The 57,671-nt window shown below is 38.1% G+C and carries 40 protein-coding genes and 5 pseudogenes (1 of these 45 only partly in view); 6 read left to right on the top strand and 39 right to left on the bottom strand.

Annotation, left to right across the window (positions count from 1 at the left end; genetic code table 11):
- The 9 genes from Q8G36_RS17530 to Q8G36_RS17490 form a co-directional block, all read right to left on the bottom strand.
- A protein-coding gene (locus Q8G36_RS17530) for a class I SAM-dependent methyltransferase (RefSeq protein ID WP_305161174.1) crosses the window boundary here: on the bottom strand, window positions 1-533 show its 5' portion. Its footprint begins 247 nt before the window's first position; 533 of the gene's 780 nt are visible here — the first part of the coding sequence; its start codon is at window positions 531-533; its stop codon lies beyond the left edge, outside the window.
- A 67-nt stretch (window positions 534-600) separates the two neighbouring features.
- On the bottom strand, window positions 601-1,038 hold the full coding sequence (locus tag Q8G36_RS17525) for a BrxA/BrxB family bacilliredoxin (RefSeq protein WP_305161173.1): 438 nt from the start codon (window positions 1,036-1,038) through the stop codon (window positions 601-603).
- Window positions 1,039-1,209: 171 nt separating this feature from the next.
- Entirely contained in the window at window positions 1,210-2,880 is a 1,671-nt protein-coding gene (ilvD, locus tag Q8G36_RS17520; RefSeq protein WP_305161183.1) for a dihydroxy-acid dehydratase, read from the bottom strand.
- 357 nt (window positions 2,881-3,237) lie between these two features.
- Window positions 3,238-4,374, bottom strand: coding sequence for a conserved virulence factor C family protein (locus tag Q8G36_RS17515; RefSeq protein WP_305161172.1), 1,137 nt, complete (start codon window positions 4,372-4,374; stop codon window positions 3,238-3,240).
- Window positions 4,375-4,506: 132 nt separating this feature from the next.
- Window positions 4,507-6,384, bottom strand: coding sequence for an ABC-F family ATP-binding cassette domain-containing protein (locus Q8G36_RS17510; RefSeq protein WP_305161171.1), 1,878 nt, complete (start codon window positions 6,382-6,384; stop codon window positions 4,507-4,509).
- The gene (locus Q8G36_RS17505) at window positions 6,381-7,025 is read right to left on the bottom strand and encodes an HD domain-containing protein (protein WP_305161170.1); all 645 of its coding nucleotides are present in this window, start codon (window positions 7,023-7,025) and stop codon (window positions 6,381-6,383) included. Before Q8G36_RS17505 ends, Q8G36_RS17510 begins: the two co-directional genes overlap by 4 nt.
- Before the next feature lie 53 nt (window positions 7,026-7,078).
- Window positions 7,079-7,924 carry a DegV family protein gene (locus Q8G36_RS17500; RefSeq protein WP_305161169.1) on the bottom strand — a complete coding sequence of 282 codons (846 nt, stop codon included), beginning with the start codon at window positions 7,922-7,924 and terminating at the stop codon, window positions 7,079-7,081.
- Between the two features lie 147 nt (window positions 7,925-8,071).
- Window positions 8,072-8,548 carry a glutathione peroxidase gene (locus Q8G36_RS17495; protein ID WP_305161168.1) on the bottom strand — a complete coding sequence of 159 codons (477 nt, stop codon included), beginning with the start codon at window positions 8,546-8,548 and terminating at the stop codon, window positions 8,072-8,074.
- A gap of 78 nt (window positions 8,549-8,626) precedes the next feature.
- The gene (locus Q8G36_RS17490; RefSeq protein ID WP_305161167.1) at window positions 8,627-9,160 is read right to left on the bottom strand and encodes a hypothetical protein; all 534 of its coding nucleotides are present in this window, start codon (window positions 9,158-9,160) and stop codon (window positions 8,627-8,629) included.
- Window positions 9,161-9,327: 167 nt separating this feature from the next.
- Here Q8G36_RS17490 and metA point away from each other — a divergent pair, with 167 nt between their 5' ends.
- Window positions 9,328-10,236 (top strand): homoserine O-acetyltransferase MetA, encoded by a 909-nt coding sequence (gene metA / locus Q8G36_RS17485; RefSeq protein WP_305161166.1) that lies wholly within the window; start codon window positions 9,328-9,330, stop codon window positions 10,234-10,236.
- A 106-nt stretch (window positions 10,237-10,342) separates the two neighbouring features.
- Here metA and Q8G36_RS17480 read toward each other — a convergent pair whose 3' ends face one another.
- The 11 genes and pseudogenes from Q8G36_RS17480 to Q8G36_RS17430 all read right to left on the bottom strand — a co-directional run bounded on the left by Q8G36_RS17480 (window position 10,343) and on the right by Q8G36_RS17430 (window position 31,688).
- Window positions 10,343-11,038, bottom strand: coding sequence for an AIM24 family protein (locus tag Q8G36_RS17480; RefSeq protein ID WP_305161165.1), 696 nt, complete (start codon window positions 11,036-11,038; stop codon window positions 10,343-10,345).
- Complete coding sequence (locus Q8G36_RS17475) at window positions 11,038-11,733, bottom strand: class I SAM-dependent methyltransferase (RefSeq protein ID WP_305161182.1); 696 nt, start codon at window positions 11,731-11,733, stop codon at window positions 11,038-11,040. The genes Q8G36_RS17480 and Q8G36_RS17475 overlap by 1 nt, the downstream gene beginning before the upstream one ends.
- A gap of 231 nt (window positions 11,734-11,964) precedes the next feature.
- Window positions 11,965-12,393: a transcriptional regulator MntR gene (gene mntR / locus Q8G36_RS17470; RefSeq protein WP_048687667.1), complete on the bottom strand. Its 429-nt coding sequence runs from the start codon at window positions 12,391-12,393 to the stop codon at window positions 11,965-11,967.
- Window positions 12,394-12,495: 102 nt separating this feature from the next.
- On the bottom strand, window positions 12,496-14,670 hold the full coding sequence (locus Q8G36_RS17465; protein WP_305161164.1) for a DNA topoisomerase III: 2,175 nt from the start codon (window positions 14,668-14,670) through the stop codon (window positions 12,496-12,498).
- 454 nt (window positions 14,671-15,124) lie between these two features.
- Window positions 15,125-16,306 (bottom strand): annotated as a pseudogene (locus Q8G36_RS17460) (IS110 family transposase); the annotation flags it as partial.
- Between the two features lie 504 nt (window positions 16,307-16,810).
- The gene (locus Q8G36_RS17455; RefSeq protein WP_305161163.1) at window positions 16,811-23,065 is read right to left on the bottom strand and encodes a TIM-barrel domain-containing protein; all 6,255 of its coding nucleotides are present in this window, start codon (window positions 23,063-23,065) and stop codon (window positions 16,811-16,813) included.
- A gap of 181 nt (window positions 23,066-23,246) precedes the next feature.
- A complete protein-coding gene (locus tag Q8G36_RS17450; RefSeq protein ID WP_305161162.1) occupies window positions 23,247-24,443 on the bottom strand; it encodes an ROK family transcriptional regulator in 1,197 nt (398 codons plus the stop codon).
- Window positions 24,444-24,738: 295 nt separating this feature from the next.
- Window positions 24,739-25,605: a peptidylprolyl isomerase gene (locus Q8G36_RS17445; protein WP_305161161.1), complete on the bottom strand. Its 867-nt coding sequence runs from the start codon at window positions 25,603-25,605 to the stop codon at window positions 24,739-24,741.
- Between the two features lie 159 nt (window positions 25,606-25,764).
- Window positions 25,765-27,555: a glycoside hydrolase family 66 protein gene (locus tag Q8G36_RS17440; RefSeq protein WP_305161160.1), complete on the bottom strand. Its 1,791-nt coding sequence runs from the start codon at window positions 27,553-27,555 to the stop codon at window positions 25,765-25,767.
- A 242-nt stretch (window positions 27,556-27,797) separates the two neighbouring features.
- Window positions 27,798-28,997, bottom strand: a complete 1,200-nt coding sequence (locus Q8G36_RS17435) for a hypothetical protein (protein WP_305161159.1) — start codon at window positions 28,995-28,997, stop codon at window positions 27,798-27,800.
- A 147-nt stretch (window positions 28,998-29,144) separates the two neighbouring features.
- The gene (locus Q8G36_RS17430; protein WP_305161158.1) at window positions 29,145-31,688 is read right to left on the bottom strand and encodes a TIM-barrel domain-containing protein; all 2,544 of its coding nucleotides are present in this window, start codon (window positions 31,686-31,688) and stop codon (window positions 29,145-29,147) included.
- A gap of 807 nt (window positions 31,689-32,495) precedes the next feature.
- Between Q8G36_RS17430 and Q8G36_RS17425 the strand changes: the two genes are divergently transcribed.
- Genes Q8G36_RS17425 through Q8G36_RS17415 form a run of 3 tightly spaced genes read left to right on the top strand, consistent with a single transcriptional unit; the run spans window position 32,496 to window position 37,160 of the window.
- Entirely contained in the window at window positions 32,496-34,289 is a 1,794-nt protein-coding gene (locus Q8G36_RS17425; protein ID WP_305161157.1) for a cache domain-containing sensor histidine kinase, read from the top strand.
- Window positions 34,290-34,306: 17 nt separating this feature from the next.
- Window positions 34,307-35,875: a response regulator transcription factor gene (locus tag Q8G36_RS17420; RefSeq protein ID WP_305161156.1), complete on the top strand. Its 1,569-nt coding sequence runs from the start codon at window positions 34,307-34,309 to the stop codon at window positions 35,873-35,875.
- Between the two features lie 22 nt (window positions 35,876-35,897).
- Window positions 35,898-37,160 carry an extracellular solute-binding protein gene (locus tag Q8G36_RS17415; protein WP_305161155.1) on the top strand — a complete coding sequence of 421 codons (1,263 nt, stop codon included), beginning with the start codon at window positions 35,898-35,900 and terminating at the stop codon, window positions 37,158-37,160.
- A gap of 213 nt (window positions 37,161-37,373) precedes the next feature.
- Here the strand turns inward: Q8G36_RS17415 and Q8G36_RS17410 are convergent, their stop codons facing one another.
- The 12 genes from Q8G36_RS17410 to Q8G36_RS17355 form a co-directional block, all read right to left on the bottom strand.
- Window positions 37,374-37,748: a nuclear transport factor 2 family protein gene (locus Q8G36_RS17410; RefSeq protein WP_305161154.1), complete on the bottom strand. Its 375-nt coding sequence runs from the start codon at window positions 37,746-37,748 to the stop codon at window positions 37,374-37,376.
- 102 nt (window positions 37,749-37,850) lie between these two features.
- Entirely contained in the window at window positions 37,851-38,486 is a 636-nt protein-coding gene (locus Q8G36_RS17405) for an SDR family oxidoreductase (RefSeq protein ID WP_305161153.1), read from the bottom strand.
- Window positions 38,487-38,674: 188 nt separating this feature from the next.
- Complete coding sequence (locus Q8G36_RS17400) at window positions 38,675-39,418, bottom strand: SDR family oxidoreductase (RefSeq protein ID WP_305161152.1); 744 nt, start codon at window positions 39,416-39,418, stop codon at window positions 38,675-38,677.
- Between the two features lie 44 nt (window positions 39,419-39,462).
- On the bottom strand, window positions 39,463-40,491 hold the full coding sequence (locus tag Q8G36_RS17395; protein WP_305161151.1) for an NADH:flavin oxidoreductase/NADH oxidase: 1,029 nt from the start codon (window positions 40,489-40,491) through the stop codon (window positions 39,463-39,465).
- A 417-nt stretch (window positions 40,492-40,908) separates the two neighbouring features.
- Complete coding sequence (locus Q8G36_RS17390; protein ID WP_305161150.1) at window positions 40,909-41,337, bottom strand: MarR family winged helix-turn-helix transcriptional regulator; 429 nt, start codon at window positions 41,335-41,337, stop codon at window positions 40,909-40,911.
- 334 nt (window positions 41,338-41,671) lie between these two features.
- Window positions 41,672-42,301, bottom strand: a complete 630-nt coding sequence (locus Q8G36_RS17385) for a fumarylacetoacetate hydrolase family protein (protein ID WP_305161149.1) — start codon at window positions 42,299-42,301, stop codon at window positions 41,672-41,674.
- An 88-nt stretch (window positions 42,302-42,389) separates the two neighbouring features.
- Window positions 42,390-43,769 (bottom strand): NADP-specific glutamate dehydrogenase, encoded by a 1,380-nt coding sequence (gene gdhA, locus Q8G36_RS17380; RefSeq protein ID WP_370694081.1) that lies wholly within the window; start codon window positions 43,767-43,769, stop codon window positions 42,390-42,392.
- Between the two features lie 219 nt (window positions 43,770-43,988).
- Window positions 43,989-45,239: a dicarboxylate/amino acid:cation symporter gene (locus tag Q8G36_RS17375; RefSeq protein ID WP_305161147.1), complete on the bottom strand. Its 1,251-nt coding sequence runs from the start codon at window positions 45,237-45,239 to the stop codon at window positions 43,989-43,991.
- A 41-nt stretch (window positions 45,240-45,280) separates the two neighbouring features.
- The gene (locus Q8G36_RS17370; RefSeq protein WP_305161146.1) at window positions 45,281-46,456 is read right to left on the bottom strand and encodes a pyridoxal phosphate-dependent aminotransferase; all 1,176 of its coding nucleotides are present in this window, start codon (window positions 46,454-46,456) and stop codon (window positions 45,281-45,283) included.
- Window positions 46,457-46,633: 177 nt separating this feature from the next.
- Window positions 46,634-47,419 carry an SDR family oxidoreductase gene (locus Q8G36_RS17365; protein WP_239858376.1) on the bottom strand — a complete coding sequence of 262 codons (786 nt, stop codon included), beginning with the start codon at window positions 47,417-47,419 and terminating at the stop codon, window positions 46,634-46,636.
- Window positions 47,397-48,311, bottom strand: a complete 915-nt coding sequence (locus Q8G36_RS17360) for a fumarylacetoacetate hydrolase family protein (protein WP_305161145.1) — start codon at window positions 48,309-48,311, stop codon at window positions 47,397-47,399. Before Q8G36_RS17360 ends, Q8G36_RS17365 begins: the two co-directional genes overlap by 23 nt.
- Window positions 48,312-48,795: 484 nt before the next feature.
- Window positions 48,796-49,515 (bottom strand): FadR/GntR family transcriptional regulator, encoded by a 720-nt coding sequence (locus tag Q8G36_RS17355; protein WP_305161144.1) that lies wholly within the window; start codon window positions 49,513-49,515, stop codon window positions 48,796-48,798.
- 278 nt (window positions 49,516-49,793) lie between these two features.
- Between Q8G36_RS17355 and Q8G36_RS17350 the strand changes: the two genes are divergently transcribed.
- Window positions 49,794-50,453, top strand: coding sequence for a FadR/GntR family transcriptional regulator (locus Q8G36_RS17350; protein WP_305161143.1), 660 nt, complete (start codon window positions 49,794-49,796; stop codon window positions 50,451-50,453).
- A gap of 609 nt (window positions 50,454-51,062) precedes the next feature.
- Here Q8G36_RS17350 and Q8G36_RS17345 read toward each other — a convergent pair.
- The 4 genes and pseudogenes from Q8G36_RS17345 to Q8G36_RS17330 all read right to left on the bottom strand — a co-directional run bounded on the left by Q8G36_RS17345 (window position 51,063) and on the right by Q8G36_RS17330 (window position 54,494).
- Complete coding sequence (locus Q8G36_RS17345; RefSeq protein ID WP_054396774.1) at window positions 51,063-51,695, bottom strand: type 1 glutamine amidotransferase family protein; 633 nt, start codon at window positions 51,693-51,695, stop codon at window positions 51,063-51,065.
- 76 nt (window positions 51,696-51,771) lie between these two features.
- A pseudogene (locus Q8G36_RS17340) lies at window positions 51,772-52,320 on the bottom strand (helix-turn-helix transcriptional regulator); the annotation flags it as partial.
- A 199-nt stretch (window positions 52,321-52,519) separates the two neighbouring features.
- On the bottom strand, window positions 52,520-53,482 hold the full coding sequence (locus Q8G36_RS17335) for a TIGR03943 family putative permease subunit (protein WP_305161142.1): 963 nt from the start codon (window positions 53,480-53,482) through the stop codon (window positions 52,520-52,522).
- Between the two features lie 13 nt (window positions 53,483-53,495).
- On the bottom strand, window positions 53,496-54,494 hold the full coding sequence (locus tag Q8G36_RS17330) for a permease (RefSeq protein WP_305161141.1): 999 nt from the start codon (window positions 54,492-54,494) through the stop codon (window positions 53,496-53,498).
- A 465-nt stretch (window positions 54,495-54,959) separates the two neighbouring features.
- On the opposite strand from Q8G36_RS17330, the pseudogene rpmG reads away from it, so the two are divergent.
- Window positions 54,960-55,054 (top strand): annotated as a pseudogene (gene rpmG / locus Q8G36_RS17325) (50S ribosomal protein L33); the annotation flags it as partial.
- Between the two features lie 16 nt (window positions 55,055-55,070).
- Here the strand turns inward: rpmG and Q8G36_RS17320 are convergent.
- The 3 genes and pseudogenes from Q8G36_RS17320 to folE2 all read right to left on the bottom strand — a co-directional run.
- Window positions 55,071-55,169, bottom strand: a pseudogene (locus tag Q8G36_RS17320) (spore germination protein); the annotation flags it as partial.
- Window positions 55,170-55,376: 207 nt separating this feature from the next.
- Window positions 55,377-56,297: pseudogene (gene cntE / locus Q8G36_RS17315) on the bottom strand (staphylopine family metallophore export MFS transporter CntE); the annotation flags it as partial.
- A gap of 281 nt (window positions 56,298-56,578) precedes the next feature.
- Window positions 56,579-57,499, bottom strand: a complete 921-nt coding sequence (gene folE2 / locus Q8G36_RS17310) for a GTP cyclohydrolase FolE2 (RefSeq protein WP_305161140.1) — start codon at window positions 57,497-57,499, stop codon at window positions 56,579-56,581.
- Between the last annotated feature and the right edge of the window lie 172 nt (window positions 57,500-57,671).

The raw sequence follows: 57,671 nt of genomic DNA, 5'->3' as shown, positions 1-57,671 counted from the left end.
AAATGATTATCCGGCAATGTTTTCAAAATTTCGTAATGATCACCTTGCATGACCTCTATTCTTCTCATCGCAGAAATCATCGTTTCTTCTGCATCCTCCCATGTCTTCATCCCATGGTCCACGAGCAAGGCCAAATATTGATTTCCTTCCAATGCGACAACCTGTCCATGTTCACCCACTGCGAAACTTGCGACAATAGCATCAGAGCCCAAACCCAAGGTACAATCAAGCACAGCGTTCCCTTCATTTATATCTCCGGCAATGAGAAATGGATCACTCTCTCCGCGCATTATTCTTTTTATCCGGATCATCGCTAGGTTCGGGTGAAAAAAGAATGGTTCTTTTTCCTGGTATCGATATAACTCCATCCGCTTTTTACCAAAAACAAGGCAATCATCTTCATCCTGTTCCGCTTGGATATCTCTTACTGATCTTTTTCTTCTGGCTATAAAGGGGATTTGTAATTCTTCAGCTAACCTTTTGGCTAATATCATCGTTTCTTTATCGGCTCTTCCTACTGTTGTGACAAACATGAATCCTACCCCTTCATACTCTCTTAAATTTGAAAAGAATGCCCTGTATCCAGGACATTCCGCTTCATCACTTATTTACTTGACTGAACGCTACCAATAAATTTTCCATGATAGCTTCCATTGGCTGTCCTTCTATATCATGGCGTGGAATGAAATGTACGACCTCTTTGCCCTTTAAAAGAGCCATGGATGGTGAAGAAGGTTCTATTCCATCGAAGTATTCCCGCATTTTAGCTGTCGCTTCCTTATCTTGCCCGGCAAATACAGTTACCAAATGATCTGGTTTATTGTCTGCTTGGAGTACGGCTTGAGTAGCAGCTGGACGGGCTAACCCGGCAGCACAGCCGCAAACTGAATTCACGACCACAAGTGTCGTACCTTCTACCGATTCCATAAAGTTTTCAACCGCTTCAGCGGATTCCAACTCACCAAAACCTGCTTGCACCAGTTCCGCACGCATTGGTTTCACCATTTGTTTCATATATTCATCATATGCCATTGACATAAAAAAACCTCCTTGGTTACAATTCTTCAATTAGAATAATCATACTATATTCTTGAGTGCATATGCAAAAATGATGCTTAAAGCTTTGTAAAATTTCATTGTTCTTCACAAAGAAACATGGTGACAGAATCCACTTTCATTCTGCCACCATGTTTTAGTCTTCCTTTAAATTTAAACTTTCATTACTCCGCCTGAGCTGGCATTCGTTACAAGTTTGGAATAACGTGCTAAATAGCCTGTCCTGACCTTTGACTCGAAGCCCTTCCAATTGGCTTTGCGTTTTTCGAATTCTTCATCGGAAATTTCCAATTCGATTTTACGATTATTCAAATCCAATTCGATGATATCTCCATCTTCAACAAAGGCGATTGGGCCTCCCTCAGCCGCTTCAGGGGATATATGACCAATGCTGATGCCACGAGATGCGCCTGAAAAGCGGCCATCAGTGATCAAACCGACTTTCGCTCCAAGTCCCCTCCCTACGATTTGGGAAGTGGGTGCCAACATTTCCGGCATACCCGGCCCACCTTTAGGTCCTTCGTAACGAATGACCACTACATCGCCTTCTTTAACTTTTCCAGTAATGATCCCGGAAAGTGCATCTTCCTGGGAATCGAAACAAATGGCAGGACCCCTGTGGTAGCCACCAACTGATTCGTCAACCGCCCCCACTTTTACGATGGAGCCTTGTGGAGCAAGGTTACCAAACAATACCGCAAGCCCGCCACGCTCAGAATGCGGATTATCCAACGGATGGATAACATCCTTGTCCAATATTTCACAACCGGCAACATTTTCGCGGAGCGTTTTCCCTGAGACAGAAAGGCAGTCTCCATTAAAGGCACCTGGTTTTTTGAGTAACTCATTAATGACGGCACTTACACCACCGGCATTATGTACATCTTCAATATGATAATCGGATGCCGGTGCGATTTTCGCTAGATGCGGTACGCGGTTAGCTATTTCATTTATGCGTTCCATCGGATATTCAAAACCCGCTTCATGTGCCAATGCAAGTGTATGAAGAACGGTGTTGGTAGAACCGCCCATCGCCATATCCAATGCAAATGCGTTATCAATTGCATCAATCGTTACGATATCACGAGGCTTGATATCCTGTTTGATTATCTCCATCAACTGTTTAGCGGATTTCTTAACGAATTCCTTACGTTCTTCGGCTACCGCCAAAATCGTTCCATTTCCCGGAAGCGCAAGTCCAAGTCCTTCAGCCAGGCAGTTCATGGAGTTTGCAGTGAACATTCCTGAACAAGAACCGCAAGTAGGGCAGGCAACTTGCTCGATTTCCTGCAAATCCTCTTCATTGATATTACCTGCTTGATAGGCACCCACCCCTTCAAAAACGGATGTTAATGAAAGAGATTTACCGTTTTTATCTTTACCTGCTTTCATGGGTCCGCCGCTTACGAATATTGTAGGAATATTGACACGAAGTGCTCCCATCATCATTCCCGGCGTTATCTTGTCACAGTTTGGAATGCAGACCATACCGTCAAACCAATGTGCCGATACAACAGTTTCCACGGAATCTGCGATGATTTCACGGCTTGGCAAAGAATAGCGCATACCAATATGACCCATCGCAATTCCATCGTCTACCCCGATCGTATTAAATTCGAAAGGAACACCGCCTGCTTCGCGAATCGCTTCCTTCACTATTTTTCCGAATTCCTGAAGGTGGACATGACCTGGAACGATATCGATGTAAGAATTACAAACCGCGATGAACGGTTTACCGAAATCTTCTTCTTTAACCCCTGCTGCCCGCAACAGACTTCTATGTGGAGCTCGATCGACCCCTTTTGTAATCATGTCACTTCTCATATTTGATGTAGACATTTGTTGTACCCCCAATTTCCACTAAATGTTTAATGATTCAATATAATATAATTTTTAGTATACTCTAAAAATTCTAACATATTTATATACAAATGCAACCATTCAACACTAAATATCTACAAAAATCATTTTACTAAAATAATAGAGATTAAATTTATATCTTAAAAACTTCTATATTGAAAAAATTATCCATTTTGAATGTTTTGGAATTCGACCTAGAGGAACTAATGTCAAATGACTTGAAGATCCGCTTCAAAAATAAAAAAGGCATACGGATTAAATCATCCGCATGCCTTTTGCCTGTAATCATTTTAGATCCCATTAAGTTATTCCCATTAAATCTCACTTGTCGTTCGCTTGTCTTGATTCTGTCATTTGCTTCCAAACCGAACCTTTTGCTTCTTCCCCATTTTCTATACGGTCAATGGCCATCTTGACCTGCAGGGCCACTTCGAATTCAGGGTCCTGTTCCGCTTGCTTAAGATAAGGGAGGGTCGATTCATTTCCCGCTTCGTATAAAAACATCGCCGCCCTCCATCTAACCAATTTATTTTTATCCGAAAGTGAATGAGACATTTCTCCCATCGCTTCTTCAAAGCCAAGATCGGATAAACAATCACCAGCCGTACGTCTTACCGCTGCACTTTTATCTTTCAATGCCTTATACAAGCTCGGTAGCACTTTTCTATCCTCAATCATACCCAAGTATACTACCGCAAGCCTTCGAATGGAGACCTTACTGTCGGAGAGTGCCATGTCCAAGACTGGAATATCATCAACCGTTGGATCTTCCATTTGTTCTAAAGCCTGATAACGCTTTTCCCAGCTTTCGTCATTCAGCATTTCTGCAGTCAGTTTAATTTTTGGTCGTTTCAAAAATGCTTCCTTCGTATCCACCATTTCTTTTGCAGCGGCTACCAGCCGATTGATTCGTTCTTCCGGATAAGCTGCAATCAGCTCATCCGATACTTCCTTCACGATATCTTCCATATCACCATATCTTACGCCATAATCCTTCCATTTTCGAAGCAGGACTACATTATCATCTTCCTTTTGGGCAGCGGCAATGCCCTTAATGAAGTAATCCGGTAAGGCAAACCGTTTTTCGTGTTGGCTATCACTTGCTTTAATTTGCATCGGAATTCCCTTGAATTGTTGAATGGCAACAGTTACTTCACCGTAATGTTCATTTAATGCCGTCTGTTGATTTTGTTCTTCGGTTTTTTCCCCGAAAACCTGACGGATTTGGACCAAGATATCTTTCCAATCATATTTCGCATTTCGCTCAACGGCTAAGAAGTCCGCAACATGATATACCCCTTTCACTCCCTCGATCGTAAATAAATCTTTGATCAGTTGGGGTGCTTGATCAGCTTGATCTTTCTTATAATTATTGCTTTTACCAGCTAAAAGCTCTTCAGTTAAATTGATTTTCATTGTATTCGGACTTGGTGTAGGTTCTATCGACTTAATTTTCAATGTATTTCTCTCCTTTTACAAGACGTTTCCATGTACTAGATATTATCACATCGGCAACAGATTCTCATGCAATTGAGATTGACTTAAAAAAAAGACCGATCCAAGTTTGCTCACTTGGACCGGTCACCACGCTTATTCCTCTTCCAATTTTTCCGCTAAATACGCCCATCTTTCCATTAAATGGTCTAATTTATCCGTTAGTTCCTTTTCTTCTTCAAGCAGCAGGCGGACTTTTTCAAAATCGCTTCCCGCCGCTGACATTTCTGATGTTATTTCTTTCAGGCGCAGCTCGGCCCGTTCCATGTTCCCTTCTATCTCTTCCCATTCCTTACTTTCCGCATAAGTCAGTTTTTTCTTTTTCTTTTCGGTCCGGTTCATTTGAGGTTCTGGTGCTTTTACTGGCACGGCCTCTTCCGTCTTTTCTTCCAAGAACTCTGAATAATTGCCGTAATAGAAATCAATTTCACCTTTATTCTTGAAAACAAGAAGCTGATGGCACGTTTTATCCAAGAAATACCTATCATGCGATACAGTAATGACTACACCTGAAAACGTTTCTAAATAATCCTCCAGAACGGTCAAGGTTTGTGTGTCCAAATCATTCGTCGGTTCATCCAAAAGCAGGACATTAGGTGCCGACATCAATATATTAAGGAGATATAATCGCCTTTTCTCCCCACCGGACAGCTTGCGAATTGGCGTCCCATGCGATCCCATTGGAAACAAGAACCTTTCAAGCATCTGCGCAGCCGATATGAAACTACCATCTTTAAGGGCGATTGAATCTGCCGTTTCGCGAATATACTCTATCATGCGCAAATTCTCATCCATATCGACGCTTTCTTGCGTATAGTAGCCTATTTTCACGGTTTGCCCTTTTTCCAGGTTTCCTTCATCTATAGATTCCCGTCCTGCCAGGATATTTAACAAGGTTGACTTACCACTGCCATTATTACCGACGATCCCAATTCGATCACCTGGTTTGAAGAGGAAGGAAAAATGATTGATGATGGTTCGATCACCGAAGGATTTAGAAACACCCTGCATTTCAAGTACCTTTTTCCCGAGACGGGCACCGCTTAATTCCATTTCCAGGTTCTCGGTTTTCTGCTTATCCTTTACACCTGATTCCAATGTTTCGAAGCGTTGGATCCTGGCCTTTTGTTTCGTTGTACGGGCCTTGGCACCTTTACGGATCCAGGCCAGTTCTTTTTTGAATAGACTTTCCTTTTTCGTTCTTTCAGCCGATTCATTCTCTTCGCGAATGGCCTTTGATTCTAAATAATCCGCATAGTTTCCTTTGTATTCGAAAAGCTGCGTTTGGGCAATTTCCCAAATCTTATTGGACACACGATCAAGGAAATATCGATCATGGGTTACAAATAAAACGGACTTTTGATATTTCCCTAAATATTCTTCAAGCCAAGTGATGCTTTCAAAATCCAGATGGTTCGTTGGCTCATCCAAAATCAGTAAATCTGGGGTCTCAATCAAGGTTTTTGCCAGCGCCGCACGTTTTTTTTGGCCACCTGACAGTTCCCCCAATTTCCTTGAATGATCAGGAAGACCAAGCTTGGTCAGGATCGTTCTGGCATTGGCACTTGTATCCCAGGCGCCAAGCGTGTCCATATCCTGTTGCTGTTTTAACAAACGGTCCTGTATTGCGCTATTCTGCGGGTCTACCTGGAGTTGAACGAGCGTCTTTTCATACTCTTTAATCAACGAAAATACAGGAGTTGAACTTTCATACATATATTCCATGATCGTCAATTTATCATCAAAATGCGGATCTTGGGATAGATAGGAAATCGTATAATCATTCGGATGATCCTTCGTTCCTAAATCACTGTCTTCCAACCCTGCGATGATATTCAATAATGTCGATTTACCGGTGCCGTTTATCCCAACGATCCCGATTTTTTCCCCTTCGGTAATGGAAAAAGAGACATCTTTAAAAAGCAGCTTTTCCCCTTGGGTTTTCATTACATGTTCCATGCTAAAAACTTTCATAATCGTACATCCCATTCCTTATTAAATTCCTCTAAAAATCCAACCATATATTCATGCCTTTCACTTGCAATCTTCTTGGCTGTACAAGTATTGAGCATATCTTGCAAACGCAATAATTTTTCATGAAAGTGATGAATGGAAGAGCTTTTGCCATGCCTGTATTCCTTCTTGGTCATGTTTTCCCTTATGGGCAATGAAGGATCATACATAAGTTGTCCCTTTTTTCCGCCAAATGCAAATGTCCTGGCTATGCCAATGGCACCAATTGCATCCAAGCGGTCCGCATCCTGAACAATTTCAGCCTCGATCGAAGGAAGCTTCAACTGCCCTGCACTATATGAAATTGTATTGATGATCTGTTTGATGGCATCCATACTATCAATATCCAACTTTATTTCATCAAACCAACCGTCAAGCTTTTTCCAGCCTCCATCGGCTTCCTGGTTTAGTTTATCATCCGGGATATCATGAAGCAGAGCCGCCAATTCAATGATGAACTCATTTCCTTTTCGTTCTTCTTTTGCAATATGTAAAGCCAGCTTACGAACCCGATCGATATGGAACCAATCATGGCCGCTGGCATCAGAATTCAATTGGTCATATACATACTTCTCCGTTAATTCAATCATCGTTCGTTTCATTTCACCACTCCATGTCCTTTCTATTTTACCATGGTTCTCAATAATGTTGTGCTTTAATCTTCATTGAACCAACTGATTCCAATTGTCTGTTCACCGGTATGCACCCCTATGGCACTGCCCAGTGGGGATACATGGGTCAACACATGGGGAAATTCTTCGGAAATCATCTTTTTCCATCTTTGTACCTGCTCCGACACTGCACCATATAATATGGTGCATTCTTTTACTTTTCCCGCTTCCACTGATCTGCGAAAATCAGTGAAGATCTGTTTTTCCGCTTTTTTAAGGTTTCGAGGTTTAGATTTAGTATGAAGCACACCCTTTTCGATGGAAATGATGGGTTTAAAGCTCAATAGGCTACCTAGAATATACTGTGCGTTTGTTAACCTGCCGCTGCGATGCAGCTGATCTAAAGAACCTATTAATACATAGGTTTCATGGTTATCCGCATACATTCTCGTTTTGACGAAAGCCTCATTGATAGAATCGCCTTTATCAATATAATGCATGAGCCGTTTCAAGATTAATAGCATTGGAAAGGAAATAAGTAAAGTATCAAAAACGTCAACGGGGATCGTAACCATTTGTGCTGCTTGCCTGCTCGCGGAAACGGTCCCGCTCAATTCACTTGAAAGATGTACGGCTATGATTCGATCATAGCGTTTTTCAAGCTCCTCATATAACTCTTGGAATCTGCCGACCGAGGGCTGTGACGTAGTGGCGGTGATTTTTTCCTCACTCATCCGCCGGTATAATTCCTCAGGTAATAGGTCGACACCATCTTCATATTCCTTCCCATCGATGATGACGACCATCGGAACGACGTATACATGTTCATTCAATGATAATTCTTCGTCTAAAGTTCCCGTACTATCTGTTACCCATGCAATTCGTTCCATGGTTTCCCCCCTCATTTGTGTCTTTTATTATATTCAACATACCACCCATCTGTCCCCTTTTAAAAACGGATGCATGCAATAAATATTTTTCCTCAAAAAAAGAGCCCAACAGAAAATGCAGCTTCCGTTGGAACTCGATATCATTCTTCATAATAATTTTTTTATATCCTCTTCCATTTCCAGAGGTTTTGTTTTAGGCGCATACCTGCTGACAATATTTCCATTACGATCAATCAAGAACTTTGTAAAATTCCATTTTATCGATTTGGACCCCATCACTCCAGGAGCATTTTCAGTCAGATAGCTGAATAAGGGGTGGGATTCCTTTCCATTGACATTCACTTTTGCAAACATCGGGAATGTTATACCATGATTCAATTTGCAGTATGAATCGATTTCCAGATCATCACCAGGCTCCTGATTCAAAAACTGATTACACGGAAAACCAAGCACGACAACTCCATCCTCTTTATATTGCACATACAGGCTTTGCAAATCATCATACTGTGGCGAAAAACCGCATTTGCTTGCGGTATTCACTATAATCATCACTTTCCCTCTATATTCCTCAAGCGAGATGGTTTGGCCATTGATTTTATTGACTTCAAATTCGTAAATGGACATGTATGTTCTCTCCCTTTAGTATGATGATTCATTTTACCGTATTTAAAGGCAGGTTTACCAACTTTTATCCTTTTCCTATCATCCCGGAATCTTCACTGCTTGTATGGATTGAATCAAATACTCTACCATGTCTTCCAAGTCATCCATTTGCTCTTCCTTTACAAGCCTTCCAAATGAAACTTTATATAAAGAAGAAGTAACGGGTTGCAATTGTTTACTGAACGTATCGCTGGTCGTCACTGAAATGATTCTCTGATCTCCCCAAATTTTTTCCAGGTCGTTCAACAATTGTTCAGCATTCACTTCATCAAGCTTTTTGGGAAAAGAAATGAAAATATCGACCGTGCAGCCCGAATGCGTATCATCAATAGCTGCATCGAGTAACTCCGAACTTAGGTTCTGTAGTGAAGCGTGTAACTCAATGGCACCGCTAATCGAAATAGGCGCGATTGTTTTTTTCAATTCCATCTCAATCTTATATGATCTGGACATGGTCGAGAGATTTACAATATCATCACGGTTTATGACCAATATATCTCCAATAAAGTCACGATCGTAAACCGCTCCTTCCAATACCACTTTCATGTTCTCAAATGCTGTAGGATCAAACAATCTCCAAACACCTCTCAAACTTCATAGTTTATGTAATCATGATCTTCCCATTTTACCATTCCCAGGCCATTTCCTTCGGATTAACAAGAAATTATTAAAATAGCTTTCCTATTCAATAATTTTCTATATAATTAAAATATTATGATTTTTGAAGAAGGAGGCTAATCATGCCAATCAGAATTCCGGAACAACTGCCAGCAAGGGAAATTTTAGAACAGGAAAATATCTTCGTAATGGATGAGGAAAGAGCTACCAATCAGGAAATCCGTCCGTTGAATATATTAATTTTAAACCTAATGCCAGAAAAAGAAAAAACGGAGGCCCAGTTACTGCGGTTTCTTGGCAATACTCCCATTCAAGTAAATATATCATTTCTGCGCTTGAGCACACATGAATCAAAAAACACAAGTAAATTTCATTTAGATCAATTTTACAAATCATTTAATGATATTCGCACGAAGAAATATGACGGCTTGATCATTACAGGCGCTCCAGTAGAAAAGCTGGAATTTTCAGACGTTAATTATTGGGAAGAACTGCAGAGTATCATGAATTGGTCAAGCGAAAATGTCACATCCACCCTACATATCTGTTGGGGGGCACAAGCTGCCCTGTACCATCATTATGGAATAGGCAAATACGAACTTCCAGAGAAATGCTTCGGGGTATACACCCATGAGGTCCTTGAACCGAATGAAAATCTAGTCCGCGGATTCGATGATTATTTTATGGCCCCTCATTCACGCTATACGGATATTGACTATCAAAAATTAGTTAACCATCCAGAATTGAAGGTTCTCGCACAGTCCGATCAGGCTGGTGTTTTGATGGCTGCTTCAGTTGATGGAAAAAGAATTATGGTTACCGGCCATTTCGAGTATGATGCCGATACCCTAGGTGTAGAATACAAGCGCGATAGGGAGCGTGGGATCAAGACGCAACTCCCTGAAAATTACTTCCCTGATAACGATCCGACCAAGGTACCTCTTCACCGCTGGAAGAGCCATTGCAGCCTGATGTTCTCGAATTGGCTGAACTATTATGTCTACCAATCAACCCCTTATGAGTGGGATTGAAAGGGTAAGGAAAAAGAAGCTTTCACTTTTAAGTGAATCGTTTTTTGGGCAGCCACTTCCGATTATCATGGGAAACAACCTGAGTTTCTGACTCAGGTTGTTTGTTTCATGATTCCTTATTACCAAAATACACCTCTTCAAAAGGTTGCACGACCACAAATCCTTGACCTTCGAATTTCATTTGAACGGATTCGCCGCTTCCCCTTCCAAAAAACGACTTCAATGAAACATCCGTTACGAATTCAGGATGCAATTCCCCTGACCAAGCTACTGTGGCATTCGGATCCGTATAGACCGGATTCCCATGTTCCACCATTAAAGTAAGCGGCTCATAATGGGAAGTGAATGCGACCATGCCTCTCCCCTCGAGCCTTACGTTGAACAATCCCCCCGCCAATAACCCGGCAATGCGCCGCATCATTTTTATATCCCATTGAATCCCCGGCTCAAATGCAAGTAAATCATTTCCGTTAACACAGATCGATTCACCATTTAACTGTAAAATAGAAATCTTCTTCCCTTGATCCGCGACGTATAGCTTGCCGCTTCCAGTCGCTTTCATCAAAGATGCACCCTCACCAGTTAAGGCTTTTTTAAAGAGTTTACCAAGACCATGCTCCAAGATACCTTCCCGCTCGAATTTAATATGGCCGCGATAAGAAACCATCGTCCCCATTTTTGCCCAGATCTGCTTTTCCAAATTAATCTCCAGAATTCGTTCCGTTTCAAGTTCGAATAAGCCTTGCCCTTTATCCTGCTGTTTCGTCTTTTCAACGAATTGATCGATTTGATACTTCTCCATCACTGCCCCACCTCTTTTTGAAGGAGGAACAGCCACATGAACGATACAGCTTGCTTTAATTCCTTTGAAAAATGTCCTAGTTTTGTATAGTCCACCCCTCTCTTTGCAACGCCGGTATCAGCCACTGCCTTCCATCCCGTTTCTAAAGCCATTTTTTCAAATTCCCAAGGCTGCATTGTATTCATGATGACTTTATCTCCTAATAACCGTTGAAAACTGAATTTTTTCCGTGGTTCAGCTGTTGGACCAAGTATTCCAAAACAGACATAACCGCCAGGCTTTATTACCCGTTGAATTTCCTCCATCACCGTTAATGGTTCACCCGTATATTCCAAAGAATTAATGACCATTGCCGCATCCATTTCTTCATCTTTGAATGGAAGATTATAAAAATCCCCTTGCTGGAAAGAAAGTTCTGGTTGTTGAGCCGTTTTTCCCTTTGCAAATTCAATCATCACATTGGATAAATCAACTCCAGTTACTTTAAATCCCGCTTCGGCCAATTTCAAGGAACCAACTCCATCTCCACAACCTATGTCAGCCACCTTAACTCCCGAAGGTACATATTCAGAAAAGAAAGGAATAATGTTTTTCCTGCTCCCCGTTTCCCACATTTCTTGCGAATTCTTCACCCACATAGGTGCAAAAACATCCCATTCCTTTTCCGATTCTTGATGCCATGTATATAAATTCATCAAAAATTCACCCTCCCATTTAACCCCTAATTAAATAAGTTCCTGAAAAATATCAAAACACTTAGTTTTCTGAATCAAAATACGGGGCTTCTTTATAGCTATTCTGCTCATAATCAAAAAATCCTCTTTTAAAACGTCGCTCCCTTTTACACCTTATTTGTTAAAGGAACAATGCCCGGTTCAAGAAAAAAGATGATTTTCAAATACATAAAAAAAACTGCCAGCGGCAGTTTATTTTGAATTTTCTTCATTTCTTTTTTGTATCTTTCGTAAATCCTCGACACGGTCAGGAGATTCTTCAAAGAATTCAACCAGGTCTCCAATCCTATCGATGGCATTCCAACTAAGGTGGTGTTCAATCCCCTCTACATCCTGATAAATATTTTCTTCCTTGACCCCAATCAACCTTAGCATCTGTTCTAAAAGTTCATGACGGTATACGAGCCTTTTACCAACTTTTTTCCCATTTGCAGTTAAAACGAGACCCCGGTACTTTTCATATATCAAATATTTTTCCTGATCAAGTTTTTGAACCATTTTTGTAACAGAAGATGGGTGGACGGAAAGGTTTTCGGCAATATCGGAAACTCTTGCATATCCTTTTTCTTCAATAAGTAAATAAATTTGTTCTATGTAATCCTCCATGCTCGGTGTAGGCATTCGGAATCCTCCCATTCAAACGCATATCTAAAAATTTTACTATATAAACCACCCCGAAACAAGAAGATATAAGTCTCAGGGCGCCTTTAATGAAGTTTCTTCTCAATGTTGCTTGACGTTTTGTTCTGTTGGGAATGTAAAACTGATCTTCTTTTCAGAATCGGACCAAGATAAAATGGCATCAAAGGTCTTTTCCCCTTTTTTAAAACCGTTTATCAAATCCGTTTCACCGCTCGCCAACAGCTTTTTTATATTTGCTTGACTGATTTTCTTATTAAGGATCTTTTTGGAGATAGTGAAGTTACACTTTGTTTTTTGATAACTTACACATCCATAGAATTCCCCTTTATCGACAATCTTAGAACCGCATAGTTTACAGCTGCCCACAGATGCCGAGCTTCTCTTTTTAGGGCCGCTCCGTTGAATCGACTCGGTATCCAGTCCTTGAAAATCCCAGCTTTCCGATGATTCTACGGCATCACTGATAATTTTTGCTGACATCTTTTTAACAGCTTCCATAAAGCCGCCAGCTGAGGCCTTCCCTTCACCGATTTCCCTTAAACGCTGTTCCCATTTGGCTGTCATCTCGGGTGAAGCCAGGATTTTCTCGCCGATTGCAGTAATCAGCACTTTCCCTTTATCTGTCGCAAACACCTGGTTTTTTTTGACATTGATGTATTTACGGTCTTTAAGCATGGTAATGATGCCAGCCCGAGTTGCTTCGGTTCCAAGACCCTCGGTTTTCATCAGGACCTTTTCTAACTCTTCATTATCCAGATGCTTTCCGGCAGTTTTCATCAAAGTGATCAGCTGACCTTCTGTATAGCGCTTAGGAGGCTGGGTTTTTCCTTCTTTCACCTTTATATTGGCGATCTTTCCAGAATCCCCTTTTGAGACGGACGGCAAAATGATATCATCATCTTCCTTGTCATTTTGGAAAATCACTTTGCGCCATCCCTCTTGAATCTGCTGCTTACCTTTAGAAATGAACTCGGCACGCTTATCGACAAGCGTTTTGATGGTGGTGTAATCGAAAATGGCTTTCTCATAATGGGCCGCAATCAATCGGCGTACCACCAAGTCATAAATATTCCGTTCTTCAGCGGAAAGCCGCTTTGGATCGGTTACCTGCTCCGTCGGGATAATGGCATAGTGATCAGTCACTTTCTTTTCATTTACAAACCGTTTATTATTCATGATGTTCGGTTGTGGCAAAGGAAACAGGGATTCATATTCCGAAAATCCGCTTAGTTTTTGCAAAATATCGGGAAATGTTTCGGCTTCCCCCTCCGTCACATAATTGGAATCTGAACGTGGATAAGAAACGATCCCTTTTTGATATAAACTTTGTACTATATCAAGCGTCTGTTTCGGTGAATATTTATAAATCTTGTTTACTGTCGCTTGCAATGACGATAGATTAAATAACAAAGGCGGCTGAAATTCTTTCCTTTCTGTATCCATTTCAGCTATTTCAGCTTCCTTACCCTTGCAAAAGGCGGCAATTTTATCAGCCATTTCTTTTGTCTTGATTCTCGGATCATTGTTCTGCTGCCATTTTCCCTGATATTTCTTTCCATCCATCTTGAAGTCAGCGAACACTTCCCAGAACGGTTCAGACTTGAATTGCTCAATTTCCATTTCCCGCTTCACTATCAATGCGAGAGTCGGTGTCTGAACCCTTCCAGCTGAAAACACATCCGAAACGCCCCTTTGTTTCAATAAAATACTATACGCCCTCGATGCATTCATTCCCACAACCCAATCCGCACAAGCTCTCGTATACGCTTCATAATAGAGCGGCCTGGTTTTTTCCTCGCTCTTCAGATTTTGGAATCCCTCATAAATCGCTTTTGGGGTCAAAGAGGAAATCCATAAACGTTTCATCGGTTTATTGACATTGCATAGATTAACGATATTACGTACAATCAATTCTCCTTCACGCCCGGCATCACCTGCATGAATGATTTCATCGACATCCGGTTTCCTAAGCAAAGTCTTCACAACATTGAATTGCTTTGCCTTTTGCCGGGTCACTTCATATTGAAATTTCTCAGGAATCATCGGCAACGTCTCCATCGACCATTTTTTCCATTTTGAATGATAGGTTTCCGGCGAAACGAGTTGACATAAATGCCCGACGGCCCAAGTTACATAAGCTCCATCGGGAAAAAGTTCATTCGGCATGATTTCTATATAGCCTTGCTGTTTCTTCGTTTTAAATTGAGCTGCTAGCGTTGAACCTTGATCTGGTTTCTCCGCAATGATTAGCTTCATGATCATCTTCACCTAATCCGTTACAAAATATCTTTCCCCTATCATTATACCTTAATTATCACAATCGGCTAGATATGACTTCGTTTTTACTGAACTGATAGTAGAAAGCATGAAATGATTGCTTAACTTCGGTGAAGAGTGGGATTTTCAGGCTTATGATAAAATCCGTCCAAATTTAGGCAGAATAGTATGCAAAAAAAAAGCTTCACTAATGGATGGTCAGCATAGATTAGGGGGAATAGGAGTATATACAAAAGAAACAAGTGCGATGTTAAATCTGATCTTCCAGCTTTTCACTGTTTAAATGAAGAAGGAGTAATTAAATTTTTTGATATTATTAATACAAAAGCTAAAGGAATTGGATCTTCATTAAGCAGATATTTGAAAAGAAACAACGATAATCTTAGCTGGATTGCAACCCTACTTATTATTAAATGTTACACAAAACCGTTAATTAGGCTAAATCTAGGAATGTTTCTTTTCTCTTTAATAAAGCATAAATCCAATGAAGCAACTTATTCATACAGGCAACGATTGACACTTTGGCAGGTTTTCCTTCTAATTTTTTCTTATCATAGAATTCTTTAAGCTTTTTGTTCCTTGAACTTATTATGCCACATAGTACGGCAAGATACAGAGAATGACGTAGTCTGCTCGAACCTCTTATTGTCATACGATTAATGGTTGCTGTAAACTTACCCGATGAGTGAACACTTGGATCTACTCCAGCGAAGGCAACCAGTTTTTTCGGATGATTAAACCGATCGATTTCACCAATTTCAGAGATAATCGTGGCTGCGATTTTTTCGCCGATACCGGGTATCGATTGGATGATCTTATATTCTTCCAGTTCATTTGCCAGGGCCACTATACGATCTTCCAAATCAGAAAGGTGTCCCTGGTAATGAAAAAGCAACTCAATATACATACGAAGATTGATTACGTTACTTTCATACACGTTTTTTTGAAATGGATTCCGAGATGCGGAATCCATTATTTTTTTTGCTTTTTCCCATGCCCATTGACCGGATCGGCTAGAACAGAACTCTATAACACTCTCTGCTAGTCTATTTTCTCCTGCTGTTAATACAGCCTCTGAAATAGGATATTCCATCAATAAAGAAACCTTCGAATATAGATCCCCAAAAACCTTCCGGTATTCAGGAAACACTTGATCTAAAATGGTGTGAAACTGAAGTTTAGCTTCCACATACATATTCGTTACGATTTCCTGTTGTCTGGACAAATTCCGAAGGTCTAAAAGCTAAATTCCTCTAATTTTATGAGGTTCTAAATCCTCTTTGTAATACAGCACACACAACTGGTACGCATCGATAGCGTCTGTTTTTACCTTTCGTAAACTGGTCTTCTTTGCCTGATAAGAAATAATCGGATTTAGTAAGATATATAGAACCCCTTGTTCCTCCAAGTATTGAATAACAGGAGTATGGTAATGCCCTGTAGATTCTAAAATGACCATAGGCATCTGCCCTGTCACCTCTTCAATCTCTTTTAAAAAGTCTAATAAATGATCTAATTCCTCTTTGATATGCTTCATTGAAAAGCTCTTCCCATACGGTTTAGATTGGTCTAAAAATGCCTGAACTTGGCTCTCTCCTTTTGCTACATCAAGACCACATCAAGACCAACAACTGGATTCATTGCTTTTTCCTCCTCTACTTACTTACCAGTACCCCTAGTCCTCCATGTAGTGTCATAGCTTCGCTTGTTATACTAGATCCACGTCCCAACCAGCCTCAAACATGTTTCTACAAGTAGGGGGCGAACAGTTTAGTTCACGGGATCAATAATGTATTTAATTAGATTTTTATTATTTTATCTTCATCCCATATACGTTCCAAGTTCACTTCATTATTAATACAGTTTATTTGAAAAACGTCAGGATTACTAAGATTTTTCCAACACTCGAAATCAAATACTCCACGCATTGATGAGATAAAAAAACAGAGAGCATTATACCCTCTGTTTCACTTTTACGCTATTCCACTTTAAACTTTAGGTAAGAGGGGGACTGTCCCCAAATTCTATCGTACATTATATTTTCGAATCGTAGTTTCGTACCTTTGCTTTGGCATATTGCTATCTTCCTTTCATTTTTCGACTTACTAGTCTTGTTCTCTTATCGTTTTCCTTTTAATTCAGTCGTTATCACTTGTGCTTCTGCAGTAGATACCTCTGCTGTTTTCACAAATACCATATCTGTTTTTGAATCGTAGTACCAAACATCGTTACCTTTTTCTACAGCTTCTTTGGAATCAACTAATCTTAACTTTTTGCCGTTTCGTTTAACGGAGTTAAGTCTGCTATCTCCCGCATTAGCTTTTATTTCAGCAGCCCATGTTCTGTTTTTAATGCGTCCGTCAAAGCTGCCTTTTATCGCTGCAATTTTAAGTGTAACATTCCCCTCATTAGATGCAGAGGCAATCTCAGTATCAGCTGATTGACCGTTTTCATAATTGTAGGTTTGACCGTCATCTTCATACAAGGTAAAGCTTGAAGCTATTCCATTTTGTTTTGGATAGACTTTCAATGTTATCGTTGATGCTGGTTTTTCATTTGTATAGTTTTGAATCTCACGCTGTGGAATAATCGCCCCTTCTTTTACAAATACCGGAATCTTTGACAAATCTGCCTCATAATCAATGGTTTGCCCTCCCGTAAATGTTTTCTGGGTGCTCCATTCATACCATGTACCTTCTGGAAGATAAATACTTCTCTTCGTAATGCCTTCTAATGAAATCGGTGCCACTAGCATATTTGGACCAAACATCCATTGGTCTTCAATTCCATACACGTTTGCATCCGTTGTGTACTCCATGACAAGTGGTCTCATTAATGATACATTTCCATCAGTTGTTTGCTTGGTTGCTGAATAAATGTAAGGCAGCAGTTTGTAACGCTGTTCAATGCTTTGTTTCACGATGCCTTCTGCTTCCGTACCAAACGCCCAAGGCTCTCTTGTATTCGTTGGATCACCACATTCGCAATTATGCGCTCGGAAAATTGGCATAAAGGATCCAGCTTGCATCCAACGTGTATAGAGTTCAGCTGAGGGTTTGCCATTAAATCCACCTATATCAGTTGTGAAATAAGGCATACCAGACATTGAGGAGCTTAATCCTAATTGCAAATTATGCCTAAAGGACTCCCAGCTCGCATCAATATCTCCACTCCATACAGTCGTTCCGTATTCTTGAATTCCAGAAAACCCGGAACGTGACAAGCTCCATAAACGGTTTTCACTGTAGCTTCTATGACCTTTATAGAACGCTTTCGCTTCGTTTAGAGCATACACATTTCTAATTTCTGCTGCGCTTCCTTTAGTAAATTGGTGCCTTAACGAATCCGTTGCAATCTCTGGTTCATTTAAATCAATCCAATACCCTTTCACACCTGCATCATGTAAGGATTTAACTTGTAAATTGAACCAATCGACAGCTTTTGGATTGGTGAAGTCCACTAATCCTGCTTTACCATACCAAGCGTCATAATTAACTGTATTTCCTGAAGCGTCTTTAACAAAATATCCATTACGATCTCCTTCGTTAAAATTGTTCGCCGTTACTTGAATGTATGGATCAACAATCGGTACCGTCTTGATTCCTTTCTTCGCTAACTCCTCCATGCTTTGTTTTGGATTAGCAAAAGCCTGTGACCAAGTCATGTCAAAGTAATGATTGTCTTTGGCCCAATAAACATCAAGAATCATACCGTCTAAAGGAATTTTTTTTTGGAGGAACGTGTCTACAACCTTATTTACTTCATTCCAGCTTTTATATCCATACTTTGATTGGATATAACCCAATGCCCATTGTGGCGGCATCGGTGCCTTTCCTGTTAATTCTGCATAACTTTTCATGACATTGGTAAGAGTACTTTTCTTATCACCTGCCATAAAGTAGTAAATCATTTCGCCGTTTGGTGAACTGAAAGAATACTTCCCACTGTCTGTGGCACCCATATCAAATGTGACATTTTCATAGGTGTTATCAAAGTAAAGACCATACCCCTTTGTACTAGTAAAGAAAGTACCAGAAATATCAGAAGTGTTTCCGCCATATCCGCCTTTCATACCGTTGTTCATCACGACCTTATGGCCTCTGCGGTCAAATGATTGGGAGTCTCGATCCATACCCAGGCCAAAGAAATGCTCGTTTGGATCAAGGTTCATGGCAGAATAAATACCTGTATCTCCGTCATAACCTAATCCGTTTACTTCACTATGCTCCGTTAACATCTTAGTATTTGCTGCATCATAGTATGCAAGCTTAAATGGAGACTTATAAGCTCTTAAACTCATTTTATCTGTTTGAATCAAAATATAATCACTTTTATCAGCTACCTTAGGGACTACACTTGCTGCCTCTTGATCAACAACAAAAGAATCTTTTTTCTTAAATGTTCCATTCGGCTCCATCCATATTTTAGCCGTATCCTCTTGAACGAATTCAACTTTCACCTTTTCCTGATTAGTAGAATTCAATACGATAGATTTACCATCATTAGATAAATCATAAGGCGAGCTAGCATCTAAACTTTCAAAATACGAAACATTTTGATGCTCTGATGTATCTTTTTTTATCATTTTAACGCCATCGAGATCAAGAACACTTTCAGCCTGACCTTCTGCGATAACGCCAACCTTTACCACTTCACCAGCGATTAACTGGATATTCGGGACTCTTACTTCTTTCCAATCACCACTTGCCGGGATAGGAACTTCTATTGTGCCTCCAGAGTAAGTGACATAAAAAGATGCATTGTCAAAGTTTCCAGATTTACGAGTGTTAATAGATAATTGATAGTTTCCATCAGTAGGGGCATTGCCAAATTGCCAAATATCGGATGAATAAGCTTCCTTACCCGCAATTCGGACAAATGGCTTTTCAGCTATTGATTCAATCGATTGGTTGACCATATTTGTACGGCTCCACCCAATGAATCCTTGCTCAAATCCTTTGTTATACAGATTGACCTCCACATCCTTAAGCACTTCAGAGTTTGCTGATTGAAGAATCACATTATCAAGCTGCAAGGATGTATCTGCATTAGGTGCTTCCATATAAAATTCTAGAGTCAATTCACCTTCCGTGACGGTAATCGTGTCCGTGCTAAATTTTTTATACTCAAACTCATCCGCGTTCCATTTCTGCTTTATAGGACCATTCGGATCTTTTAGATTTGGTTCAATTTTCATTTCAACATTCTCATTACCAGGCTGTGAGACAATCAATTTAGCAACCCCGCCGGCAAATGCCGAATCCAAATGCGGCATTAGTTTCGCCATCGCAGAAACTGTATACTCGCCGTCTTTTAAACCAACAATTGTTTGCTTAGAAGAAGCTTTTCCTCCGTCATTAGGAGAATATAAGTATTGCTTATACCCTTCATAAGCATCGTTTTTATCCACACCATGCCATACAGTTGTGCCAAAGGTATTGACTGTCCAGCCAGTTTCATTTCCCATTTCAAAATCACCGTTAACGAGCTGGCCTGTACTTGACCCGAACTGTATGGAATCAAGTATTGTCGAACCAATATCTTCACCTGTAAATTCCAAGTTGATTAAATTTACCCCTTTGTTCAGTTTTACAGAATGTTCGACAGATCCCCATTTATCTCCGGTACTCGGGAACGACACTGTAGTCGGTTCGTCAATTACGTTCATCTCCTTATCATCAACGGAAAGTGATAAGGTACTAGTTTCTGCATTTTCATTTCCGTATTTTATTGCTAGTGGGAACTGCCCTGCTTCAGGCATTTCAACGGCAATTGTTACTTTTGATCCTTTTTTGTTCAACCCTGTGAGATAGCCAAATCCATCATATCCCATTTGTTCATTATCAAAGATGGCTCCTCCTTGATAAGAAGCGACTTCGGTTTGAAATACTTTCTTATTATTTTTTGGAATTAGTTTCAATACTGTCGTATCATGAGGTTCGAGCATTTCAGAATACATCGAACGGTAGCCGAGATCCTTATGCTCCCATAGATTGCGGGCAAAAGCTTCATCCTTGATTCCAAGATCTTTTTTGAAATCCATTGATAGCCCTTTGCTTGTATCACTGCGGTTAAAGAGAGAAACGACCCAAGATCCATCTGGTAATTGACCAGCCCATCTTTCACTGTCGCGACTTACATTGTTCTTATAATGCTTATTCGAATAAAAGATTGGTTTTCCCACAAAACCAAGTTTGTTTAATTCAATCAATTCAGGATTTTGATAATATTTATAATTATCTCCAATTGTGTCATATTGATCGGCAATGGTAATTGGAGAACCTGCCATGGTGAATAAAGATATGGCTGTTTTCTTTTCGTCCTCGGCATAACGGCCTTTAAACGTATTTAACTTTAAAAAGTCACCGTCATTTATCATTGATCCAAGACCCGAAATATCAGCAAATCCAGTAAACCCTTGGAATGGATTGGCCCATTGAGACCAATTGTTTGTCCACTCTTGTCTACGGCCGCTAATATGCTCCCAACCACCACTGAAAGCGTCCTCATCAATTCGAATCATATCGCCGTATTGTTGTTCATATTCACCGTGGTTATTTAAGTCAGGCATAACCAAGCTAAGGAATATATCATTCTTTTCAGTAGCTTCATCCATCCATTGCAGTGCTTTGCGATACTGTTCTCTTGTATGACCTGTACCGATTTGGCCCAGCCCTTTATCATAACCGCTTTCATACCAAGATAAAAAGTCCACACGTAAATACGAAGCTCCTTGTTCTGCAAAAAAGTCGACATATCCTTTCAAGTATTTCTCGGCATCAGGATGGTCAACATTTAACCAATAAAGGGCTCTTTCTCCCCCTTGCCCGCCATCAAAGCGATCACCTTTAAGAGTTTTTCCGCCGCCAATGTCTTGTGGCTCTGTAATAACAAGATCAGCGACTGGTGTATTTGTACCTTTCACTTTGTATTTATCTGGATTTTTAACAACTTCTGGACTGATCCAAAGCGGATTATAATAGATGCCGAATTTCATCCCTTTGCTTTTCACATAATCTGCCCAGTATTTCCATGTATGTCCTTCAGGATAACGCTCATGCGGGTAACCCTGCCAATTGTCATATACAACAGATACACCATCGACATCAATTCCAGCATCGCGCACTTGTTTTTCCGTAGGATCGACAATAAATTCGATTTTTAATTGACCTGAAGTCACATTAACAGTCTCTGTATACGCTGACCAATTTTCTGAAGTCACTGGCTTTTTTACATTAGCTTCAGGATTAGCTTTATCGTATCCAGAAATTTTCATTTCTACAGCCACACCTTTGTCGGCAAAACCATTTTTCCCTTTAGCATTAGAATTGACACGGTAGTTTCCATTTGGCAAATCCTTTATCGTTTGAGAAATAATTTGTTTGTTCGGATTTTCACTATAAGTCCATAACGACTTGTCTCCTTCAGGGTCATCATTTCGGCCGTGAGCAAAGTCACCTTCAAACGTCCATCCTTCTGTTTCGGCTTGCTCAAAGCCACCATTTACTACAATATTTCCCTCTGGAATTGGAGGTTGATCTGAATCTACAGCTGCAAAGGTAATATCATCAAGCTGCAAAGAAGCGTTACCTCGTTTGGAATCAATGACAAATTCAACTGTCATATCCGTTCCAATCGAAGCCACTTCAAGTGAATAGTTTTTATAACTTGAACTTAGCTCGATTGGTACCTTTTTTACTACTTCTCCATTCTGGCTGATCCGCATTTCAGCATAACTGCCAATTGCCTCATCGGAAAACTGATTTAACCCGCTAAAATCGCCTAGAGTTGCCCACGCAGATAGATGATAGGTTTTATCCTTATCTAGCCCTGTCACTGTTTGACTCGCGGTAGCATTAAAAGGGGTATTTTTATAAAAGTAAAACTTAAAGTTATTACGAGCACCGGACTTATCAACTCCAGAATCAGCACTTCCCTTGATATCCCAGCCTTCCGTAGTCGCGTATTCAAAGTCACCGTTAAATAATGTTCCTGGTTTAAGATATGGTTTATCGCGGCCATCCATATAAATCGGGTCACTCATCCATCGATCATTATGTGACACTACGTAACCGCTTTCATTTAATAGTGTAGCACCCTCGATCCATCCATCCGTACTAATCATGTCATAACCGTATTGACGGAAATTTTTGGCCATCCAATCAACGTTATCTTTTAAACGATGTTCTGGCATGAACACATCTTTTCCAAATTGATGCTCATATGTAATCCAGTACATCGGCCCTGCACCCTGTCTAGTAAACTCACTATCTCTTGCAAACCCAGAACGAACGTTAAAAACAGATAAAACCATCGAAATCATAATTGATAGGATCATGGCTTTCTGAAATAGTCTGTGTTTACTTCTTCGCATGTTTTCCCTCCCTATTTTTTCGCTCATTTAATATTACTTTCTATATCATCTTTCTTTCGAAAATACTTATATTAACACTCCCTTTAAATATAAGCACAGTCAATCCAGTGCAATATACAGATACTTTATTCAGTGAATAAAGTAATTATTCCAAAGAATACAACAATAGTCGTTTCCTTTGTTATTTGTAAATAGGGACTTTAAATAAATGGCTAACGACAAGTGCGCACGCTCCAATTAACCATACATCCTCACCTAGCTGTGAGGTTTGGAACTGAAGTTTTCGAGGATGCTTGACGAAAAAGTTGACGGCCAGCTCCTTTTGAATTCCTTTTAGTAGAAAATCACCTTCTCTTAATCCTTCCCCACCTAAAATGACTGCTTCTGGATTAAATAGATGTACCATGTTCTTAATTCCTAATGCTAGATTTTCTCCTTGCTTTACCAACAATTCCTGTGCATATCTATCTCCACTTTGAGCTGCTATTACGATACTCTCTGGTGTAATGGGAGTAAACGACGCTAACAATGTTGGAACACCAATCGAGACCATTCGCTCAGCCTCATTCACAAGGTACGCATCAGAAGCATATAATTCTAAACAACCTCGCTGTCCGCAATAACAAAGGTGGTCTCCCTGATAAATAGTGATATGCCCTAACTCTCCAGCTCCACCGAAGTCTCCTCGAAACAACATATTATCAATTACAATTCCTGCCCCCACACCAGCTCCAACCGTAACACCAATGAAGTTTCTATAGTCTCTCCCTAGGCCTATCCACTTCTCAGCGAGTGCAAATACATTCGCATCATTATCGATCATCAACGGAACATCAAAGTGCTTGCCAATTGGCTTCAAATCCCCATGATCCACTTTTAATATAGGTGAATAGAGCACTTCATTACTTTCTCGATCTACTAACCCCGGCGTAGCAATGCCAATCCCCACTAATTTGGCAGCGCATTCATTTTGTTTGATAAAAGAATCAAGTTGTTCAATAATAACCGTTGCAAATCTGTTTGCTTCCTTGAGAGTGTATGAAAAGTGATGTTTGTGTAAAATCTTTCCTTCCAAATTAGAGAGGCACATCTTCACCTGTTGTGGTTCGATTTTCATACCAACAACAACGCCAAAATCTCCGTTAAATTTTAATAACACTGGCTTCCTGCCACCATGTGAATCTCCAGTTCCAATCTCAGAAACAAGATTTTCCTTAATAAGTTCATCTATAATATTAGTAATTGTTGATAAACCTAGTCCAGTTTCTTTAGCTATTTCAGTGCGGGAGATATTTCCTTTCAGGCGAACCATATCAATTACGAGGGAACGGTTCAGTTCTTTAATAAGTTCCTTATTTCCTATTCTAAATAAATTCATCTCACACTTCTCCCCTGCCCTCATTTCATATGGTAAATTTAACATAATTCATTCAGTGAAACGAGATAAATTTCAGATAATTCAAAAAAATAAAAATTTCTCCCTCATAATCCTACCAATCTTTTTGACTTAGTCTCAAAAGGAACCTAAGGAATTTTTTTCTTGGATTCCTATCGCTCTACTAGAAACGAGCTTTCTTATCTACCCTAACGACATGAGTTATAGAGACTTAAAAAGACTGCAAAGCATTCACGAAGAAACGCTTTGCAGTCTAGTCTTTTAATAAGGTTTGCTTTTATTTTGTTCCAGGTTGTTGCGTCGTCTCTAATGCTTCATCTAACTCTTTATCTTTGATCGTAATTTCAGCTTCTTTTTGAAGCATGGAAATGACTTCGTTAATTGGCTTAGCTTTTTTATATGTTAGTTCTTTTTCGATTTCTGCTTTCTTGTCTTCAAACGTGTTTGTTTTTTTATCCATTACTTTAATAATGTGATAACCGTATTCTGTTTTCACAGAGTCACTAACATGATTGACATCAAGTGAAAATACAACTTGATCAAATTCAGGAACCATGTTCCCTTTTGTAAAATATCCAAGATCACCGCCTTTGTCTTTCGAACCAGGATCAGTTGAATAAACGCTCGCAAGTTGAGCAAAGTCCTCGCCCTTATCTAGTCTCTCCTGCACTTCTTTCGCCGTTTTTTCATCCTTAACCAGAATGTGGCTTGCTTTAATTTCTTCTTTATACTTATCCTCAAATTCTTTTTTCACTTCTTCTTCAGAAACCTTTACTCCATCTGTTGCTGCTTTTTGAGCCAATAACTCACGTTCAACATTTTTTTTAAAGACTTGCTTATCTGACATGCCATTTTGCGCAAGAGCCTGTTTCAAGCCTTCCTCACCACCGAATTGTTCCTTATACTCCTTGATTCTTGCATCAATTTCTTTATCTGTCACTTTGTAATCTTTTTCAAGCACCATCGTTTCTACCATTTGTTTTAAAACTTGGTCACCAGCCTGAGCCTTTAATTCGTTATAAAATTCCTCTTTGGTAATTTCACCCGCTTTAGATTGAACAATTGTATCTGAAGCACTAAGGTTACAAGCAGAAAGAGAAAGAACTGTACCTACTATTCCAAGGGAAACGAACATTTTTTTCATTCAAAACACTCCTACCTTATTTACATTTTTTTTGACTATATTTGCCTATCATTTTAGGTTGAAATTCTTACTTCAAAATGGACATCGTTCATCCTCATGTATTCCTACCCTCTTTTTTATTGAAACTAAGATAGTAGTAATCCATGAAATTCTCTTGTATTATTGTTCATACTCTATCACGACCATATCCCAATATTTAAGACTAGGAAGTGCAAAGATGACCTTGTTATTTTCTTGTTTAAAGTTTAGAGATATAGGCACTCCGTTTTGCTTGTCAGGCGAAGCCATCCAAACTTTTTTAATAGATTTCGTCTCTTCAAGCTGAACGGTTAACTGTTTACGGTTTTGAGGTTCTGCTTGATTTGCATTTGTATCACGCCATTCTAATGTTGTAGCATCAAAGAAGTTAATAAAGTGAATGACTTTTTTATTCGCTTTTTGTTTTGCGAAGCTCCATATTTTCCCCTGTTCCGGCTGTGAAGAGAAATGCACCCAATCAGATGAAGCAATCGTGATCGGCACCTCTTTCAGGTTATCTCGAAGCAGGTTTTCATAAGCTACAAGAAAATCATAATAATGCAAGAGCTTGCTTTGTAAGGATTTGCTCATCTTTAAATTATCATGTGGAAAATATTCTTTTGACAGCATGTGTTCTCCCAGTTCTAGGTGTGAACCACCAGATGCAAAAATCACACTGTTCGTTAATAATATACCTGGAGTATTAAATTTCCCCGGCTGATTGGAAAACTCGTAATTCATATAGGCGGCTAATATTGTATTATATCTCCCTTTTGAATAGTGATTGTTTTCATCAATCATGCGTTTTAAATCACTATAATATTTATCTTGATCCCATACTTCCGTATATAAGAAATCAACAGGAGAGTCACCTAGCTGTTTTTGACCATATTGGCTAACCGCGTTCATCACAATCCGTTTATCAGGCGTTTCTTTTTTGATATGTTCCATAAAAGGTTTAAAAGATTCGTCGAGCCCCACGGATTTCCCATTATAGTCATATACATTTCCCCGTGGACCAAGCTGATCAATATGCCATCCATCAAAGGGAAGAGTCTCGTAAACTTTTTTTTGCTGATTAATTAAATAGGTTTGCCACTCCGAATTTGCCGGATTGACAAGAAATACATCACTTTTCCATTCCTCTGGTAATGGATGGTAATCATGTTGATTTTTTTGCTGATCTTTAAATAAGCGCCATTCTGTTTTGACACCATCTTTTTCAGCTTCTGCAAAAGCACCGTATAAAAGGTTATATGCCATTGTTTTCATGTTTCGTTTATGGGCTAACTCAATATATGATTTAATCGTCTGCAGCGAGGTAGGACGATTGGCGATGTCCTCCCAATGGACGGCAGACTCATTGTTTTCTAAGTTAATAGGTTGATGGTGTTTATAATGCCAATCATAAAATTGCAATCCATTAATGTGATAACGATTTAGCCAGGAAATAACAGACTCCATGTCTTTGTTAGATATATCATGAAACTTTGAAAGAAATCCATATCTCGGAAATTTTGACCAATCGCTTGAAACATCAACAGCAACTGTTTGCTGATCATGTTCAGTTTGAGTTTCCAACTGTACAAGGACTAAATACCCTTTGAAATCCTCTTCTGGTGGCTCCCATGTCCAATGCACCTCATTTTTTTCTACTTTTACCTTTTGTTTAGAGATGACATCATTTAAATGAAAGTATGTGATTTCTAACATTTCATCAGAATACTTAGCGGGTACTTTAGTCGTAAAATGAATCATTTCATTAGGTTGATATGACGCTTTATCAGTTGTTATACTTTGAATCATTTTATTTTCTTCTACTAATTGTGGTTTCGTTTGAAAAAAGAGAGACTTAATTGCAACCACAGTGATGATTAATAGCATTATCATAGAAAATAAGACAATTACGATTGATTTCTTTTTCGATAGCATACAATCTAACTCCCCATAACTAACAACTAGTGTCTTTACTATTTATGTCTAGACCAACACACCAAATTTCTTTCTCCTAGCAGCTTAAGGTATATGGTCTTTTTAAGAATACTTCATTCAAAGAGTGACATAGGAGGTAAGAAATTCATTTATTTTACAAGAGAAGCCTGACTAAATTCTAATTGAACTTAGTCAGAACCTATTACTCACCTTCGTTGGTTAACATGCATGTGAGTATGTTATTAATCAGCTTTTGGACCATAATCTGCATCAATGATTTTTTCGATTGGATGTCCAGTTTCTGTTAATTTTTCTATCTCAGGTCCTATATAAAGATCTGTCTGGCAATACCCATTTTCCGGTAAATCAACGTTAATTGTATAGGTTCCCGGACCATAGACATCTGTTACATTATCGTAGGCAGTCTGACCCTCATACGGCTTTCCGTCTTCTTGAGGAACTACTCCTTCAGGATATACATAACTTGTAAAACTAATCTCGATTGGATCGGTTCCATCAGGGACCGTAAACGTAGCCGTTCCTTTGTCAACACTTGAATGGAAATACTGGTCAAGCGGACGCTGTGGTTCTTGATTTAGACCATAATCTGCATCAATGATTTTATCCATCGGGTGTCCGCATTCAGTTAACTTTTCTATTTCAGATCCTAAATATAGATCTGTCTGAAAGTATCCATTCGGCAAATCAACCTCGACAGTATATGTACCTGGTCCATATACGTTCGTGACGTTATCAAAGCTAATCTGCCCCTCATACGGTTTTCCGTCTTCTTGAGGTACTGTACCTTCAGGATAAACATAACTTGTAAAATTAATCTCAATTGGATCTATGCCTTCAGGGACCGTAAATGTTGCTGTTCCTCTACTAACACTGGTCTTAAAAAATTGATCGAAAGGTCGCTGTGATTCAATATCTTCAGTCAATCCAGCGTTATCATTTATCGTTATGGACCCGCTCCACAACTCTCCCTTTCCTGTATGGCCAGGACGCTGATAAGCTTTAAACATATAATTTCCGTCCATAAGCTGATCTGGTGTATACGTTAATTCCTGTATTTCACCAGATGGTAACGCGTTAAAAACTCCAGTGTAAACAACCTCGCCATCTTTAGGATTACCATTTGCTGACCAGTAAACCTCATACGCAGCTTCCCCCTGCATAGCTTGTGAGTCCTGGCCATTTTTTATCGTGGCAGAAATGCCATTGCAAGTTACATTTTCAGTGGTAAATGATAATGAACTTTTATCCCAAGATGATTTATCATGTAATGTTGTTTGTTTAGATCCATTTTGGTTACTGCCTTTTTCAGCTTGTTCATTCTTTATTGAAGCAGCAAATGTTGTATGTATAGGTTGTATAAAAGAAATTGATAGCAATGTTGCTGTTATAATGCCAGCAGATAGTTTATTTAGCTTTTTCACTTGACCATCCTCATTTCTAACTTTCGTTCCCGAATATTTTTATGAGATGACTAGTTTATTCGTTTATATAAAGAAGAAGGTGACTCAATAGGATCTAACATAGTTTTATTGGTCACCCTCTTCTTCCTACTAAACTTTCAATTTTTTTTATCGGATTTGAACTTCTTTTTTCTCATCAGCTGGGATGCTTACATAAAGAACCTTTGCTTCTGCATCATAGAAGTAGGTATTTGTTTTTCCTTGTGTTTCCGCAAGAGAACCAACCTCTTGATATTTGCTGTTTCCAGCTTGAATTCTCGATGGCTTTTCTTCATTGTTTAATTTCAATGTGTATTGCTCTAATTTTGATTCTTTGAATTTTTTAACTTCTTGTTTTTGTTTGAATGTAATTTTATTGCCCTTACGTTCTACTTCAAATGATGTTTCGTTGTATTCACCTTGTTTGTAATCTTCTGTTGCACCATCATCCTCGTAGAACGTATATGAAGCGTTATTGTCTAAATACGTATCAAGCACAAGGTTTGTTAAAGGTTTTTCACCTGTGTATTGCTGTACTTCACGGTTTGGAATCATTGAATCCTTCTTCACGAAAATCGGTAAATGACCAAGCGGAGCATCTACAGTAAGAGTTTGTCCACCTTTGTATTCTTCACCAGTCCAATAGTCTGTCCAGTTTACGCCTTGTGGTAAGTAAACGCTACGAGATGTTTGACCTTTTGTTATAACCGGTGCAAGCATCATAGAGTCACCAAACATGTACTGGTCACTAATATCATTTGTTTTTTCATCATGTTGGAATTGATAAACAAGCGGTTGATGTACCGGTTTACCACTGTCAGTTGCTTCCTTGAACTCATTGTATAAGTAAGGAAGTAATTGATAACGTAATTCGATATACTTCTTGCTGATTTTTTCAACTTCTGGACCAAATGCCCAAGGTTCTTGACCTTGCTTAATTTCAGATTTTGCATCACTATCATAATGGATACGCGAGAATGGATAGAAAGCTCCTACTTCCATCCAGCGAGCAAACAGCTCTGAGTCTGGTCGTTTAGCGAAACCGCCAATATCAGTACCAACGAATGATACACCTGATAGACCAATATTAGAGATCATCGGGATTGACATTTGCAAGTGTTCCCAGTTCGATTCACTGTCACCTGTCCATAATGCAGCCCAACGCTGTGTACCTGCATACATGTCACGTGTTAACACAAACGGACGAGTACCAGGTTTGTGCACGTTAAATGCTTGATGAGTAGCATCTGCTTCATCATGACCGTATAAGTTATGATACTCTGTATGCATAATTTTGTTATCTTCCGTACCAAAATAGGCATCCAAAGGCAACGTATGGTACATTTTGTCCGTGTCGATAAATACGGCAGGTTCATTCATGTCATTCCAGATACCGTCAATTCCCTCATTAAATAGGGTATCATGGTTGTTAGCCCACCAATCGCGAACTTCTTGTTTAGAGAAATCAGGGAAAGCAGAATTCCCAGGCCATACCGGACCGATGAACGGGGTTCCGTCTGCGTTTTTCGCCCAATAATCATTTTTTGTACCTTCCTGATACATGCGATAGTTTTCATCTTGTTTAACAGCTGGATCGTTGATTGCGATAGCATGGAATCCAGGCATAGATTTTAGTTGTTTTAACGCTTGCTTGTATTGATCATCCCATGTAAATACACGGAAACCATCCATGTAGTCAATATCAAAATGCATAGTGTCTAATGGAATTTGTTTTTCACGGTATGTTTTAGCAACATTTACGATTTCATCTGCTGTATATTCCCATTTACTTTGGTGTAAACCCAATGACCACTCTGGCGGAGCTTCCATTTTACCTGTTAAATCTGTATAGCGGTCAACGACATCGCCAATTTCTGGACCGTATGCAAAGTAATACGTTAACTTACCACCGTTTGCATAGAAATAGTAGTAATCATCAGATTCGCTGGCCATTTCATAGTAGGAGCGATGTGTATTGTCAAAGAAAATACCATATGCTTTTTTATCTTTTAACCCAATGAAAAACGGAATCGATGTATACACATATTTTGTATCTTTATTATAGGAGTAAGCATCTGTGTTCCACATGCCGATGCTATCGCCACGTTTGTTGAATTCCACGCCGGCTTGCTCACCGAAGCCATAGAAATCTTCATTTTTATCTGTCTTCTTAAATACATAAGGCTTTCCGTTTTCATATCCTGATGTTTGGTCTTGATTTACATAATCCTCGTTGATGACATTTCCTTGCTTGTCAAGGAAGCGTACACCAAATGGCTTCATTTTAATTTCAACCGTAAGTTCATTTGTTTTTAGCGTATAAGTATCTGAGCTAGAGATTGCTTTAAATTTTGGAGTATCCCATTCAGATTCTTTTTTGGCAATCCCTCTAGATTCGAATTCTTTTTCACCTTTATTTAATACAGAAACTTTTACAAAATCTTTGTCAAATAATCGAATGTACGCATCATTTGATCCTAAGTCCAATTTGACACCGTTTGAAAGCTTCTCAACTCCTTGAACAGAAAGCTTTTGAAGATTTTCCTGAGCTAAAGGTGTGTCTGCTTCGGGCTGTGTAACAGCTAGAGCATTTGGAGCTGCTGCAGTTAAACAAATAGTAGCTGCAAGTGATACACTTGCGATCATTTTTAAATATTTTTTCGGTAAGTTCATGCTTCCACCTCTAATAAAATTTTTTTATTAATAAGCTCACTTTAACTCATTAGAACTTCTTTCTTCTTGACAGCTAAGATGCTTACATTCATTTCACTGTTCTCACCTTCTACGATAAAAATAAAAAAATAAATGATTTCAACTCTAGGAAGTCTTCACATCAAAATTTTTTCGAACATCTCTCCATTCTCTTTTCTTTTTCAATCAAGCGCATCTTTTGTTTCCCGGGCACACTACCAAGTTAGCAACTAAGAGAGTCTTGAACAATCGGTTAAAACTCCTACCTGAAATTTGAATGGCTCTCAAATTATCATAAAAATGCTCGAGAAGGTTCCTTCAAAATGGTTTAAAATAGCGTGGATCTTGATTTGGAATAGCTTTACATTTTCTTTACATTCGAGAAGGAAACGCCAAGTTTCCGGCTGAAGAAATGGATATTTTTAGAAAATGATAGGCTATGAGAACTAAAGGACTTTTCTCTTTGATTGCTTCCATAAGGGTTTGTCAATCTTTTATTTTTCGTGTATTGCTTAAAATATGACGCTTACCCGAGTGGTTTTTCCTTATTAAGGTTTTAAATGAAGATTATGGAAATTAGTTTAGTCTTTTTACGGCTAATTCTGTAGGGGTAAAATTTTTCGGTCTTTCCTCAAAATAAAACACCTCCACATCTGACGAAGGAGAAAAATGATATATTTATAGTGAAATAACAGATAAGCAAGGGTCTTTTCCAAAACCTTCCTTGGTCAATCGCTCTCTGCACCCTTTACAATGATTAATAGTAAGAAACGAATAAGGCGGGGTTTCATGTTCCGAAAAAAATTTTTATATAGAAGCTTTTCAACTAAAATCATCGTGGCCTTTCTGCTTGTGATTTTGATATCGACACTTTTTATCTCATTATCTTTTTACTGGGAGTCTAATTCGATCTTAAAGAAAAACGTGCGGGAGTCCACCGTTCAAATTACCAAACAGACGGCGGAGTCGCTCTCTTTCATATTAAATGTTGGAATCGATACCTCTGATTTTATTAGCAGTGATGAGAACATCCAGCAAGCTGCATTAGAATTAAATAGCAATACATCTAACGATCAAAGAAGAAATTCCGAATACATTAATACATTGCTGAATAATTACGTCTATTCCAACTCCTTCGTCAAAATTGTATATGTGCTGAAAGAGGAAGGCAGTGGCTGGGGCAGCGGAACCTTTTCCGAAGCTAGACTAAAAAAAATACAGCTTTCAGAACAGGAATGGGTAAAGGAAGCCAAACAAAAGGACGGAGAATTGGTTTGGCAAGGGCTTCAGTATGACGATTTCAACGGGGGCGGAATTAATACGGACTTAATCCTTCCTGTCGGCAGGGTCCTGAAGGATTTTGACACGCTGAACAATATCGGACTTGTACAGGTTCATTTAGACGGACGGTCTATTCTTAATACAATTGAGCACTTAAAACTTGGGAAGACAGGAAAATTTTTTGTTGTTGATAAGAACGGAATGATCATGATTGATTCGAATTTAGACAGCATCAATAAGAAGGTAGAAAATCCTGATTTGTATCACCATATTGTTGGTAATGATGCTGTTGAATTTGAATTTGACGCGAATGGCATCCCTTATTACGGAGTCAAGCAGTCACTGAGCAATGGCTGGATGCTATTAGGTACTGTTCCGATCCATGAGATCAGCGGACAGTTGGATCGTCTCCAATCCTGGATCGTCGTTTCAGCCGGAGTTTTCTCCTTGCTTGCCATTGGGATTGGGCTTTTCATTACCGGCAGAGTAACGAAGCCTATCAGACAACTGTCCCAGAGCATGCTTCAAGTTCAACAAGGTGATCTAAAAGCGAGAGCGAATGTAGATTCCTCTGATGAGATCGGCTTTTTAAGTAAGCAATTTAACGAAATGCTTTTTGAAATCGTCAATTTAATGCAGCAGGTGGAAACTGAGCAGAGTGAAAAGCACCATGCTGAGCTTCGGGCTGTTTTGCACCGGGTTCATCCCCACTTTCTCTATAACACACTTAGCACCCTGCGCTGGCTTATTGATTCGAATCAAAACGAGCGCGCTTCTCACGTATTGTCGGCACTCACCCATTTGTTGGAAGCAAATATGGGCAAAAGCGGCAGCATCATTATGGTTGAGGAGGAACTGGACATAATCCGGAAGTATTTGGTGATTTTGGAGCTTCGCTACGAAAAAACCTTCCATTTAGCGTTAGACATAGAACCAGGTACGGAAAGGCTCCTTATCCCCCGCATGCTGCTTCAGCCAGTGGTGGAAAATGCGATATTCCATGGCATTGTTCCGAAGAATACAGACGGACAAATCTCGATTAAGATTCATTTTGATGACGGGAATTTAGAATTTCTTATAACCGATGACGGCTTAGGCATCAGTGATGATAAGGTAAAAGAATTGAATGATCCGGTGACTGCTGTTGAAAAAGGAAAAATCGGCATCGGTTTACGTCATATCTTTGACACTCTGCGGCTATATTACACTCACAATTGGGAATGGTCGATCTCCAGCGGGTCAGAACAAGGGACTACAGTGCGTATTATATTAAAAAATTGGGAGCTGACACAAAAAAATTAATGCACAGGAGGAACAATATGTTTAGAGTTCTTATAGTGGATGACGAGCCTGTTATCCGGAAAGGAATTACCTCATTTATTGATTGGGAAAAGGAAGGAATAACGGTCGATGACCAATACGCCAACGGTGCCGAAGCCCTATCTGCACTTGAAAAACAACCCTATGATATTCTTATTACCGATATCAAAATGCCATTGTTAGGAGGCATTGAACTTACGAAGAAAGCACTAGAGCTTTACCCATGGCTCAAAGTAATCCTGATTAGCAACTACAGTGACTTTGAATACGTAAAAGAAGGGCTTAAACTCGGCGCGGTCGATTATTTGTTGAAGCTAACCCTAAAAAAGGACGACCTTCTTGCCGTCCTCAGGCGATGTATAACCATGCTGAAGGAAGAACGGAAAAAGGATTCTGAACTGAATCACTATCAACAAGAGGCCGTCTATCTTGAAAGAAAACGTGTCGAACAAGAAATGAAAAGATTGATCGTGCAAGAGCAGACCTCCTATTCTTCAACCGAGTGGGCGCCTGCATGGCTGGAACATTCCTATGCTTGTGTTTATCTTATGCTGGATGGTGCTGAGGAATGGAGGGAAAATCACGGTTTTCTCTATATGCAGTTCCTATTGGAGGAATGGCAGAAAAGGTTTTATGAGCAGATCGAGATAGGGACCGCAATGATTGTCGCTGAAAGCAGTATGTTTCTCATTTTACCTGATCTTAATGGAGCAGAGCAGCAGCAGCTCCTTCAGTGGAAGCAGTTAGTAGAAAAGGAATGGGACGTTTCAACATCAGCAGGTATAGTGCCAGAGCGGGGTATAAACAGCATTATTAAGGGATTTACTAACAGTTTTTCAGCTTGCCAAAGACGTTTTTTTGAAGGGCTAGGCAGATTTTATCATATGAACGGTGCGGAAACCGGTTTGGAAAAGATAAGAATCGATAAAAAAATCCATGATTGGAAGCCATTCTTCGAAATGATCAGCAATGGAGATCCGACTTCATCAGCAATTGAATATGCGCTTAAACGCTGGAATGGCGGGTCCCTGACTCCAGAACAAGTAAAGCAGGAGGCGTGCAGCCTTCTCACGGGCACGTACCGATTGCTCAGAGCTGATGAATCAATGCTCCCAGAGCGGCATGATCTGCTTTTCCAAGCGGAGACAATCGATCAAATGGTATCCCTGCTGGTTTGCCAACTAGAAGAAATCAGGACTACCTTAACACCAAAACTGATTGATAATGGATATGACGAGGAATTAATAAAGAAGGCTCTGGAAAATATAGCTGCCCATTATACCGAGAACATAACACTGCAGAGCGTAGCAGATATCGTTCATCTCAGTAAAAGTTATTTCAGTCTCTATTTCAAAAAACAAACAGGCCGAAATTTTGTCGATTATCTGATTGATCTGCGGATCAGGGAAGCGAAGCGCCTATTAGTGGAAAATGAAAATCGAATTTACGATGTAGCTGAAGCCGCAGGCTTTAAAGACGTAAAATATTTCAGCAAAGTGTTTAAAAAGGTAACCGGTTTAACTCCAATGGCGTACAGGGAAAAACACCAGGTGAGCAAGATTGGCTAGATTAAGAAAGGGTGTTATCGTTATGGGATGGAAGCTTGTAGCCTATTTACTGATTCTCGTATTGTTAGCAGGTTGTAAAAGTCATTCGATGATTTCCGATCCAAAGCAGGTTCAAACGCTTCAGAATCATGAAAAAACAGTTATTACGTTTTGGCACACCTACAACGACAAAGAAACCGAGCTGTTAGAACAAGAGTTGCTCCCTGCTTTTGAGCGGGAGCATCCGAACATGCGGGTCGAGTCGATCAACCTTGCATTTAATAACGAATTAAAGAACACATTAATAGGACGCGCATCTTCCAACCGAGGTCCAGATGTGGTCCGGCTTGATATCGCCTGGGTTCCTGAATTTTCACATAAAGGGCTTCTTGAACCGTTAAACATGTTCCCAGATTTTCAAGATATCCAAAGCAGGTTTTCTCCTCATGCGATGGCTGGAGGTTATTACAAAAAGAATTATTATTCTCTACCACTTAATATTTACACAAAGACTGCGATCTTTAACCGTGAGCTTCTAAAACGAGCCGGCTATTCAAAGCCTCCGCGCACAATGGAAGAAGTGATAAAGATTGCGCATCATCATCGCTTTTCGATCGGACTCGGAGGATTGGAACCTTGGGATACGATTCCATTTATATACACCCTTGGTGGAGCCATATCCGATAAGAATTTCAACAAGGCTTCCGGATATTTAAACAGCAAAGAAACAATCTATGCTGTGGAGCAATTGACATCACTTTATAAAGAAGGACTCATTAATCTTCCTGATCAATCCGGTGATGACAAAAATTTTGAACGAGTAAAATCCGGAAATATACTTATGACAGACGAAGGGCCTTGGTTCTACAGCCTATTGGATGGAGCAGAATTGGATCGTGCTCAAAAGCTGACCATCCCAGTACCGTTTCCACATGATCAAGGTCCTGTTTCGATTATTGGCGGAGAAAACCTAGTTATTATGAAGGGCAGTAAACAACAATCTGCGGCATGGACTTTTATGAAATGGATGACAGATAAGGAAGCGCAACTTCTTATGGCGCAAACTGGATTGATGCCAACTAACCAAGATGCATTCAAAGCTATGAAAATACCTAATAATTCTTACCTTAATCCTTATAAGGAGGCCGCTGAGAATGCTTTTTTATGGCCCCAAGTTAAGAACTGGAGTAAAATTGACGAAGTGTACTGTGAGTATTTAAATAAAATATTTGAAGGTGAATTGTCTGTTAAGGATGGTTTAGACCGTGCGGCAGCTGAAATAGATAAGCTCTTAGCTGATTCGTGATTAGAATCATTATATCTAGTTCTTCACTTGAATTTGTCCCTGCACAGCTTGTAAGTCAACAATCCAGGATTCTCATTACGTTGGTTTTATCTACTCTTTTACCCATCATTATCACCAATCTGACTGTTTAAAAGGTTTTAATTCCCGTCCCAAAAATAGTGGACAGCCCTCTATTTTTGAGACGAGCTTATGATTCTATTTAGAAATTATTTTTTACGAATGCAGATGGAATAACTTTGATATAATAATCCAACCACCGTCTAATTTAAGTAATTGATGAAAATCAGTGTATGATTCGCCATATGCATCGTTTTCTAAACTTACACGAACGGAAGCAATCGTTCCTTCAACATCTAAAATATCCACTCTCGACTTAAGATTCTTTGCAGGACCAGCTTTATCCATGAAGTCCCATAAGTTATCAATAGGTCCTCCTAAAAAGCCATCAGTTGTGTTGTAACCATACATCGTTGCATCTTTATGAAAAGCTTGCTTTACTACTTCTTTATCACCTGAAATAAGGCCTTCAATATACCTATTCACTACTGTAATAATCTCATCGTAATCTTTTATTGGTGTTTTGCTCATTTTTTCCTCAATCTCCTTTAAGTTATAAATAGTCTACTTAACGATAATAAAGTTTTCTAACTCAGGCTCGTTTTATTTAATTAGAACCTGGAAAAGCTATTCTTATAAATTCCGCAAAGCATCTGCTATAGGAGTTTTACCATCGCTCATTGTGATGACTTTTCCAATGGTATTAGGATCTTGCAAACTTTGGACTAATGTGTCCACTACATTTTCTATAGCATTTTCACCAGGGTGATCAATATTGACATCTATACTTCCAGATCCAGGCTCCTCTTTTAAAGCACCAGGCTGTAAGATTGTATAGTCTAGCTTGGTATTATTAATCAGCCAATGGTCAGCAAAATGTTTAGCAATATTATAATTTGTTAAATCTTTTAGAAAAGCTTGACCCCACTTGTCTGGTTCAAGAGAAAATACGGAACTAAGCATAATAAATCTTTTTATCTTCTTGCTTTCAGCAGCGCGCATCACATTGACAGCGCCATTTAAGTCAATCTTCAATAAATCTTTTCCTCTAGAACCAGCCACAAAGAAAATGGCTTCTGCGTCATGCATATTTTCAGCTATTACCTCAGGACTAGATAATAAATCTACATGAACATAACGAACATTGCTCGAATTGCTTGTGAGGTTATCTCTTCTCGTTCCTGCGTAAACAAAATGACCTTTCTCAACTAGTTTATCAACAAGATATGAACCTACTCGACCATTAGCTCCTACTACTAATACCTTCATGAAAAAACCTCCCAAAATAATTTTTAATGATAAAATGATATTAATATGGTCTGACCATATAATATCTAGTAAGTTTAAACCAAACTATAAGTGTAAAACTAGTTGTCTCATTCCTATAGACAAAATCAAGTATGGCAAATTACCTTTCTTTGCTTCGTAATCAGAAGTATTTCTTTCGAATTACTACATCACCATTCCTGAGCTGTAGGTGTGACAATCACATCATTAATCATGACGTTTGCAGGTTTATTAACCACAAATCCAATTGTTTCAGCTACATAGTCTACGTCAATAGCTACCTTATTTAATTCTCCCAGTACGGATTTTACATCTTCATCTGTCACTGTATCCTGCCAATTAGTTGCAATAACACCTGGTGAAACTAAAACAGCTTGAATATTATGTTTGACTGATACCTCTTTACGTAAACTTTCGGTAATCGCTCTTACTGCATACTTTGTAGAACTATACACTCCATGGCCTTCACCAATCGCATGACCGGCAATGGAACCTACATTAATGATTTGTCCGCCTTCTTGTTTCTTCATATGAGGAAGGACCGCAGCTACTCCATACAGCACACCTTTTACGTTTAGATCGATCATCGTTTCCCATTCGTCTACATGAGCGTTATCCCACATGGAGAACAACATCATCCCTGCACTGTTAATTAACGTATCCACTCTTCCGAATTTATCTACTGTAAAGTCCACAAGAGATTGAACATCTTCTTTAACCGTAACATCTGTCACCTTATAGGAAGCCGTTCCCCCGTCTTTATTGATTCTATCTGCTAGATTTTTTAGTTTCTCTTCATTTCTAGCAGCTAGAACGACAGAGGCCCCATTCTTCGCAAGATGAAGCGCTGTTGCTTCCCCAATACCACTTGAAGATCCTGTAATGATGACTACTTTATCTTGAATATATGACATGTTTTATACTCCTCCTTTAGGTTTGTACCTTTTGTTACTTCAACTTATCTTCTAAAACCATCTGCGTACTGTGTAGGCACAATCGTCTCTTTTTTCAATGTAGCTGCAGCTTCTAATGCCCAATGAGGGTTACGTAGCATGCCTCGGCCAACAGCTACAAGGTCTGCTTCTTCATTTCCAATTACAGCATTTGCTAATGCAGGGTCATCTAATCTTCCCACTGCAATGACAGGAACATCAAGAGCCTTCTTAATTTCTCTTGCTAGTGGCACTTGGTAAGCTGCATGGGTACCCGGTTTTCCCCAAGCAGCAATCTGACCTTCGCCACCTGAAGAGATGTCAAAGATATCTACTCCTGCTTTTTGATATTCTTTCGCAAATGCGATACTTCCGTTAATATCATATCCATCTTCTACATATTCTTTGGCAGAGATACGCATCACTAATGGCATGTTTTCTGGAATTTCAGCTTTCGCTGCTTCAATAATTTCTCGGCCGAACTTCGTGAGATCTTGTCCATACTCATCATCTCGTTTATTCGTTAACGGAGAGTGGAATTGATGAATTAAATAACCATGAGCGCCGTGAATTTCAATAGCATCAAATCCGGCTTTTACTGCACGCTGCACCGCCTTACGGAATTTTTCTACCATTTCTTTGACTTCAGCTGTTGAAAGAGCTCTTGGTGTTTTTGATTTTTCATCAAATGGAATCGCTGAAGGCGCAACCGGTACTTCTGCGTCTTTTGCTTTGCGACCGGCGTGAGCAATCTGGATACCCACTTTGGCTCCGTAACGGTGACAAGCTTCTACAATTCGTGCTAGAGCAGGAATTTGTTCATCTGACCATAACCCTAAATCATAGTCTGAAATACGACCATCGGGTTCAACGTCTGTCATTTCAATCATAATAAAACCAGCTCCACCGATTGCTCGATTTACATAGTGTAGGTAATGCCAGTCTGTCGCAATGCCGTCTTTCTTTTCAACTGAATATTGACACATCGGTGACATGACAACACGGTTTTTTAATTCCAATCCTTTTAGATTATAAGTACTAAATAAATGTTCCATGCTAAAAACTCCTTTTTATTAAATAATTAATTGAATAAATGTTAACCACAACATATAGTTCCTATGCATGTTAAATTATACGATTTAGTAAACTTAAAACATATAAATTCAACACTTTTAAATGCATGCGCGTGCATTTAATTTACAATAGCTTTTTCTCTTTGTCAACTTATACGTTTCTCATATAAATTTAAAGGAGAAGCAATATTATATGCATGCGCACGCATTTAATTTAACATTATTCATTCATCTTTGTCAACCCACAATATAAATCTAAGTGATAAACACTATACACACAGCATTAAGATTTATATAAAAGATAGCTCCAGTGAACCAAACTAGGCTAAAGTAACAACTGATTCATATCTAAATAAATAGAAGTAACTGCCTTGTTTAAAATAAACTTAGAAGATTACATTATAATTTCTGAATTAAAGATTGTAACTCACGTTGAAGGTTTCCTTTTGAAAAAGCAGAGTGCAGAATTTCATGAATAGTAATCAAGGCTCTCTCTAGTTTTTCTTCACCTAATGTAGTTAAACGTGTGTAGATACCTCTACGATCATCTTCACATATATGTCTTTGTAATGCCCCACAACTTTTTGCTTCGAGCCTACCTACCAGCCTTGATATAGCACTTTGGCTTAATCCTACCATCTCTTGTAATTGCTGTAACCTCAATTGTTTATCGCTTGTTTGAGATAAAAAGTAAAGAACGTAAAACTCTTTTAACGACAGGTTATGATTTTTTTGCAAAGTACTTTCTAGCTCATTAGTAATGCTCATTTGAATATTAGTAATAGATAGCCAATTATCTAAATACTCCTTTTCTGGGTTGTTTTTCATGCACATTCCACCTGTTCTATCCTATATTATTTATTATTATAATATAGCACTTTAAATGATTATCGTTATCTTTTAAATATAGTGCTCAAGACTAAGTTCTAAAATACTTCATTAAGAATTAATTTTAATCAGGTTTTAATGGTCAAGCTTTTTGAATGAAGTACGTGCCATATTTATTTGAACTTAAATGGAGGAGTTTTCCCCACTTCTTTTCTATATATCCTTATCCCCCTTATACTTTAATTGTTTCTCCTTATTTTAGACGAGTTTCTTCTTTTTGTCTAAGATTGAGAAATCTCCACGAAAAAAAACAGTCAAAAATGACTGCTCTTTTTCATGGATGTAGTGTGACTGAACAGTATCCCACTTCATTTCCACCCCAGTTTAGTGAAAGCTTGTCTTGATCTGAAAGAGGACCGACACCACTTGGAGTACCGGTAAAAATAATATCTCCTTTCCCAAGCCCAAAATGCTCTGCTGTAAATTCTATAATCGTTTGCAAATCAAAAAGTAAGTCTATAATATTTCCGACTTGTACACGCTCTCCATTTTTAAAAAGAGAAAAATCTAATTGTTTACATGCTTCAACACCTATAAACGGAATAAATTCACTAACAACAGCTGAATTTTTAAATCCTTTAGCCAAAAGCCAAGGATGCTGTTTTTTTTTAAACTGTGTTTGAACATCTCTTAGTGTTAAATCCAACCCAATGGCCATGGCATCCACTATTTCATCTACTTTCATTCCTGATTCGTACTGTTTTGCGATATGTATGACAAGTTCAGTTTCAAAATGAACTGAACCCTGATTACTCGGTAACGTGATGGACTGTCCATTAGCTTCCACAAGCGAATGAGTTGGTTTTGAAAATAAAAAAGGGGAAGTTGGTATTTCATTATTCAACTCTTTTGCATGCAAGGCATAGTTTCGGCCTACACAATAGATATTTTTAACGTCTTTCATTATTAAACTCACTCTTTTCTTTTTAGAAAATTTACTTTTTTTAAAAAAAGGCGGTCCATATAGGGCCGCCTTTTACATGATCTTACTTTTAAAGTATACCTTGAATCAACATAGCATCTACTACTTTAAGGAAACCAGCAATGTTTGCTCCGACAACTAAATTGCCAGGCTCCCCGTATGTTTCGGATGCTTCTACACTGTTTTTATAAATGTTTTTCATGATACCGTGAAGTTTGGCATCGACATCCTCAAATGTCCAAGGCATTCTAGCACTGTTTTGGGCCATTTCAAGTGCAGAAACGGCAACCCCACCCGCATTGGCAGCTTTAGCGGGTCCGAATAAGACGCCATTATTAAGGAATATGTCAATAGCCTCAAGGGTGGAAGGCATGTTGGCACCTTCACCTACTGCCTTCAAGTTGTTTTTAACCAGCAATTTGGCTGCTTCTTCATCAATCTCATTTTGTGTTGCACACGGAAGGGCGATGTCGCAAGAAACAGACCAGATACCGTAACTTCCTTCATTGTATTCGGCTTCCGGATGCGCAATGACGTACTCACTCAGACGTTTTCTTTCTACTTCTTTTAAGCGTTTAACTGTATCTAAGTTTAGGCCATTTTTATCGTAAATGTAACCATTGGAGTCACTGCATGCAACTACTTTAGCACCCAGCTGTGTAGCTTTTTCGATTGCATAAATAGAAACATTACCAGATCCTGAAACAACGACAGTGCTTCCGTGGAACTGTAAACCTTTATCTTTTAGCATTTCTTCGACGAAGTAAACCGTTCCGTATCCAGTTGCTTCTGTACGCGCAAAGCTTCCGCCATAACTTATCCCTTTACCAGTTAAAACACCTGCGTAATAGCTTCCTTGCATCTTTTTATACTGACCGAATAGATATCCTATTTCTCTTGCTCCAACTCCGATATCGCCAGCCGGTACATCCGTGTCCGGTCCGATATACCGACCTAATTCTGACATAAAGCTTTGGCAAAAACGCATGATTTCAGCGTCTGATTTTCCTTTTGGATCGAAGTCAGATCCGCCTTTCCCGCCGCCGATAGGTTGTCCTGTAAGCGAGTTTTTAAAGATTTGCTCGAAACCAAGGAACTTGATGATGCTAGCATTAACTGTCGGGTGGAAACGTAAACCACCTTTGTATGGTCCAATTGCGCTGTTGAACTGCACGCGGAAACCACGATTCACGTGTATATTCCCAAGGTCATCGATCCAAGGGACACGGAAGGTAATCATTCTTTCCGGTTCCACGAGTCTTTCTAATATCCCATTTTTCATATAGGCTGGATGTTTTGCAAATACTGGAACTAATGAACGGAAAATTTCCTTTACCGCTTGATGGAATTCACTTTCATGAGGATTACGCTCTTTTACTTGTGCGTACACTTTACTTACAAATTCTTTAGCCACTTGTAGATCATCTTTTCGGACTTCTGGTGATGTTATCAATTCTTTTTCACTCCTCTTTTTGTTATATAGGCAGGAAAATTCCCTTGTATTTATATAGACTTGTAAATAATAGTTTCATATAATTTAAAGCCGAAAGAAACAATCTGAATATTAGATAAACATCACATTGAAAAGAAGGCGCTTACATCAGATTCAAGAAAATGAATATTCATTGAAGTTGCATGGCTAAACATATGACGGAAGCGTGCTCAAGTCTTAAGAGCTTCTTATTTTCTCTTGTTCAGCAACTTCGAATTCTTTTTTGTGAAACATTCCCTCCGATTTGGCTATAACTACTGTAGCCAATGCATTCCCTACCACATTAGTCGCAGTTCGTGCCATATCCATTATGAAATCAACGGCCATAAGTAATGCAATACCTTCCATTGGCAACCCTATCACAACAGAAACACTTGTCAACACAACAATTACTCCTGAAGGAACGGAAGCAACACCCTTTGTGAGTAGCATAAGTAAAAGGATAATGTGAACCTGATCTAATAGCGAGAGTTGAATTTCATAGGCATTAGCTAAAAACAAAATAGCAGGAGCCATGTATACCATTCCACCATCGAGATTAAATGAATAGCCAAGAGGCAATACAAAAGATACTACTGAATTTTTGACACCGTATCCTTCTAAACGTGCTGTAAGAGGGGCAAATACAGACTCGGAGCTCCGTGTTGTAAAAGCAATTAATAATAAATCTTTTATTTCATTAATTAACTCCCAATACCGAATATGATAGATACGAGCAATTATGGGAAAAATGATTAACAAAACTATAGCTAACCCAGCATAGGTTACTAAAATTAAATCAAGCAAGGTACTTAACTTTTCGAAACCGTAAGTAGCCATACTATAAGCAATAGATCCAAAAACACCAAGTGGAGAGAATTTAATGACATAATCTAAAACTTTAAACATTACTTTAGAAAGGGCCTCAAGAACATCCTCTATAGGTTTGGCTTTTCCCTTTAGGGAACGTAAAGCCAAGCCAAAGAAAACACCAAAGTAGACAATGGCTAATATATTCCCTTCTGAAAAGGCTACAAATATATTAGAAGGTATTATATGAAGAATAAACTCTCTAAAGTCAATTTTATTGGCCTCAAGTCCCTCTAGAGCTTTCATATTTCCCCCTGATAAATCAGCTCCAACTCCAAGGTCCACCATATTAGCAAGCAGTAAGGACATAACGATGATTAAAGTTGTAACAATTTCAAAATAGATAATGGCTTTTAGAGAAAGCCTACCTAATGATCCGGTTGATTTTATTTGAGCAATCCCTAATATAATTAGGGGGAAAATCAATGGTACAATTGTCATCTTAATCATATGAATAAAAGCATCACCTAAAATTTTTGCTTCTATCCCTATGGTTTTACTTATCGATCCTAAACATAAACCTAATACAAGAGCAATGGAAATCTGGAGCCATAAAGGAATTCTTCTAAGAGCTTGCATTACCTATCCCCTTTCAATAGTAAGGTGTGGTTTTGCTTAGCTTACTCTATCTTATTAAGTGCTTTTTCTATGCGGCTTAATGCTTCCTCAAGTTCCCCTTCGGACATAGCACATGAAATTCGAATGTTATGCATATAGCTAGAGCCAAATGCTATTCCTGGAGTAACTGCTACCTTAGCTTCATCCAGAAGATAATTGGCAAGTTCAATTGAATCGAAGTTGCGAAATTTGATTTCTGGAAATACATAAAAAGCGCCTTCAGGATGGGGACATATAACACCCGGAATTTGATTTAGATAAGTCACTACTTGATTAATACGTTTATCATATATGCTACGCATGTGTTCTACTTCTTCTTTCGCTTCCTTAAGAGCTACGACTCCTGCTTTTTGGATAAATGCTGGAGTGCATGTTGCGAGATGCCCTTGTATATTAGAAGCAGCAGGTACAAGTTCATTTGGCAATGCTAAATAACCTAATCTCCATCCAGTCATGGCATGCCCCTTGGAGAAGCTTTGTACTGTAATAGTAAGATTTTCAAGTCCAGGTATACTCGCAAGCGAAGTAAATTGATGTGTTCCATAAACCAACTTTTCATAAACTTCATCAGCAATAATAATTAGGTCTTTCTCTATCACAACATCCCTAAGATTATGAAATTCCTCATTAGTTAATACTCTACCAGTTGGGTTATTTGGGTTATTTACAATAATAGCTTTTGTCCGCTCAGTACAAGCAGCATCCAGTAAATCTTTTGTAAGTTTAAAATGATCATTAGGATTTAAATCTACTGAAACTGCATGTCCACCAACCATAGTTATTAACGGTTCAAAGCTTACCCATGCTGGATTGATAACTAATACTTCGTCACCAGGATTTATTATGCTTTTTAACGCAACATATAACGCTGGTTTCCCCCCTGCCGTTACAATAATTTGGGAAGGGTCATAATTGACTCCATTTTCAGTCTTTAACTTATGAGCGATCTCATTACGTAACTCTGGAATTCCATTACTACTTACATAGTGTGTCATCCCTAATTTCATGGCATTTTCTGCTTCTTCAATAATCATATTTGGCGTATTAAAGTCTGGATCTCCTCCAGCCAAATTAATAATATCGTGACCTTCTTGTTTAAGAAGCGTAACTTTATTTAAAATTGAAAGAGTTTTTGACTCAGGCAATGCTTGTAGCATAGTAGCACTTTGCAAATTCATACATCTCCTCATATTTATCAGGATAAATTTTTATGTGGTATTATCGGTATTGACCTTAATATCACTGCTTTTTAATCTAACTTCTGGCTGACATTCTGTTTCAACCTAAGTATGGTTTCGTTTATAAGCATTGCATCCTAATGATCTACTATGAAAATGAAAAATCCTTTGTTATTCTTAGATGGACTTTAACATACCTCCATCAACTAAGAAGGAACTTCCTGTCATATATGTGCTTGCATCTGATACCAAGAATGTCACCACATTGGCAAACTCTTCTGGAGTTCCATAACGCTTCAGCAGGATCGTTTCTTGTGATGCTTTTGCCACTTCTTCACGTGTAGTCCCAAGCTTATCTGCTTTGATTTGATCCAGGAATGCTACTCTGTCTGTTGCAATTCTACCCGGTGCAACCGTGTTAATCAGTATATTAAATGGAGCTAATTCCTCAGCTAGAGTTTTAGTTAATCCTACAATTCCTAACCGAAAGGTATTAGATAGTATAAGTCCCGGTATAGGTTGCCTAATTGATGAAGAAGCTAGGTTGATAATGCGTCCTCCTTGTTTCTTGAGATGAGGTAAAGCTTCACGAATTAAACGGATATAGCTTAACAAATTTAGTTCAAATGCCTTTTCCCAATCTTCATCGGAGAATTGTTCAAACTTACCACTAGGAGGTCCTCCTGCGTTATTAATTAAAATATCGATTCCATCAAATGTCTCTGCCGTTTTCCTAACTAACAATCGGATATCATCTACATTTGTAATATCAGCCTGACAATATTCAACCCTTCCTTTACCCAAAGAGTGAAGTTCACGCTGTAATTCTTTCAATTTTACGCTGTCCCTGCTTGTTAGCATGACATTTACGCCTTCCTTGACTAGTTGTGTTGCAATAGCCTTTCCGAGTCCTTGGCTTGATGCAACAACAAGGGCAACTTTATTTGTAAGATTCAATTCCATGCGTAGTTACCTCCCCTTTAAGTTTTAAATCTTTTACATGATTAACCAGTTTTTCAAACCCATCAATATGACATTCTACGATGTCCCCATCACGTATTACGACAGCTCCTGGAGTACCAGTAGAGATGATATCACCAGGTAATAATTTCATAACCTTAGAGTGGAAAGATATTAAATGCCAAGGAAGAAAAGACATGTTAGAAACAATGTTTTTCCGGTGAACCTCTCCGTTAATAACGGTAGAAACATTTAAATTTACTACTTCTTCAACTTCTTCAGGTGTAACCAGGTGAGGACCAAAACTAAAAAATGTATCGAAACTTTTCGATCGAGTCAAATATCTAGGATTTCTCTGTAAAATATCTTCTGCTGTCATATCAATTATGGTAGTAAAACCAGCAATTACATTAGGGGCATCTTCTTCAGACACATCCTTACATTCCTTTCCAATAACAATTCCAAGCTCTGCTTCTGCTGTTGTTCTCTCAGATTGCAAAGGAATTTTGATCGTATCATTGGGACCAATAATGGTAGTATCCGGTTTTAGAAAGCTTGCAGGTTCTGTATTCGGTGCATTTTCGTTTAAATCAGCTGCATGCTCTACATAATTCAAACCAATTCCCCAAATTTTTCTTGGATGACGATATATAGGTGCATACTCTACTTCTTGAAAAGGAATTAGAATGTCTCCTAGTTCTGCAACTTTTTCTTTACCTTCTGAGTAATACCATTGTTTCATCCCATCTAATTGGTTAGAAGTAATCATTTCAAATAAGTCTGTTGACCATTCCTGATTAAATTTAGTATTTAAATCTTCTATCAACAAAATTCCATCATGAACTACAAGCCCCGCCATTTCTTCTCCGTTACGCTGAATTGTTGCTAATTTCATAGAATATTCCTCCTACTTATTTTTGGATAAGTCAGTATAAATTAATATGGTCTGACCATATTAATTTATCTATTTTCATAATATAAAGACAATTTGAATTTGTAAAGTATTTTATTTTTTATAAATTTCGTAAATCAACGATTATTATTGATAAATTTTAGAGATTAATTATATATAGCAAGGGCTTTTCTTTCTAAAATGTAGAAGAAAATATTACTTAAAGTAATTTAAAAGACATAAAAAGCAGCCAAGCAGTTTGTTTGCCTTGGCTGATTTTAAAAATAATTTCAATTATGGTGACATACTAAAAAACGTTATAGAACTTCTTGTAAAACAAAACAAGTCTGATGCTTGTTTCTATACGAAATGAAAAATCAAATAATATTTTGTGAAAAAAAGAAAATATAGTGGTCTTACCTTTTTTAAGTAAAACCATCGCAAATAATGTAATACCTTCTAATATCAATTCAAAAACTTAAAGCTCTTAAAGCTCATTGTTCCAAATTTTAATTTCGTTTTTTTCGAGATGATCAAGCATAGCTAATCGAGCTTCTACTGCATCCCTTTTCTTCAAGGCGTTAAGAATCCGTTCATGTTCTTGGTGTGCCTCTTCTAAATATGATTTTGATAATCGCTTAGATTGATTCTTACTGACTTTTAATGCTTCTAAAAATGTTGGAGAAATCATATCAAATATGGTTTCATAAATAGAGTTTCCAGAGGAAATAATAATTAAAGAATGAAAGCGATAATCTTCTTCTATCCCAATTCCTCCATTACAATTCACTTCAATTAATTCTAAATGGGCATTTTCAATTGCTTCTAGTTGCTCTCTAGTAGCTCTTTGGGCTGCTAGGGCAGCAGACTCTACTTCAACTCCCCTACGGAACTCAAGAATTTCCTTTAGCGTTTGTTCTTCCATCATAAGCTTCTGGGTGATGGGTTCAACAAAGGTACTACCATTTATCCCTTTCAATATACTGCCAACACCTGAACGCTTTTCTATAATCCCTTTAGCTACAAGAACACTAAGCGCCTCTCTAATAGCTGTTTTACTTACCTGAAATATTTCTACAAATTCATTTTCAGTAGGGAGCTTATCACCCGGTTTCAAATTTTCTTCCTGAATATATTGAATAATTTCAGAGATAATCTCTTCATATAAATTTTTTTTCTTAATATTTTTAAGTACCAATCTTGTCACCTCTTTATACCTTCTAAAGTTAATAAGCTTAAACCATTTTAAAGTATCATTTATAACTAATAATTATTATACTATATAATCATATATAATTTACATAACAGCCAAAGAGAAATGGTATATGTAGGGATTTGTTATCAAATAAGGTTTATATAGAACCAACATAAAAACACTCTGTATTTCACCCTATTCAATTGATTACACCTAAACATGTTTAGTCAGCGATTAATGTTTAATATTCATTTTATTGTTAATTATCTACTATCCAGGAGGTTCATTAAGTGAAAAAAGATAGAAACTATAAAGTTCAACAGCCCCCCAAAATGTATCAACAGGTCATAACTCAACTTGTTGAATATATTGAATACGAGCAACTAACTGAGGGGTCCAAAATTCCTACCGAAAGAAATTTAAGTGAATTATTAGGGGTCAGTCGTTCATCAATCAGAGAAGGTATTCGAAGTCTTGAACTTTTAGGATACCTCGATTCAAGACAGGGAGAAGGAACATTTGTAGATAATCCACCTCCATTTTTGATTCCGTCTCAATTAATAAAACAACAGTTGGACCACACAAATCTACAAAATTACTATGAGGTATTTATTATGTGTTCCAAGCAGATTGTCTCACTATCCCTCTCTCTTGGTTTATCAAATAAGGAACTAATTGAGAACACATCGAATCTTAAATTTACAGGTGATTTCTGGTCTGACTTTCCAAAATGGATAGAATACATTGCTACCGGTTTGCAAAATCCATTTTTCCTTTCCTTATGGTTAAATAATTATAACGTATTAGAAGAAAATGATTATTTTTGTACCCTTAATTTGAACATACAATTTGATGTCTTTTTTGACTGTTATATAGAAAGAAATGAGACAAGATTAAAGGAATTATTTCATGAATTATCTAAGTTGGATAAAACGAACCCTCAAATCTAATATCAAGGTAATAAGAATTACCTTTATTTAAGCCCAACCGAGATTATAAGGCTATAATGCATTTTTTCAAAAAAGAGTAGTAATGCCTCTCATAGAAAAGTAACGTACTTTACGGAACGGATCGATCTAAAATCAAGTGAATTTTATTTATAATTTATTTGGAATGGTTACATATGAACAGATTCCATGAGGAACCTATGTCCCATTCAGGTGGATGCAATCTTTTTATCAGAACAATTTTATTGGTTATTGGCTATAGAAGACAATCATCTACATAACAATACTCCCTCTTCTCATTCTGAAGAAGGGGTATTGCGTCCCTTTAGTCCCATAGGAAAAGGCTGCCTCAGTAATCTTCCTTGTTGAAGTAAAGCACCCGTTAGTTCCATAAGGAATACAATTAGGGGTACCGTCAGGAAAATGCGGATTTACAACGTTAAGGAATTTTCAATACTAAAAAGCCCAACTTCACCGTTAATTAAGAGAAATTGGGCTTTTTCATTACTCCATAAGCATTTTTAAGTTATATTCAAAAACCATGCTTTGACATTGTCTAAAGCATGGTAATTATTTAAACTAATATAAATCTGCTAAGTTGATTTTTTTAGCTCATCTATTTATTGAATTCATTAACTGGAAGAAGTATTCAGGTTTGTGAGTCTTATTTAGGTTGTACCATGAATGTAATGTATCTGGTGCAAATACATCTAATTTTTTCAGTACTTCCATCGCAAATTCCAGAGGAGCTACTCCTGATGCAGTAACCAAATTCTCACCAGATACCGCAGGTCCCATCTCATAAAATTTTTCTCCTTTATAATTAGGACAAACCATTTTAATATACTCTAAGTTATTGCTTGTATGCTTTCTAGAATCTAGGTACCCCATATTCGCAAGGGCCTCAGTTGCACCACAAATTGCAGCAACAATAGTGCCAAGCTTTAAAGCTTCGCCAATTTTTTTCATGATTGGTTGATGAATAACTTCTCCCCAAGTATTCCCTCCAGGCAAAACTAAAAGATCTTTACTCTCAAGAGTACACTCATCAAGGGGAATATCTGGTTTTATGCTCAGTCCCCCCATCGTAGTAATAATTTCTTTATTAGCTCCTACTGTAACTACTTTTAAAGGTGCTATATCTTTTTTGAAATATCTTCCTGTGTTTAGTTCGGCAATTAAATATCCATATTCCCAGTCTGACATTGTGTTAAATACATATAGATAAACTTTTTTTGTTTGCATCCAATAACACTCCCAATCACAATTGATATAGCCAATTATAATATAACTTCCCTGACAGCTAACGTCAGGGAAGTTATCATACTTGATGAAATTTTATTAATTCCGACAGAACTTCAATAAGTCTTTTCTTTAGACTTATTGGCTCAATAACTTGAATAGATTTACCGTACGGTAAAAGTAAATAAGGTACATATGTATGTATCATATCCTTTTCAAGAAGAAATACTGCTTGATTTGAAGTCCGTTCTTGTAAATAATGTCCTAAAAACCAATGTTGGCAAATATCTCCCAACGTCCTTGTATTCCCATTAATAACTAAAGAAGTATTCCCTCCCTTATCTTCTATAGTTGGAAGGAGGTTTTTCATAAAAAAGTCACGTGCTGAAAAATTTTCTGGCCGGTTAAACTTATTTTCGGTTAGCATTAGACTTTCAATTCGATCTACTCTAAAACTACGGATATCATCCCTAAGATGACAAAATCCAATCACATACCACTTATTATTCCAATAGATAATTCTGTACGGATCGACCAATCTATAATTTAATTGCTTTTCGCCACTTTTATGGTAAAGAATTTTTACTGAGTACCCGTCAGCTACAGCCTGCTCCAACTCCTTCAAAAAAGGTTTACTCCCAGTTTTTATTTGAAATTAGACTCTAACATTGAAACTGCGTTTTTAATTGTTAACTCATGTAACATAACTTTTTTGTTTCATTAATCCGTTCCATAGAGTGAGCAACAGCAAATAAACCAATAGCCTTGATATAATATCTCTTCTGTGTTTATTGATTGCCGTTATTCTGTATTATGCAAAATATATTTTATAATATTTTCACATTAATCGGATAGAGATACGGCTCATTAGGTTCACTGATTTTTTCCCAATCAGTAATTTTGATTACAGGAAGCTCAGTCCCGTTATACGTAGTAATTTCTATTACACCATTTGCTTTGATCCATGTATCCTTGTCTAGGGAAGAAGCCTCTGGGAACTCTGAAAGAAATCCAATAATACTTGCGTCTGCGACACAGTGAGTAATTAAAAATCTTGAAATCACCAGCTGATTTTGAGCAAATCCATCTTCTTTATAAACAAAGCCCTTTAATTCGATTTTTCTTCCCTTAAATTTATTAATATCTTTACTCATTTCTTCATAATAGGCTGCATAAACATAGTCATTCATCTCAATATTTTGGTTTTGTTCTAACTGTTGTATCAGTTGATTATATTCTTCCTTTGAGATTTCTTCCAGCTGGTTTTCTAGAAGAGCTGGGTCTACAGGGTTGTCATCTATAGAGGGATCAGCCTGACCATTTATACTACTCTCTTCCATTTCTTCTGGAGGGTTACTGTTTTCTTTATTTTTGTCTTCTTTAGGTGCTTGTTTTTGGTTTGACAGTGCCAGCATTGCCCCTTTCTTATTGGCAATAGAAGCATCGAGTACTTTGGCTGGAAGCAGAAACCCAGTTAGTAATGGAAACACAATTATAAAATACGAAATTAGTTTTTTTGTGTTAAAAGAAGAATCTCCATGATCATGGTTATGGTCGCAGTCATGGTCGTGCTGATCACAATGATGATAGCTGCTTTTCTTCACTTTCCATATCCTTGTAATTTGAATGAAAAACAAAATCAAAAATATTACAGAAGCTACTTGGCTTAAACCTTCATATTTTGGGTTAATGAACTTTGTAATTTCACCGGTGAAATGTAGCTTAAATATGAGGGCCGAAAAAGCTAGTAAAATTAAAGCTCTAGCAGCTTGCTGAAATTGGAGTTGCATGATTTTCCCCTCCTTATAAAAAGCTTTGCAGCAGCATTAAAGTGATAAACACCATAGAAACAACCAATGCTAGCAAAACCATAACAAATCTAAATCGAAAAACGCTCAGCATCAAAAGTGTGTTCTTTAAATCAATCATGGGGCCGAAAATTAAGAAGCCAAGGATTGATGAAACTGGAAAAATGCTGCTAAAGGAAGCTCCTATAAACGCGTCTGCTTCAGAACATAGAGATAAAACGTAAGCCAATCCCATCATAACAAATAAAGAAGAAGCCGGACCGTTTCCAGCCTCCAACAAAGATTTTGCTGGCATATAGGTTTGTACAAAAGCAGCTAAAAAAGCTCCTATAACCAGGTATTTCCCCATATCAAAAAACTCATCAATTGAATGTGTGAGCATCGACCAAAAACGATTGGAAAGTGATTGATTTATACTGTGATTATGGGTTGAAACAGAAATGATGGAAGACTTAAATTGATTGCCTTTAAAAATCCAACTGACAGCAAAGGCAACCATTATAGCCACCAGAAACCCTAACCCCATACGCAATCCAGCAATTTTAAAATCATTTCCAAATGCCATATATGTAGAAACAATAACAATCGGGTTGATAAGAGGGCCTGTTAACATAAAACCCATCGCAGCATGAATAGGTACTCCTTTTACAACTAAACGTCGAACAATGGGAACGATTCCACATTCACAGGCAGGAAACAGCGCTCCTACAATACAGCTCATTATTACAGCCATAACCTTATTCTTTGGAATCCACCTTTGAATATGTTCTTCAGTAACAAAGATTTGGATCACTCCAGCGATGAGGACCCCAATTAAAACAAAGGGCAGGGCTTCTATTAAAATACTTAGAAAAATAGTATTTAAATTTAACAATGACGGTGGAATAACAAAGGAATCTTTTATACTAGAACTGAAAGAAAACAGGATAAGAGCTAGTGCTATTATGATAATACCGGTTATATCTATCATATAACCTCGAATAATCCGAATCATAGGTACCTCCCTTAAAAAATAATGTAGTGCTACTTCCATAAAATATATTAGAAAGTTGATAATATATAGCAAACTTCAACAATTAAATTCACATGCTCAAAACTATGTGTATCAACGTTTGGAGGATAGATACTTTTTACTTCGACAAAGCTACCACCATTTTTTTTGTAAAATCTTAAAACGGATAAATCGTTGTAATAACTTTTAATTTCTCATCGTCCTTCTTTTCATCAACTTTATTGACTTTCTCAGTCTTACCGCATCCCGTTAAAAAAGGCTTAAGGTTGGTACAGAAGTGTTAATCAACTTATTATATTCATACTTGTTAACTCCTATTCTATTAAATGGGACTCCCTACTACTCAAAGAATAGAAGGTTTTTGTTTTTTTAAATCGTAATTATTACGGTTTAAATCTTAAAACAATTTTAGAGTAATGTAAAGGATTATTAGGAGGATAGTAAAAATTAACATGTACTAAAACAGGAGACCGTAATTTCATTACGTCAAAAAACAAGAGAAACAACCCGGACGGTTAGTACTGATGAAATATAGTCCACGCCGAAAAAGATCCCTTGTGGCGTCCCATCTAATAAGATGGCCACTCGACCTTCCATCAAAAAAGCGATCACGCGATCAGGACGCTCTGTATTCTGTACCTGCGAAAAAGGACTAAGGGGTTTTAATACACAACAATATGCCAACTTACATTCTTTCTTAATTTAGGCGTATCTCATACATAATTAATTAGCCATTAAAAAGAAAAAGAATCCTATTAAAAGATATCCTCTATAAGATTAAAATATTAAATTCAACAAACCCTTCCAAAAGTCATATATGAAACTTTTAAAAGACTCCTTTATATTTTACCCAACAAATATTTTTCATCTATCATATGCAAAAATGGTCATCATCAAACCTAAGATAGCACAAATCATATTCATAAATGAGTATGAGGCTATCGGCCCCATAATGACATCACCTAGCGAAACACCTAAATCAGCCATGGCAATGAATAAACCAAGTAACACATTTCGATTTACCTTAGGCAATACAAAGGTTAAATACGTTGTTAACGTTGGATAAATAATTGCCTGAGCTATCCCCATTAAAATCGCACCTGCATAGAAAAAGAAAGCCCCACCCGTTATAGAAACGCTTACACATTGCGCCGCTATTGCTAAAAGAAGCATAGCCCCCATGATAAAAGATGAATGCCATTTACCGTCTGAAGGAATCCTTTTCCTTAAAACAAAACGAGCAAAGACAACGGTACCAGCCTGAAGCATGAGATAAATTCCAGCATTTCCGTTTTTTAACAGCGTAGCGTACAGTGGTATGAAGGTTGTAATCGCTCCAAATAAAATGGAGGTAACTAACATCAAAACGCTGCATTTAAACAGAAACGGATTTTGTACCAACTGACTAAATGCCTTAAACATACTTACTCCCTGCTCATTATTAACTGAAGCAGGTTGTTCCTTTCCTTTTTCCATTTTGGCACTATAGCCAAACACCCATGTAGTGATGGCTATTGCTATCATCACGACTGTAAAATAATCCATACCTCCTTGCCAAATTCCTAATGCCAGTATGGGTCCAATAATACCTGGTATATAAGAGAATAAAGAATAAAGTGAGATGCCCTGAGAGCGGTCTTTCTCCGTTAGTGCATCAATAATGCCTATCTGCAATGCCATGGAAAAAAAAGCTGTCGACACCCCTTGTAACATACGGGCAACTAGATAGCCGCCTAACCCAGTAATCGTATATAATATTAAAGCAAAACAATTGACTATAAGAATAAGTTATTAATTTGTCCAATAATTTTCTAGCATAATCAGACCGAACGTTTTTTACTTGTTCGATTTTGTCGTTTTTCCACTGCCTAAAAATCCCGAAAGGACCTATACAGGTATCGATTTCGTTTCATCTTCATCCCCAATTCTATGGTAGTACTAGCATAGCTGACCTACCCGTAAATGTATGAATTGATTTAGTATAATATGATGGACAGGTCAGGTTAGTTTTTTCATCGGTGGCTCAATTCTTTCAATAGATCTGTCATCACTCACCCTTCACTCTATTAAATACGAGTGAAAGCTTTTTTATTGGTTTTATCGAATGTTACTGAGGCATAAGCATCATGAAGGTGGATAGATTCTTCATTACGACATTCCACTGTAAAGGATTGAATAAATGGTGCTTCATATAGATCAGAAGCTACAAGCCGAACCATGTCCTCGACAAATCGGGGATTTTCATAAGCTTTTTCAGTCACTATTTTTTCATCCGGGCGTTTTAAAATTGGATGAATTATGGCACTGGCATTTGATTGGGCCGCATGTAAAAGTACAGCTTTCCAATCAACAGACTCATCATAATCATTAGTTAACAATGCACTCATTTTAATGAAACCCCGTTGATTATGAGCGCTATACTCACTAATTTCCTTCGAACATGGGCATAAGGTGGTTACAGCACAGTTTAATTCAACCGTTCTTTCTATCTTTCCATGATGATAAGATAACAAGATTCTTGCTTCAGCATAGTTCAAACCTGCAAGAAAAGTCACAGGTGATGGCTGTTCGTAAAACCAAGGGAAACTTACTTCAAGCTTTGCATCTTTTTGACCTAAACGTTCGGATAATTCTTTAATAAAATCGGATAGTTGTGAAAAGGTTAAGGTAAATCCTTGCCTGCGATACAGCTCCAATTGTTCGGTAAAACGACTCATATTTGTTCCCTTTACATCATGAGGAATAGTGGAAGTTAACGTAAAGGTAGCGATGGTAGTTTGCGTTATTGGCTCTAACGTTGAGATAACGGAAACAGGAGTCTTGACGTTTGTAATGCCAACGGCATCGAGTTCAAATAAGAAATCTTCTTTCATATTTTGTAAATCCAACATGTTTTCTTTTTCGCTTGGCTTCGTTTTTATTCCAGGTTCCATAGAGCCAAACAGCTTTAACCGTTCATTCTTTGGGGGAAGTTTAAAATTATTCATGCATTACACTCCTTATAGTAAGTAAACGGTAACTAATGAACATATAGCTTTATCAGTGAACGTAATGGGCGCTAAATCTCCAATTTTTATCATTTTTTTTGCCACTAGACGCTTATAAAGAGTATAGCCCACCATACAATAACCAGATAATGACGCAGGATTAAGGATACAC

Source organism: Peribacillus frigoritolerans, from assembly GCF_030676415.1.
In the GTDB taxonomy this organism is placed as follows: domain Bacteria; phylum Bacillota; class Bacilli; order Bacillales; family DSM-1321; genus Peribacillus; species Peribacillus frigoritolerans_A.
Note: the sequence above shows the minus strand (reverse complement) of the source record. Positions and strands in the feature narration are given on the sequence as shown.

Bases quoted from the DNA above. Each gene is read 5' to 3' on its own strand.
- Q8G36_RS17525 (WP_305161173.1), bottom strand. From the start codon at position 1,038: ATGTCAATGGCATATGATGAATATATGAAACAAATGGTGAAACCAATG.
- ilvD (WP_305161183.1), bottom strand. From the start codon at position 2,880: ATGAGAAGTGACATGATTACAAAAGGGGTCGATCGAGCTCCACATAGA.
- Q8G36_RS17510 (WP_305161171.1), bottom strand. From the start codon at position 6,384: ATGAAAGTTTTTAGCATGGAACATGTAATGAAAACCCAAGGGGAAAAG.
- Q8G36_RS17505 (WP_305161170.1), bottom strand. From the start codon at position 7,025: ATGAAACGAACGATGATTGAATTAACGGAGAAGTATGTATATGACCAA.
- Q8G36_RS17500 (WP_305161169.1), bottom strand. From the start codon at position 7,924: ATGGAACGAATTGCATGGGTAACAGATAGTACGGGAACTTTAGACGAA.
- Q8G36_RS17495 (WP_305161168.1), bottom strand. From the start codon at position 8,548: ATGTCCATTTACGAATTTGAAGTCAATAAAATCAATGGCCAAACCATC.
- metA (WP_305161166.1), top strand. From the start codon at position 9,328: ATGCCAATCAGAATTCCGGAACAACTGCCAGCAAGGGAAATTTTAGAA.
- Q8G36_RS17480 (WP_305161165.1), bottom strand. From the start codon at position 11,038: ATGGAGAAGTATCAAATCGATCAATTCGTTGAAAAGACGAAACAGCAG.
- Q8G36_RS17475 (WP_305161182.1), bottom strand. From the start codon at position 11,733: ATGAATTTATATACATGGCATCAAGAATCGGAAAAGGAATGGGATGTT.
- mntR (WP_048687667.1), bottom strand. From the start codon at position 12,393: ATGCCTACACCGAGCATGGAGGATTACATAGAACAAATTTATTTACTT.
- Q8G36_RS17465 (WP_305161164.1), bottom strand. From the start codon at position 14,670: ATGAAGCTAATCATTGCGGAGAAACCAGATCAAGGTTCAACGCTAGCA.
- Q8G36_RS17455 (WP_305161163.1), bottom strand. From the start codon at position 23,065: ATGCGAAGAAGTAAACACAGACTATTTCAGAAAGCCATGATCCTATCA.
- Q8G36_RS17450 (WP_305161162.1), bottom strand. From the start codon at position 24,443: ATGAATTTATTTAGAATAGGAAATAAGGAACTTATTAAAGAACTGAAC.
- Q8G36_RS17445 (WP_305161161.1), bottom strand. From the start codon at position 25,605: ATGAAAAAAATGTTCGTTTCCCTTGGAATAGTAGGTACAGTTCTTTCT.
- Q8G36_RS17440 (WP_305161160.1), bottom strand. From the start codon at position 27,555: ATGCTATCGAAAAAGAAATCAATCGTAATTGTCTTATTTTCTATGATA.
- Q8G36_RS17430 (WP_305161158.1), bottom strand. From the start codon at position 31,688: ATGAACTTACCGAAAAAATATTTAAAAATGATCGCAAGTGTATCACTT.
- Q8G36_RS17425 (WP_305161157.1), top strand. From the start codon at position 32,496: ATGTTCCGAAAAAAATTTTTATATAGAAGCTTTTCAACTAAAATCATC.
- Q8G36_RS17420 (WP_305161156.1), top strand. From the start codon at position 34,307: ATGTTTAGAGTTCTTATAGTGGATGACGAGCCTGTTATCCGGAAAGGA.
- Q8G36_RS17415 (WP_305161155.1), top strand. From the start codon at position 35,898: ATGGGATGGAAGCTTGTAGCCTATTTACTGATTCTCGTATTGTTAGCA.
- Q8G36_RS17410 (WP_305161154.1), bottom strand. From the start codon at position 37,748: ATGAGCAAAACACCAATAAAAGATTACGATGAGATTATTACAGTAGTG.
- Q8G36_RS17405 (WP_305161153.1), bottom strand. From the start codon at position 38,486: ATGAAGGTATTAGTAGTAGGAGCTAATGGTCGAGTAGGTTCATATCTT.
- Q8G36_RS17400 (WP_305161152.1), bottom strand. From the start codon at position 39,418: ATGTCATATATTCAAGATAAAGTAGTCATCATTACAGGATCTTCAAGT.
- Q8G36_RS17395 (WP_305161151.1), bottom strand. From the start codon at position 40,491: ATGGAACATTTATTTAGTACTTATAATCTAAAAGGATTGGAATTAAAA.
- Q8G36_RS17390 (WP_305161150.1), bottom strand. From the start codon at position 41,337: ATGAAAAACAACCCAGAAAAGGAGTATTTAGATAATTGGCTATCTATT.
- Q8G36_RS17385 (WP_305161149.1), bottom strand. From the start codon at position 42,301: ATGAAAGACGTTAAAAATATCTATTGTGTAGGCCGAAACTATGCCTTG.
- Q8G36_RS17375 (WP_305161147.1), bottom strand. From the start codon at position 45,239: ATGCAAGCTCTTAGAAGAATTCCTTTATGGCTCCAGATTTCCATTGCT.
- Q8G36_RS17370 (WP_305161146.1), bottom strand. From the start codon at position 46,456: ATGAATTTGCAAAGTGCTACTATGCTACAAGCATTGCCTGAGTCAAAA.
- Q8G36_RS17365 (WP_239858376.1), bottom strand. From the start codon at position 47,419: ATGGAATTGAATCTTACAAATAAAGTTGCCCTTGTTGTTGCATCAAGC.
- Q8G36_RS17360 (WP_305161145.1), bottom strand. From the start codon at position 48,311: ATGAAATTAGCAACAATTCAGCGTAACGGAGAAGAAATGGCGGGGCTT.
- Q8G36_RS17345 (WP_054396774.1), bottom strand. From the start codon at position 51,695: ATGCAAACAAAAAAAGTTTATCTATATGTATTTAACACAATGTCAGAC.
- Q8G36_RS17335 (WP_305161142.1), bottom strand. From the start codon at position 53,482: ATGCAACTCCAATTTCAGCAAGCTGCTAGAGCTTTAATTTTACTAGCT.
- Q8G36_RS17330 (WP_305161141.1), bottom strand. From the start codon at position 54,494: ATGATTCGGATTATTCGAGGTTATATGATAGATATAACCGGTATTATC.
- folE2 (WP_305161140.1), bottom strand. From the start codon at position 57,499: ATGAATAATTTTAAACTTCCCCCAAAGAATGAACGGTTAAAGCTGTTT.